This window comes from Actinoplanes sp. NBRC 103695, assembly GCF_030269485.1.
In the GTDB taxonomy this organism is placed as follows: Bacteria; Actinomycetota; Actinomycetes; order Mycobacteriales; family Micromonosporaceae; genus Actinoplanes.
Genome location: NZ_BSTL01000036.1, coordinates 1 through 56,001, shown reverse-complemented (window position 1 = coordinate 56,001; position 56,001 = coordinate 1). Strand labels below are relative to the sequence as shown.

General features: G+C 70.1%; 56 protein-coding genes and 2 pseudogenes (1 of these 58 only partly in view). 30 read left to right on the top strand and 28 right to left on the bottom strand.

Features of this window, described 5'->3' with window-relative positions; all coding sequences use genetic code 11:
* The 13 genes from QSK31_RS41725 to QSK31_RS41665 form a co-directional block, all read right to left on the bottom strand.
* Positions 1 to 1,339: the 5' portion of an acyl-CoA dehydrogenase family protein gene (locus QSK31_RS41725; RefSeq protein WP_285690426.1), read on the bottom strand. 284 nt of this gene lie to the left of the window's left edge; only the first 1,339 of its 1,623 coding nucleotides appear in the window; it begins with the start codon at positions 1,337 to 1,339; its stop codon lies beyond the left edge, outside the window.
* A gap of 233 nt (positions 1,340 to 1,572) precedes the next feature.
* The gene (locus QSK31_RS41720; RefSeq protein WP_285690425.1) at positions 1,573 to 2,055 is read right to left on the bottom strand and encodes a GAF domain-containing protein; all 483 of its coding nucleotides are present in this window, start codon (positions 2,053 to 2,055) and stop codon (positions 1,573 to 1,575) included.
* Positions 2,024 to 2,710: a GTP-binding protein gene (locus QSK31_RS41715; RefSeq protein ID WP_285690424.1), complete on the bottom strand. Its 687-nt coding sequence runs from the start codon at positions 2,708 to 2,710 to the stop codon at positions 2,024 to 2,026. Before QSK31_RS41715 ends, QSK31_RS41720 begins: the two co-directional genes overlap by 32 nt.
* On the bottom strand, positions 2,688 to 3,065 hold the full coding sequence (locus QSK31_RS41710) for a DUF742 domain-containing protein (RefSeq protein ID WP_285690423.1): 378 nt from the start codon (positions 3,063 to 3,065) through the stop codon (positions 2,688 to 2,690). The genes QSK31_RS41715 and QSK31_RS41710 overlap by 23 nt, the downstream gene beginning before the upstream one ends.
* Positions 3,062 to 3,493, bottom strand: coding sequence for a roadblock/LC7 domain-containing protein (locus QSK31_RS41705; protein WP_285690422.1), 432 nt, complete (start codon positions 3,491 to 3,493; stop codon positions 3,062 to 3,064). The genes QSK31_RS41710 and QSK31_RS41705 overlap by 4 nt, the downstream gene beginning before the upstream one ends.
* 34 nt (positions 3,494 to 3,527) lie before the next feature.
* A complete protein-coding gene (locus QSK31_RS41700) occupies positions 3,528 to 4,937 on the bottom strand; it encodes a sensor histidine kinase (protein ID WP_285690421.1) in 1,410 nt (469 codons plus the stop codon).
* A gap of 435 nt (positions 4,938 to 5,372) precedes the next feature.
* Positions 5,373 to 6,581 (bottom strand): cytochrome P450 family protein, encoded by a 1,209-nt coding sequence (locus tag QSK31_RS41695; protein WP_285690420.1) that lies wholly within the window; start codon positions 6,579 to 6,581, stop codon positions 5,373 to 5,375.
* Positions 6,578 to 7,723 (bottom strand): peptidase M16 family protein, encoded by a 1,146-nt coding sequence (locus QSK31_RS41690; protein ID WP_285690419.1) that lies wholly within the window; start codon positions 7,721 to 7,723, stop codon positions 6,578 to 6,580. The genes QSK31_RS41695 and QSK31_RS41690 overlap by 4 nt, the downstream gene beginning before the upstream one ends.
* Entirely contained in the window at positions 7,720 to 8,838 is a 1,119-nt protein-coding gene (locus tag QSK31_RS41685) for an insulinase family protein (protein WP_285690418.1), read from the bottom strand. The genes QSK31_RS41690 and QSK31_RS41685 overlap by 4 nt, the downstream gene beginning before the upstream one ends.
* Positions 8,835 to 10,076: an MFS transporter gene (locus QSK31_RS41680; protein ID WP_285690417.1), complete on the bottom strand. Its 1,242-nt coding sequence runs from the start codon at positions 10,074 to 10,076 to the stop codon at positions 8,835 to 8,837. The genes QSK31_RS41685 and QSK31_RS41680 overlap by 4 nt, the downstream gene beginning before the upstream one ends.
* Complete coding sequence (locus QSK31_RS41675) at positions 10,073 to 10,777, bottom strand: hypothetical protein (protein WP_285690416.1); 705 nt, start codon at positions 10,775 to 10,777, stop codon at positions 10,073 to 10,075. Before QSK31_RS41675 ends, QSK31_RS41680 begins: the two co-directional genes overlap by 4 nt.
* On the bottom strand, positions 10,774 to 11,520 hold the full coding sequence (locus tag QSK31_RS41670; protein ID WP_285690415.1) for a hypothetical protein: 747 nt from the start codon (positions 11,518 to 11,520) through the stop codon (positions 10,774 to 10,776). The genes QSK31_RS41675 and QSK31_RS41670 overlap by 4 nt, the downstream gene beginning before the upstream one ends.
* Positions 11,521 to 11,601: 81 nt before the next feature.
* Positions 11,602 to 11,745 carry a hypothetical protein gene (locus tag QSK31_RS41665; RefSeq protein WP_285690414.1) on the bottom strand — a complete coding sequence of 48 codons (144 nt, stop codon included), beginning with the start codon at positions 11,743 to 11,745 and terminating at the stop codon, positions 11,602 to 11,604.
* Positions 11,746 to 11,918: 173 nt separating this feature from the next.
* Between QSK31_RS41665 and QSK31_RS41660 the strand changes: the two genes are divergently transcribed.
* Positions 11,919 to 12,113 carry a hypothetical protein gene (locus QSK31_RS41660; protein WP_285690412.1) on the top strand — a complete coding sequence of 65 codons (195 nt, stop codon included), beginning with the start codon at positions 11,919 to 11,921 and terminating at the stop codon, positions 12,111 to 12,113.
* 10 nt (positions 12,114 to 12,123) lie between these two features.
* Here QSK31_RS41660 and QSK31_RS41655 read toward each other — a convergent pair whose 3' ends face one another.
* Positions 12,124 to 15,117: an AfsR/SARP family transcriptional regulator gene (locus QSK31_RS41655; RefSeq protein ID WP_285690410.1), complete on the bottom strand. Its 2,994-nt coding sequence runs from the start codon at positions 15,115 to 15,117 to the stop codon at positions 12,124 to 12,126.
* A 261-nt stretch (positions 15,118 to 15,378) separates the two neighbouring features.
* Between QSK31_RS41655 and QSK31_RS41650 the strand changes: the two genes are divergently transcribed.
* Positions 15,379 to 16,122, top strand: coding sequence for a TSUP family transporter (locus QSK31_RS41650; protein ID WP_285690408.1), 744 nt, complete (start codon positions 15,379 to 15,381; stop codon positions 16,120 to 16,122).
* Between the two features lie 98 nt (positions 16,123 to 16,220).
* Here QSK31_RS41650 and QSK31_RS41645 read toward each other — a convergent pair whose 3' ends face one another.
* Positions 16,221 to 17,735 carry a PepSY-associated TM helix domain-containing protein gene (locus QSK31_RS41645; RefSeq protein ID WP_285690406.1) on the bottom strand — a complete coding sequence of 505 codons (1,515 nt, stop codon included), beginning with the start codon at positions 17,733 to 17,735 and terminating at the stop codon, positions 16,221 to 16,223.
* Positions 17,736 to 17,983: 248 nt separating this feature from the next.
* Here QSK31_RS41645 and QSK31_RS41640 point away from each other — a divergent pair, with 248 nt between their 5' ends.
* Genes QSK31_RS41640 through QSK31_RS41630 form a run of 3 tightly spaced genes read left to right on the top strand, consistent with a single transcriptional unit; the run spans position 17,984 to position 19,983 of the window.
* Positions 17,984 to 18,172, top strand: a complete 189-nt coding sequence (locus tag QSK31_RS41640; protein ID WP_285690405.1) for a hypothetical protein — start codon at positions 17,984 to 17,986, stop codon at positions 18,170 to 18,172.
* 51 nt (positions 18,173 to 18,223) lie between these two features.
* Positions 18,224 to 19,363, top strand: a complete 1,140-nt coding sequence (locus tag QSK31_RS41635) for a Dyp-type peroxidase (RefSeq protein WP_285690403.1) — start codon at positions 18,224 to 18,226, stop codon at positions 19,361 to 19,363.
* A 59-nt stretch (positions 19,364 to 19,422) separates the two neighbouring features.
* Positions 19,423 to 19,983, top strand: coding sequence for a copper resistance CopC family protein (locus QSK31_RS41630; protein WP_502873102.1), 561 nt, complete (start codon positions 19,423 to 19,425; stop codon positions 19,981 to 19,983).
* A gap of 25 nt (positions 19,984 to 20,008) precedes the next feature.
* Here the strand turns inward: QSK31_RS41630 and QSK31_RS41625 are convergent, their stop codons facing one another.
* The 5 genes from QSK31_RS41625 to QSK31_RS41605 are packed head-to-tail and all read right to left on the bottom strand — an operon-like array spanning position 20,009 to position 24,380.
* A complete protein-coding gene (locus QSK31_RS41625) occupies positions 20,009 to 20,989 on the bottom strand; it encodes a GlxA family transcriptional regulator (RefSeq protein WP_285690400.1) in 981 nt (326 codons plus the stop codon).
* Positions 20,979 to 21,758 carry an ABC transporter ATP-binding protein gene (locus QSK31_RS41620; RefSeq protein WP_285690398.1) on the bottom strand — a complete coding sequence of 260 codons (780 nt, stop codon included), beginning with the start codon at positions 21,756 to 21,758 and terminating at the stop codon, positions 20,979 to 20,981. Before QSK31_RS41620 ends, QSK31_RS41625 begins: the two co-directional genes overlap by 11 nt.
* Positions 21,755 to 22,825, bottom strand: coding sequence for a FecCD family ABC transporter permease (locus tag QSK31_RS41615; protein WP_285690396.1), 1,071 nt, complete (start codon positions 22,823 to 22,825; stop codon positions 21,755 to 21,757). The genes QSK31_RS41620 and QSK31_RS41615 overlap by 4 nt, the downstream gene beginning before the upstream one ends.
* On the bottom strand, positions 22,822 to 23,787 hold the full coding sequence (locus QSK31_RS41610; RefSeq protein ID WP_285690395.1) for an ABC transporter substrate-binding protein: 966 nt from the start codon (positions 23,785 to 23,787) through the stop codon (positions 22,822 to 22,824). Before QSK31_RS41610 ends, QSK31_RS41615 begins: the two co-directional genes overlap by 4 nt.
* A complete protein-coding gene (locus tag QSK31_RS41605; protein WP_285690394.1) occupies positions 23,784 to 24,380 on the bottom strand; it encodes a DJ-1/PfpI family protein in 597 nt (198 codons plus the stop codon). Before QSK31_RS41605 ends, QSK31_RS41610 begins: the two co-directional genes overlap by 4 nt.
* A gap of 290 nt (positions 24,381 to 24,670) precedes the next feature.
* Here QSK31_RS41605 and QSK31_RS41600 point away from each other — a divergent pair, with 290 nt between their 5' ends.
* The 4 genes from QSK31_RS41600 (at position 24,671) to QSK31_RS48980 (ending at position 26,922) form a co-directional block, all read left to right on the top strand.
* On the top strand, positions 24,671 to 25,237 hold the full coding sequence (locus tag QSK31_RS41600) for a copper chaperone PCu(A)C (protein ID WP_285690393.1): 567 nt from the start codon (positions 24,671 to 24,673) through the stop codon (positions 25,235 to 25,237).
* A gap of 260 nt (positions 25,238 to 25,497) precedes the next feature.
* Positions 25,498 to 26,013: an ABC transporter substrate-binding protein gene (locus QSK31_RS41595; protein WP_285690392.1), complete on the top strand. Its 516-nt coding sequence runs from the start codon at positions 25,498 to 25,500 to the stop codon at positions 26,011 to 26,013.
* Positions 26,014 to 26,096: 83 nt separating this feature from the next.
* The gene (locus QSK31_RS41590) at positions 26,097 to 26,549 is read left to right on the top strand and encodes an iron chelate uptake ABC transporter family permease subunit (RefSeq protein ID WP_285690390.1); all 453 of its coding nucleotides are present in this window, start codon (positions 26,097 to 26,099) and stop codon (positions 26,547 to 26,549) included.
* Between the two features lie 94 nt (positions 26,550 to 26,643).
* Positions 26,644 to 26,922 carry a YHS domain-containing protein gene (locus tag QSK31_RS48980; RefSeq protein WP_352244548.1) on the top strand — a complete coding sequence of 93 codons (279 nt, stop codon included), beginning with the start codon at positions 26,644 to 26,646 and terminating at the stop codon, positions 26,920 to 26,922.
* A 10-nt stretch (positions 26,923 to 26,932) separates the two neighbouring features.
* On the opposite strand, the gene QSK31_RS41585 is transcribed toward QSK31_RS48980, so the two are convergent.
* Positions 26,933 to 27,481 carry a sigma-70 family RNA polymerase sigma factor gene (locus QSK31_RS41585; RefSeq protein ID WP_285690389.1) on the bottom strand — a complete coding sequence of 183 codons (549 nt, stop codon included), beginning with the start codon at positions 27,479 to 27,481 and terminating at the stop codon, positions 26,933 to 26,935.
* Between the two features lie 152 nt (positions 27,482 to 27,633).
* Here QSK31_RS41585 and QSK31_RS41580 point away from each other — a divergent pair, with 152 nt between their 5' ends.
* Entirely contained in the window at positions 27,634 to 27,855 is a 222-nt protein-coding gene (locus QSK31_RS41580) for a hypothetical protein (RefSeq protein WP_285690388.1), read from the top strand.
* Positions 27,856 to 27,860: 5 nt separating this feature from the next.
* On the opposite strand, the gene QSK31_RS41575 is transcribed toward QSK31_RS41580, so the two are convergent.
* A complete protein-coding gene (locus QSK31_RS41575; RefSeq protein ID WP_285690387.1) occupies positions 27,861 to 28,628 on the bottom strand; it encodes a YcnI family copper-binding membrane protein in 768 nt (255 codons plus the stop codon).
* Positions 28,629 to 28,797: 169 nt separating this feature from the next.
* On the opposite strand from QSK31_RS41575, the gene QSK31_RS41570 reads away from it, so the two are divergent.
* Complete coding sequence (locus QSK31_RS41570) at positions 28,798 to 29,421, top strand: DJ-1/PfpI family protein (protein ID WP_285690386.1); 624 nt, start codon at positions 28,798 to 28,800, stop codon at positions 29,419 to 29,421.
* Positions 29,422 to 29,631: 210 nt separating this feature from the next.
* Here QSK31_RS41570 and katG read toward each other — a convergent pair whose 3' ends face one another.
* Together katG and QSK31_RS41560 are read right to left on the bottom strand one after the other, a co-directional pair.
* On the bottom strand, positions 29,632 to 31,920 hold the full coding sequence (gene katG / locus QSK31_RS41565; RefSeq protein WP_285690385.1) for a catalase/peroxidase HPI: 2,289 nt from the start codon (positions 31,918 to 31,920) through the stop codon (positions 29,632 to 29,634).
* Between the two features lie 114 nt (positions 31,921 to 32,034).
* Positions 32,035 to 32,661 (bottom strand): annotated as a pseudogene (locus QSK31_RS41560) (aquaporin); the annotation flags it as partial.
* Between the two features lie 243 nt (positions 32,662 to 32,904).
* Here QSK31_RS41560 and QSK31_RS41555 point away from each other — a divergent pair.
* Positions 32,905 to 32,994: pseudogene (locus QSK31_RS41555) on the top strand (winged helix-turn-helix domain-containing protein); the annotation flags it as partial.
* Between the two features lie 22 nt (positions 32,995 to 33,016).
* Here QSK31_RS41555 and QSK31_RS41550 read toward each other — a convergent pair.
* Positions 33,017 to 33,256: a BON domain-containing protein gene (locus QSK31_RS41550; RefSeq protein ID WP_285690383.1), complete on the bottom strand. Its 240-nt coding sequence runs from the start codon at positions 33,254 to 33,256 to the stop codon at positions 33,017 to 33,019.
* A 514-nt stretch (positions 33,257 to 33,770) separates the two neighbouring features.
* Between QSK31_RS41550 and QSK31_RS41545 the strand changes: the two genes are divergently transcribed.
* The 5 genes from QSK31_RS41545 (at position 33,771) to QSK31_RS41525 (ending at position 39,359) form a co-directional block, all read left to right on the top strand.
* Positions 33,771 to 35,051: a lactonase family protein gene (locus QSK31_RS41545; protein WP_285690382.1), complete on the top strand. Its 1,281-nt coding sequence runs from the start codon at positions 33,771 to 33,773 to the stop codon at positions 35,049 to 35,051.
* 142 nt (positions 35,052 to 35,193) lie between these two features.
* On the top strand, positions 35,194 to 36,981 hold the full coding sequence (locus QSK31_RS41540; protein WP_285690381.1) for a DUF1996 domain-containing protein: 1,788 nt from the start codon (positions 35,194 to 35,196) through the stop codon (positions 36,979 to 36,981).
* 392 nt (positions 36,982 to 37,373) lie between these two features.
* A complete protein-coding gene (locus QSK31_RS41535) occupies positions 37,374 to 37,739 on the top strand; it encodes an MBL fold metallo-hydrolase (protein WP_285690379.1) in 366 nt (121 codons plus the stop codon).
* 174 nt (positions 37,740 to 37,913) lie between these two features.
* Positions 37,914 to 38,348: a helix-turn-helix domain-containing protein gene (locus QSK31_RS41530; RefSeq protein ID WP_285690378.1), complete on the top strand. Its 435-nt coding sequence runs from the start codon at positions 37,914 to 37,916 to the stop codon at positions 38,346 to 38,348.
* 204 nt (positions 38,349 to 38,552) lie between these two features.
* Entirely contained in the window at positions 38,553 to 39,359 is an 807-nt protein-coding gene (locus QSK31_RS41525) for a hypothetical protein (protein WP_285690377.1), read from the top strand.
* Between the two features lie 62 nt (positions 39,360 to 39,421).
* Here QSK31_RS41525 and QSK31_RS41520 read toward each other — a convergent pair whose 3' ends face one another.
* Positions 39,422 to 40,309, bottom strand: coding sequence for a patatin-like phospholipase family protein (locus QSK31_RS41520; protein ID WP_285690376.1), 888 nt, complete (start codon positions 40,307 to 40,309; stop codon positions 39,422 to 39,424).
* A 335-nt stretch (positions 40,310 to 40,644) separates the two neighbouring features.
* Positions 40,645 to 41,046, bottom strand: coding sequence for a winged helix-turn-helix transcriptional regulator (locus QSK31_RS41515; RefSeq protein WP_285690375.1), 402 nt, complete (start codon positions 41,044 to 41,046; stop codon positions 40,645 to 40,647).
* Positions 41,047 to 41,173: 127 nt separating this feature from the next.
* Between QSK31_RS41515 and QSK31_RS41510 the strand changes: the two genes are divergently transcribed.
* Entirely contained in the window at positions 41,174 to 42,028 is an 855-nt protein-coding gene (locus QSK31_RS41510) for an NmrA family NAD(P)-binding protein (protein ID WP_285690374.1), read from the top strand.
* Between the two features lie 155 nt (positions 42,029 to 42,183).
* Here the strand turns inward: QSK31_RS41510 and QSK31_RS41505 are convergent, their stop codons facing one another.
* Positions 42,184 to 42,642 (bottom strand): hypothetical protein, encoded by a 459-nt coding sequence (locus QSK31_RS41505; RefSeq protein WP_285690373.1) that lies wholly within the window; start codon positions 42,640 to 42,642, stop codon positions 42,184 to 42,186.
* Between the two features lie 241 nt (positions 42,643 to 42,883).
* Between QSK31_RS41505 and QSK31_RS41500 the strand changes: the two genes are divergently transcribed.
* The 12 genes from QSK31_RS41500 to QSK31_RS41445 all read left to right on the top strand — a co-directional run.
* Entirely contained in the window at positions 42,884 to 43,270 is a 387-nt protein-coding gene (locus QSK31_RS41500; protein ID WP_502873101.1) for an ATP-binding cassette domain-containing protein, read from the top strand.
* Entirely contained in the window at positions 43,267 to 44,022 is a 756-nt protein-coding gene (locus QSK31_RS41495; RefSeq protein ID WP_285690372.1) for a DUF2705 family protein, read from the top strand. Before QSK31_RS41500 ends, QSK31_RS41495 begins: the two co-directional genes overlap by 4 nt.
* Entirely contained in the window at positions 44,022 to 45,185 is a 1,164-nt protein-coding gene (locus QSK31_RS41490; protein ID WP_285690371.1) for a streptophobe family protein, read from the top strand. Before QSK31_RS41495 ends, QSK31_RS41490 begins: the two co-directional genes overlap by 1 nt.
* Positions 45,186 to 45,350: 165 nt before the next feature.
* Positions 45,351 to 46,034 (top strand): response regulator, encoded by a 684-nt coding sequence (locus QSK31_RS41485; protein ID WP_285690370.1) that lies wholly within the window; start codon positions 45,351 to 45,353, stop codon positions 46,032 to 46,034.
* Positions 46,031 to 47,782, top strand: coding sequence for a sensor histidine kinase (locus QSK31_RS41480; protein WP_285690369.1), 1,752 nt, complete (start codon positions 46,031 to 46,033; stop codon positions 47,780 to 47,782). Before QSK31_RS41485 ends, QSK31_RS41480 begins: the two co-directional genes overlap by 4 nt.
* A gap of 71 nt (positions 47,783 to 47,853) precedes the next feature.
* The gene (locus tag QSK31_RS41475; protein WP_285690368.1) at positions 47,854 to 48,966 is read left to right on the top strand and encodes an acyltransferase family protein; all 1,113 of its coding nucleotides are present in this window, start codon (positions 47,854 to 47,856) and stop codon (positions 48,964 to 48,966) included.
* A 262-nt stretch (positions 48,967 to 49,228) separates the two neighbouring features.
* The gene (locus QSK31_RS41470) at positions 49,229 to 49,591 is read left to right on the top strand and encodes a hypothetical protein (protein WP_285690367.1); all 363 of its coding nucleotides are present in this window, start codon (positions 49,229 to 49,231) and stop codon (positions 49,589 to 49,591) included.
* A 23-nt stretch (positions 49,592 to 49,614) separates the two neighbouring features.
* Positions 49,615 to 50,601, top strand: coding sequence for an ABC transporter substrate-binding protein (locus QSK31_RS41465; protein ID WP_285690366.1), 987 nt, complete (start codon positions 49,615 to 49,617; stop codon positions 50,599 to 50,601).
* Positions 50,602 to 50,645: 44 nt separating this feature from the next.
* Positions 50,646 to 51,644, top strand: a complete 999-nt coding sequence (locus QSK31_RS41460; RefSeq protein WP_285690365.1) for a FecCD family ABC transporter permease — start codon at positions 50,646 to 50,648, stop codon at positions 51,642 to 51,644.
* 68 nt (positions 51,645 to 51,712) lie between these two features.
* Positions 51,713 to 52,750 (top strand): FecCD family ABC transporter permease, encoded by a 1,038-nt coding sequence (locus QSK31_RS41455; protein WP_285690364.1) that lies wholly within the window; start codon positions 51,713 to 51,715, stop codon positions 52,748 to 52,750.
* Positions 52,751 to 52,836: 86 nt separating this feature from the next.
* Positions 52,837 to 53,634 (top strand): ABC transporter ATP-binding protein, encoded by a 798-nt coding sequence (locus QSK31_RS41450; RefSeq protein WP_285690362.1) that lies wholly within the window; start codon positions 52,837 to 52,839, stop codon positions 53,632 to 53,634.
* Between the two features lie 143 nt (positions 53,635 to 53,777).
* The coding region (locus QSK31_RS41445) for an AMP-binding protein (protein WP_285690361.1) at positions 53,778 to 56,001 on the top strand (2,224 nt) is incomplete at its 3' end.

The following is a 56,001-nucleotide window of genomic DNA, read 5'->3' as shown; positions in this document are numbered from 1 at the left end:
ACGCCAGCTCGCCGATCATCGCCGCGTGGATGTGCTGGGCGGCGTCGTCGCCGGGGAGACGGGCGGCGAGTGCCACGACCCGGTCGACCTGCGCGAGCACCCGTGCGTTCGGCTGCACCGGCCGCACCAGCTTCGCCAACTCGCCGGGATTCTTGATCAGCTTGGTGCCGAGGTAGACCGAGAGGGCCTCGGTGGAACCCTCGAAGATCCGGAACAGCCGGTAGTCCCGGAAGTGCTGACCGACCGTATTGGTGTCGAGGAACCCGCGAGCCCCCAATACCTGAAGAGCCGCGTCGATGGCGCTCCAGCCCAATTCGCAGCCGAGGATCTTCGCGCAGAAATACCAGGCATCGGGTACGTCGTGGCCGGCGTCCCGCCAGGTCGCGATTCGCCCGATCAGCGTTTCCACCGCTTGGACGGCGGCTCCGGCCCCGGCCAGCAACTGACGTATGCGCCCGTTCTCGGCCAGGTAGCCGGTGGCGACCACGCGGCCGGAGGTGAATCTCTGGACCAGTTCAAGAGAGCGCATCGCCGCCCCCGCGGCCATTGCGGCGAGCACGATCCGGCCGCCCATGAATGCCGCTTTGGCCGTGCTGAGACCGTCTCCCTCGCCGCCCAGCACGGCCGAGGCCGGCACCCGGAGCTCGCGGAAGCGGAGATCGTATTGGGGTACCCCGCGCAGCCCCAGGGTCAGCATTTCCGGACCGATCTCGAAACCCGGTGTGCGGCTGTCGACCAGGAAGCCGGTAATGCCTTGGGGCCGGCCGTCGTCGTCCCGGACGAGCGCGAAGACGTTGACGTACCGGGCGTCCCCGCCCAGCGAAATCCATTTCTTGCGGCCGTTGATGGTGTAGGAGCCGTCGGGGTTGCGGGTCGCGCTGGTGGCCATCCCGCGCAGGTGGGAACCGATTCCGGGCTCGCTGATGGCGCTGGTGGCCAACGCCTGTCCGGTAGCCAGGCGGGGCAGCACACGGCTGCGGACGTCCTCGGCCGCCGACTGTTGGATCGGTGCGGTTCCGAGAGTGTTGTGCACCGCGCAGAAAACGGCGAGATTGGCGTCTATCGCCCCGAGTTGGGTAAACACCCGGTTCATGTCGGTGTGGGACAGATCCTGGCCGCCGAATTTCTGCGGAATCTGCAGGCCGAGCAGCCCGGCATCGGCGAAATCCGAGGTCAGTGCCGGCGGCAGGGAACGACGCTCGTCGACCAGCCGGGAATTGAGGAAATTCCGGGAGTAGGCGCGCAGAAATTCCACCATCCGCGTCGCCGATGACGGCTCCGGCCGGTCGTCTGCCGCTGTGCCGAAGACAGTGTCGTGACCGAGGGCTTCGACATTCATCGTCCACTCCACGGATCGGTACTCGATATCACCGTCGGCGGCGGCCGGCGACTTCGTGCAAATTGCACGGCAGGCGGAACTAATTGATCAATGATCCGCCTTAAGTTTGCCTATTCGACCGAACTCTACAACGGGCCCCTCGGTTTCTCAACGGGGTCAAGCCGCTACCTAGGGTCACGAAATGGGCCGGGCAGCTGTCCGTGGAAGTGCTGCCCGGCCCGGTGATCTTCGGGCTACTCAGCCTCGCGAGCGTGGATCTGCGCGACCATCTCCGAAGCCAGCGCCTTGATCGTCTCCAGCCCGGGGCGCCCCCAGGGACGTGGTTCGACATCGACCACGCAGACCGTGCCGAGCGTGACGCCGGTCCGGTCGATCATCGGAGCGCCCAGGTACGAGCGGATGCCGATCTCGTCCACCACCGGGTTGCTGGCGAAGCGGGGATAGTCGCAGACGTCATCGAGCACGAGTGCCTTGCGCCGGACGACCACGTGCGGGCAGTACCCGTGCTCGCGCGTGAATGTACGACCGGCCAAGGCGGTCCGGATCGCCTCCGGGATGGCCGTGCCGGCGTACAGCCCACCCAGGTACTGCCGGTCGGTCTGGACGAAGTTGACCATGGCCAGTGGCGCCCGGGTGACGTCGCCGACCCGCCGGGCGAACTCGTCGAGCTGCGGATCCGCGTCGTCACCGAGGCCGAGCTCGTGCAGCCGGCGCATGCGAGCGGGCAGTTCCAGATCCGCCGGGGTGAGGGGATGGTGTCCGGAAAAGTCGTAGATCATGCCGGGACTCTCCTCGATCATTGTCAGGCCGGGAGGCCAGGAGGTGGTGGATCAAGCCGATCAGGACGCCGGTGGCGGATCGCTGATCGCGTGCGTCGCAGTGCACGATCGGGACGTCCGGCTTCAGGTCGAGTGCGCTGCGCATGTCGTCCAGCTCGTACCGGCAGGCGCCGTCGAACTCGTTGACCGCGATCACGAAGCCGATGCCGCGGGACTCGAAGAAGTCGACGGCCGGGAAGCAGTCCTCCAGCCGGCGGGTGTCGGCCAGCACGATCGCCCCGACCGCGCCGTTGGACAGCTCGTCCCACATGAACCAGAAGCGCTCCTGCCCGGGGGTGCCGAAGAGGTAGAGCACGTGCTTCTGGCTGATCGTGATCCGGCCGAAGTCCATCGCGACAGTGGTCCTCGACTTGCCCTCGACGCCGGTCAGCCGGTCCGTGCCCACGCTGGCGGTGGTGAGCAGCTCCTCGGTGTGCAGCGGCTCGATCTCGCTCACGGCTCCGACAAACGTGGTCTTGCCGACGCCGAAGCCGCCCGCGATCAGGAGCTTGAGCGCGGACGGGAACTGGTCAGAGTCGTCGTTCGAGGGCATTGAGAATGATCTCCAGTACGGCCGGGTTGGAGGAATCGGCCAGCGGGTCCGGGGAGCGGGCATCGACCACGCCCCAGTCGACCAGATCGGACAGAAGGATCTTGGTGACCACGGCGGGCAGCTTCAGCCGCGCCGCGATCTCGGCGACCGTGGTGACGCCGTGGCAGAGCCGGAGCGCTTGGGCGTGGTCCGGCCCGAGCTGACCCTGCGGCTGGCGACCGGTGGCGATCACCATTGACAGCAGGTCCATCCGGATGGTCGGTTCGGTCCGTCCGTCGCTCACCGTGTACGGCCGGATCAGCCGGCCCGCGGCGTCGTCGAACCAGTGCCCGCCGTCGACGTCCAGGACGCTCACCGTCCGCGCACGTCCAGAACGCCGGACGTCGGCCGGGCCGGCGTCGACAGATACGGCCGTACGCTCTTGACCATCTGCGCCATCTCATAGCCCAGCACCCCCGGGTCGGCCGTTTTCCCGGCGACCACCGCGAGCACCGCCCCGGAACCGGCGGCCGAGACGAACAGAAGGCAGTCGTCCAGCTCGGCCAGGACCTGGCGGACCCCGTCGCCGCCGAGCCGGGACCCGGCACTGCGAGCCAGCGAGAACAGCCCGGAGGCGACCGCGGCCAGGTGATCCGCGCCGTCGTCGTCCAGCCCGTGCGCGGCCTTGCGCAACCCGTCCGACGACAGCAGCAGTGCGCTCCGGGTGTCCGGAACGCGGTCGACCAGTCCGGACAGCAACCAGGCGAGGTCTCGGGACGTGCGGGGGGAATCGGTGAGCGACATGTGAGCTTGGCCCTTCTGAGATCCGTGCCGGTGGTCAGCCATGACTTCCGGCTTCGGGTACGTCTGCTTCACCCTGCGAGACACCGTTCATGAACGACGCCATCAAGCCTGGCTGGTGTTCGCCGGCCGGTTCCGTCGCCGGGCGCGGCGGCCCGAGCTGCAGTTGCGGCGCCATGTGGGTCTGGCTGCGGCGCCGAGGGAGCGCAGGCCGCGACGGGGTGGCCGCGGCCTGCTGGTGGTGCGGGGTGACGGTCGCGGTGGCGTCCGGGCGGGGACCGGCGCGGCGGCCACCGGCGCGTGGCAACTCGCCGCCGCCGCCGAGGGCGTGAGCCGGTGCCGTGGGAGCCGGCGTGCGATCGTGCGGCGTCACGGCCGGCCAGACCGGCGGCCGGGTGATCTCGGCGGTTCCCTGGCCGCGGCTCGACGAGCGGTCCCGTACCGGAAGGGCTCGTCGGGCCGGCTGCAGCGGAACTCGTCTCTCCAGCGGGGGCCGCTGCTCGTCCCCCGGAGCCGGGCTCGGTGCCGCCGCGGGTGCCGGTGCCGCTGGGGATGCCGAGCCGATCAGCACCGGTGGCAGGATGATCACCGCTTGGGTGCCGCCGTAGATGTTGGTCTGCAGCTGCACGACGATCCCGTGCTGCTGGGCGATCATCGAGACCACGTAGAGCCCGATCCGTCCGTCCCGCAGCAGGTCGTCGAGGTTGGTGTCGTCCGGGTTGATCAGCAACTGGTTGACCCGGTCGAGGTCGGCGCGCTGCATGCCGAGCCCGCGATCCTCAACCTCGACCGCCGTGCCGGCGGCCACCTGCTGGGCCCGGAGCAGCACCTGCGTGTGTGGTGGCGCGAACATCGTCGCGTTCTCGATCAGCTCGGCGATCAGGTGGATGACGCTGGCGACGGAGTGCCCCGGCAGGGTGCCGTCGATCGGGGGAACCAGCTTGACCCGCGAATAGTGCTCGACCTCGGCGATCGCTGACCGCAGCACCTCGGTCAGCGCCACCGGCCGGCTCCACTGCCGGCGCGACACCGACCCGCCGAGCACGGCTAGATTTTCCGCGTGCCGCCGGATCCGGGTCGCCAGGTGGTCGACCTGGAACAGGCCCTTCAGCAGATCGGGATCCTCGACCTCGTTCTCCAGCCCGTCGAGCAGCTTGATCTCGCGGTGCACGAGTGATTGGAGCCGCCGGGACAGGTTGACGAAGACCTCGACATGCCGGCCGGCGGCGTGGTCGGCCGGCACCCGGGCAGCCGGTATCGCCGGAGCCTGCCGGAGCCGCTCGGTTAGTTCGTCGACCTCGGCGCGGGCGGCGGCCAGCTCCGACCGCGCCTCGGCCAGAGCGGACCGGGTCACGGCGGGCGCGGTACGCCGCCGGACCGTCCAGGCCGCGAAGCCGAACGCGGCCAGGGCAGCGACACCGGCGAGCAAGAAAGGAGTGGCGGGCATGAGCATCCTTGTTCTTGGTGATGCGGCGATATCCCGGGAAGGCCATTCACTGTAGAGCGGCGCAGGATGCGTTACCAAAGCCGGAACTGGCTGGTAATCGATCTGATGAATCGGCTTGCCTCGATTCTGATCCACATCATCTGAATGGGTGAATCAATCGTGACAAGCGACCTGAGCCGACGTTATGGTCGCGCTGGCGTAGTGCGTTCGCCCAGGAAGGCCCGCGCGGCGGGGACACGCCGGTGCCTCTCCCGGCCGGCAGCGGATCGAGCTTGAGGAACACATCGCCGACATCGTGAACCCCCACCGAGACCGTCCGTGAATGTGAACGATCGTGGTGGGGGTTGACGTGTCCGGCTCTCTATTCGCACACGACGATTGCAGCGCGCGAGCCGCCGAGATCGGCGCCAAGAGCGTCGATCCATCCCGGAACGTTCACCAAAGCAGGACGGGGAGCCGGGTGAGCGCGCGGGTCAGCAGGGTGGAGCGGTAGTGCAGTTCGGTGGGCGCTCGGCGGAGATCGGGGAAGCGGGTCAGCAGGGCGCTCAGGGCGATGCCGACCTGGAGGCGGGCCAGCGGCGCACCCAGGCAGTAATGGATGCCGTGGCCGAAGGAGAGGTGCGCGGCGCCGGTACGCCGGATGTCGAAGTCGTCGGGACGGACGAAACGCTCCGCGTCGCGGTTGGTCGCGGCCAGGGCGACCATCACGGTCTGGCCGGCGGCGATCACGGTGTCCGAGCCGGGCGGGCGCCACGGCTCGGTGGTGAAGCGCCTGGTGGACAACGGCTGCGGGCCGTCGTACCGGAGAATTTCCTCGACGGCCCCCGGCAGCAGGTCCCAGTCCGCACGCAGAGCGGTCAGTTGCTCCGGGTGGTCGAGCAGGGCGAGCGTGCCGTTGGCGAGAAGATTGGTCGTGGTGGCGTGCCCGGCCACCAGCAGCAGGAAGGTGGTGGCCCGGAGCTCGGAGTGGCTCAGCCGCCCGGCCTCGGAGTCCCTCGCCGCGATCAGCGCGCTCAGCAGGTCGTCGCCGGGGTTCTCGCGCTTCTGAGCGATCAGGCGGTCGAAGTAGTCGTTGATCTGCTCGACGTGCGCGCGGGCGGCGTCGGCGTCGGCGGACGGCTCGAAGATGCCGGCGCACAGCTCGGCGAACGCCGTCCGGTCCAGCGTAGGCACGCCGAGGAGCTCAGAGATCACGGTGACCGGCAGCGGGAAGGCGAACTCCGCGATCAGGTCCCGTGGACCGGCGGACCGTGCCATCCGCTCGACGAGATCGTCGGTGACCGACCGGATGAGCGGGGCGAGGGCCGCGATCCGCCGGGCGGTGAACTGCTTGGACACCAGCCGGCGAAGTCGCGTGTGGTCCGGCGGATCGCTGGAGATCATGCTGGTCCCGATCGCGCCCGGACCGACGCGCCCGGTGACCCGGAGCCAGTCCTTGCTCATCGTCGGCTCGGTGAGCGCGGCATGTCCGGCCTCATGGCCGACGATCAGCCACAGCCTGCTGCCGCCGGGGAGGCGTACGAAATGCACCGGCGCCCGGTTCCGGAGGCGCGCCAGGACCTCGTACGGGTTGCGGTAGAGCGCGTCGGCGTCACGGGACAGGTCGACGACGTTCTCGGCGGGCGCGGCGGCTGCGCTGCTCACGGCTTCTCCTCAAGCTGGGGGACGGTCTCGGGGTGCAGCTTTCCGGCGGCCACGCGCCACAGACGGGCCCGGTCCGCAGTACGGCGCATCTCGCCAGGGAGCGCCGAGGCGTGACCGTCCGGAGCGGTTGCCGGGTTCAGGGGTGGATCCAGCAGCTCCGACTGGGCACGGCCGAGGGGTGACGCGCGGGCGAAGGCGTGTTCCTGGAAGGAACGCAGGACGCCACTCCGCCAGGCGTCGGCCATCGCTTCGTCGCCCCGGCGGGCCGCGGCCAGCGTGCCGGACACGGCGGTTCGCAGGTCCTCGGCGCGACGGTCGCCGCGCCAGCAGAGCACGATGACCTCGCGCCGGGCGGAGGTGACCGTGGTGCGCCCGATCACCGCGAGTTCCGTCTGCGCCGCGGCGGCCAGCGCACGGGCGACCGACCGGGAGAACGGCGCCGGTTCGGCGACCGGCACGGTCAGGACCAGCAGGCCGTCCAGCTCGGCCGGGAGCCGGAGCGCAGGCACGCCGGCGTCCGTACGGGCCGGCGGCGGGGGAGTGGCAGCGCAGGCCGGCAACGCCTCGGCGATCACCTCGAGCAGCGCTCCGGGGTCCGGCAGCGGTCCGGCGAAGGTCAGGACGGCGGCACCGGGCCGGTAGCGCTCGCCGGTGAAGGCATCGACGTGCGCCGGCGTGATCCGGCCCACTGTGTCCACGGTGGCACGGAGGGCGTCCGCCAGACCTTCGCCGGGCAGGGCCGCCTCGGCGGCCGCGGGGCCCAGCAGGAGCAGCGGGTTGACCGCCGCCGCGCGGGACTCCACGTTCACCGCGGCGCGCTCCGCCTCGAAAGCGGTGCTGCCGATGGTGTTCCGCGGATCGAGGATGCGGGTGAGCGCGCCGACCATGCTCTCGCTCTGCTCGGCGAGCCCGGCCATGGTGAACCTGGTCTCGGTGTTCTCGGTACGCCCGGTGATGTGCAGCCCGGACCCGGTGACGGCGGCGATGCGGATGTGCTCGGTCAGGTGGGCGGTTCCCCAGAGGTGTACCGGGTCGGCGCTCGATCCGGCGGCAACCCGCAGGCAGGCGCCCGCCGTATGCGCCCCGGGCAGGTCGGAAAGGCGTACGCACAGCCCGGAGACAACGAACTCGGTGGCCGTCACGCCGGTGATCCGATCCGGGCGAGCTGATCTGGGCGTACCTCTCCGGTGATCGCGATGGCGGGCGGCGCCGTCTCGTCGAGCCGCAGGTCCAGGCCGTGTGCCGCCCGGTACGCCACGGCCCGCGCCACATCGGCCAGGGAGGTTCCGCCGCGAGCGACGGTGCGGTGCTCCTCGACGGCGCCGAAGGGCTGGTCCACCTGGGCGAGCAGCAGCGCGCGGCATCGCGTGGCGGCGACGGCGAGCTCCGCGGACGGCGGTTGCGACACTGCCTCCCGTATGCTCAGGAGCAGCACCTCCACCGCCTCCGCCGCACTCTCGGGACTCACCAACGCGTATCCGCCGATGCTCGGCGCCGCGGCCATCTCCCAGCTCATCGCCGCCACGCCGTAGGCGAGCGGGCGCTCCCGACGCAGTCGGCGGATCAGCAAGCCCTCGGCGCCGGTGCCGAGCGTCTCCACCGCGAGCGGCAACGCGCCGGCCGGGGGCGCGGCATCGTGCAGCGGCAGCCGGACCGCCACCCGCGTGCGCGTCTCGTCCGGCATCGGGACGGCGACCACTCCACCGCGCCAGGCCCGCCCGCCGGTACGCTCGTCGATCCGCCGGCCGCGTGCCGGCTGTGTTCCACCCGCGTGGTGCAAGGCGATCCCGGTGGCGTGGCAGCGAGCCAGATGACCGGCCACGTCGGACGTCGTGATGCGGACGATCGAGTCCTCGTCGCCCAGCGCTCCGGGGCCGGAGCGACCCAGCGCCGCTTCGTCCACCGCGTCCAGCATCCGGAGATACAGGTTGCCGGATCGCTTGTGGAGCAGCCGCAACTGCGCCGACCTGAGTTGCGCGAGCCGGCTCTCCGGCGGCGGATCGAGCCGCGAGTTCAGGTAGCCGGGCAGAAGGTCAAGATCGCCCATGGCGGTCCAATACGAGAAGGACGACGCGTACGCCTCCAGCCGGTGCCGGGTGCGCCAGCCCAGCCGTTGCGGCAGGTCGCCGGCGGCGATCCAGCGTGCGACCAGCGCGGACAAACCTTCTCGGCCCACCGGGTCGTCGCGGTGGCCGTACGGCAGGTCGACGATCGCGGCCGTGGATCGATGAAGGCCCACGGGTGCGACATCGGTCATCGGGAATCCGCCTCCCGTGCCCGGCGGAGCGCGGCCAGCGCGATCGGCAGCGCGACGACGGTCGCCGCGACGCCTGCGCCGGCCAGCACGGCGCCCACTCCCAGATGTGGCGACAGCACGGTGGCCAGCCCGAGCGAGCCGCACTGCGCCAGCACCAGGAAGGACCGGCGGAAGGCGATGACCCGGCCCAGCACGGTGGACGCGGCACGTTGCTGGCACAGCAGCGTGGGCGCCATCGCGAAGAGCAGGTTGTGCGCCCCGGCCAGGAGGCCGCCGAGGAAAACCCAGACAGGCCCGGCGTGTGCCGACCACACCACCGCGCCGACCACCGGCGCCGCCGTCGCCGCGCCGATGGCCAGCATGACCGTGGGGTTCAGGTTCGCACGGCGACGGGCCACCGAGGCCGATGCCACCAGCCAGCCGGCGCCCATTCCCGAGGAGAACAACCCCGCCTCGGCGATTCGCCCGCCGGCGCCGACCAGCAACAGCGCGAACTGTGGGAGGGCACCGAGGAAGAGGAACAGCGCCGCCTCCGCCAGTACCCCGGTGCGCAGGACACGATCGCCGAGAAGGGCGCTCAGGCCCTCGCGCAGCATCGCCACGGGACGTCGTCCCGGCCGGGCGGGCGCGTCCCGCCGGCGGACCCGCAGGATCAGCAGCGCCGCGAGCAGGAAGCTGGCCGCGTTAGCCGCGACCGCCCCGCGGAAACCCAAGCCGGTCGCGACCGCCGCGCCCACCAGCGGGCCCAGAGCCAGGATCGTGCCGGTGGTCACCTCCTGGGTGGCGTTGGCCGAGGTCAGCCGGGACGCCGGGACGAGCGCCGGGGTCAGGCTGGGCACCACCGCCGAATTGACCGCGCCCAGGGCGCCCAGCACCACGGTCAGCACGTAGTAGAGCGCGATGTCCCGCGTGCCCAGCACCGGCAGTAGCGCGGCGGTGACGAGGGCGGCGAGCAGGTTGAGCAGGACCGCCAGGCCCCGGCGGTCGAAACGGTCGGCGAGGACACCGGCGTACGGCGAGAAGACCACCCGGGGCAGGAGCTGAACGACGAACGCGACCCCGGTCAGAGCGGCCGAGCCGGTCACCTGAAGCACCCACAGCGGCATGGCGATCGACTGCGCGGCGTTGCCGAGACTGGAGATCGACTGTCCCGCCCACAACCACCAGAAATCCCGTCCCAGCCGTTCGCCGCGCTCATCCGGCGGGCGCGACGGTACGACGGCCGCCCGGCCGCTCATCGCACGAGCAGTTCGCCGCGGTACGTGTCCACCGCCGCGACGGCCAGCTGGGCCTTGGTGCGGGACTCGCGTGGCCGGTCGAGCCACGCGTCGACGGCGTCACAGAACTCGTCCAGCGCCTGGACGCAGGCCAGCGAGGACTGATTCACCTCGATCTCGAAGCAGGCGTACCGTTCGATCGGCTCGATGCCGCCGGCGGGCAACCGGAACTCGACCAGGTCAACGCTGAAGACGCACGGAAAGTCGCCGGGCAGCCGGCCGAACCGTTTGATCCGGCGCTGGCTGGTGATCCCCGCTGTCTCCAACGGGCCGTTCACCAGCCCGTACGTGAGGATGTGCCGGAGCGGGAGCGCCGTTCCCGCCGCCAGCACCGCGGACAAGGCTTGCGGATCCACCCGCTCGGAGATCTCCAGGGCGTCCCTGCGCCCCTCCCAGAGCAGGGTCTGCTTGACCCCGATCCAGCCGATCCCGGCCAGCCGTCCCTGGTTGGCCGCGATACGCAGGGAGTGCCCGGCCGTGGTGAGGCTGCGCCCGCGGTCGTCGAGATAAAGGACGCCCTGGGTGGCGGTCATCGGCTCGGAGAGGCCGGTCAGGCCGCCGGTGACCGTGGGCGAGTCCAGCCACCGCAGCGGATCGGCGGCCGCCACGTCGTGGTCCAGCGCCCACTTGCTCTCGTGCTCGACGCCGACGATGCGGGTCATCGGACCGTCCTTTCGGTTCCGGCGGCGGGGAAGAGATGGAAGACGTCCACGTCCTCGCCGGGCAGGTGGAAGAGGCGGCGGCAGGCCTCGCGGACCACGGTCACGGATTCCCGCGGAGGCTGGAAGTGGCCGGACTTGGTGTTCGCAACCACCATGGACACCCGGTTCGCGCCAATCAGCACGATCTCCCCGGCGGCCCGCGCCAGCAGGCGCTCCGGTACGAGCATCGGATGCGCCACCGGAACACCGTCCACGGTGGCCCGATTACGCCCGAACACCAGATCAGCCAGTACGAACGGCCGCGTCCAGACCAGCAGCCGGTCCATCTCGTCGATGACGAACATGTACGACGCGCCTGGCCGCAACAGGTCGAGCGGGGTCTCCGGGTCGCGGATCTCGATGGTCTGCGCGAGCACCCGCCCGCTCACCCCGCTGTACCGCCGCTCGAAGATCTCCCGGTCGAACCGCAGCAGCGGGGGATCGACGGAGATGATCTCCCGGCGGGGCGGCGGGGCGGCGCCGCCCGAGGCGAGGTACGCCCGTGCGATCTGTTCCCGCAGGTCTCGTACGCGCTGGGACACCCGTTCGTGCCCGCGCTCGGCGGTCAGCACCGTCCGCAGCGAGATCAGCTCCTCGTACAGCACGAACACCGAGGCCTGCGAGTGCGGGCCGTAGGTGTCCCGGACGCTGCGGCCGAGCTCGGCGAAGCGATCGAGCAGGACACCCGTGTGATCTGTGGTCATCCGGCCTCCGTCGGGGGCCGAGGCCGGGGACGAACGTCCCCGGCCTCGGATCACACGAGACTGACCTCGGTCAGGTGACCGTCAGACGTCGTCGGGGTGGGTGAAGCCGGCCTGAGCCATCTCGAGCGCCTCGCGGCCCTCGTCGGTGGCGTCGAGCTCCCGCAGGTTCTCCACGATCGCCTCGACCTTCAGCAGCTCCTGCGCTGACACCAGGTTCTCGGACATCCTGTGCTCCATCTGTAGTCCAACAAGGGGCGTGTCGACCAGCGGTGCGGCCGATCCCGCGGCGACGAGATCGACGCTAACGGCAGTCGATCTTCTGCCGCTCTGCGCCGACTCGCATCGATGATCCTCGCTGTAGATCAGATGTAGATCGGGTTCTCGTACCATCCAGTCCTGTGGCAGGAAGCAGGAGTGGCAAGACGGTCCGGTTCCGTACGTGGTTCCTCCTCGCGGTGACGGCGCTGATCCTCGGCGCCGGCCTCGACGGGCAACCCCCCGCCCAGAACCACCGCGAACAGGTGATCCTGGCCGATCCACCCGATCCGAACTGGAACAACACCACGTCCGGCGTACCAGGCCCAGGCATGTGAGCCCGGCGGTCTACCGGCGAGCGGCCGCCGAGACCGTGTCCGCGACCCGGGCGGCCTCGGCCTCCTCCGGCAGGCCGAGCGACGCGTACAGGTCCCGGGCCTGGGTGAGCGGGTGCACGGCGTCCGCCGCCCGGCCGTCCGCCGCCAGGACCCGGCCGAGGACGAGCAGGGCGTTCGCCTGGTCCCGTTCGGCGCCCAGTTCCGCGCAGCGCCGCACCGCCTGCCCGGCCTGCGCGAGCGCCTCGCCGGTGCGGCCGAGCGCCAGCAACGAGTCGGCCAGCCGGTAACGGGCCTGCGCCTCCCGCTGGCGGATACCCGCCGTCAGGCACACCTCGGCGCACGCCGTGAAATGCTCGACGGCGGCCTCGTACCGCTCCCGGGCGTGGCCGGTCAGCCCGAGCACGTAGAGCGCGTAGCTGACCCCCGCGTCGTCCCCGATCTCCCGGGCCGAGGCGAGGGCGGCCACGCACCCGGCGAGCGCCGCGTCCGGGTCGCCGCCACGCAGCCGGGCCAGCGCCGCGTTCACCTCGCTCGCCACCTGGCCGGACCGCTGGCCGAGGTCCCGGGCGAGCGCGGCCGCCCGGCCGAAACAGGACACTGCCAGCGGATAGTCGTGCCGGAGCTGGGCGACCAGGCCGAGGTCGTTCAGCGCCTGGCGCAGGATCACCGGATCGTCACCGGTCGACGAGGCGGCCACAGCCCTGCGTGCGTACCTCTCGACCTCGTCCGGCCTTCCCCGACGCATCGCGATGGTGCTGCACACGAAGTACGCGCGGCCGAGGATCCGCTGATGGCCGGGGGTGCCGGGCGCGGGTTCCCGCATCCGGAGCGCGGCTTCGGCCAGCGCCGGGGCGATCGAGGCCAGCCGGTCACGGCGCAGATCGTCGGCGAACGGGCCGACCGCGATCAGGAGATCGACCGCGAGCCGCACCACATCGGAGCTGCCGAGGTCGCCGGCCTTCGCGCATGCCGTGACAACGATGTCACCCGACAGCGCGGCCCACTCCCGCGCGGAGCGCAGGTCGGCGAGATGCATCCCTGGCACACCCGGCAGGTCCGGGCCGAACACGTCGCGCGCGGAGTCCCCCGGCACGGCGAGCACGAAGGCGCGGCGGGCCGTAGCAAGCAGCAGCGAGAGCAGCCGGACCAGCGCCGCCCGCTCTGCGTCCGGGTCACCCTCCCGCCCCAGGGCGAAGGAGTGTAAAAGCGCATGGATGCGGAAACGACCCGGATACTGCTCGGCCAGCATCGCCGCGTCGACCAGGCCCTCCATCCGCAGCTCCGCGTCGTGGGGCGCCAGATCCAGCACGGCCGCCGCCTCCGGCAGGCCGAACTCGGCGCCGGCGACCGCCGCGAGCAGGACAAAGTCCTGCGCCTGCCGTCTCGGTAGCTGGCGGTAGCCGAGCTCGAACACGGCGCCGACGGCGAGCGAGCCGGTCCGTAACTGGTCGATCCGGTGCCGTCCGTCCGCCAGCCGCTCGGCCATGGACTGCAGCGTCCGCTGTGGACGTGAGGCGAGCCGGGAAGCAACGATCCGCACGGCCAGGGGCAGCCCGCCGCAGGCGTTCAGAAGCGCGACGGCATCGTCCGGCTCGGCCGCCACCCGTTGCTCGCCGATCCGGCGACGGAGCAGGGTAAGCGCGTCCTCGGCGTCGAACGGCTCCAGCGTGAGCTGCGCGGACAGCGGCAGTTCGTCCAGGCGCGACCGGCTGGTGATCAGGACGGCGCACCGCGGCGTACCGGGCAGCACATCCCGGATCTGGTCGGCGGTGGCGACGTCGTCCAGCAGAACGAGAAGGCGGCGGGTGTCGACCAGGGAGCGCAGCAGACCCCGTCGCTGGAAGGGGCTGTCCGGGATCTGCTCGCCCGGCGCCCCGAGGGCCGCCAGCAGCACCCCGAGCAGGTCGGCGCCGGTCATCGGCCGGCCCGAGCCGTCCGGTTCGCTCAGATCGACGTACAGCTGACCGTCCGGATAGTGCTCACGCACCCGGTGTGCCAGGTGCACCGCGAGGCTGGTCTTGCCGACGCCGCTCATGCCGATGATCGCCAGGACCGCGGGCGACGTACGGTCCGCCACCGTGAGCACCGCCTCCAACGCCGCCGTCTGCTCGGCACGACCGACGAAGTCCGGCAGGTCCGGCGGCAGTTGCGCGGGTACCGGCAGCCACTGGCCGGCATGCTCGCGTGGCGTGCCCGGCGGCAGGACCTGCCCATCCGGCCGGGGCGCGGCCGGAAGCAGGCTGACGTCACCGCGAAGGATGCGCTCGTGAGTGCCGGTCAGCTCCGCCCCCGGCTCGACGCCGTGCGTCTCGACCAACAGACGACGGGCGTCGTGGAAGACCTCCAGGGCGTCCACCTGCCGGCCCATGCCGTACAGGGCCCGCATCAGCAGCACGTAGGGGCGCTCACGCACCGGGTGCTCCGCGACGACCTCGATCAGCCGGAGCTGCGCCTCCTGGTGGTGGCCGAGGCGGAGGGCTGTCTCGGCGTACTGCTCGGTCAAGGCGGCCCGCAGTTCGGTCAGACGGTTGCGGCTGCGCTCCGCGAACGGGCCGGGCACCCCGGCGAGCGGCTCACCCGCCCACAACGCGAGCGCATCGGCCAGCGACTGCCGGGCGACGTGCAACTCCTCCGCCGCGAGGGCGCTGCGGGCCTCCGCGGCGAGATGCTCCGCTTTGGAGACGTCCACCGCCAGCGGATCGACCGCCAGCCGGTATCCGTCCCCCTCAAAGACCAGGACGTCTTGGGTCGCGCCCGCTCTGGCGAGCAGCCCGCGCAACCGCCACGCGTACGTGCGGACCGTGGCCGCGGCCGTCGCCGGCAACTCCGTGCCCCACAGGGCGTCGACCAGCCGGGCCATGGACACGGCCTGATCGGGCACCAGCGCGAGCGTGGCCAGCATGGCCTGCTGCTTGGGTGGCCCCACGTCCACCAGCGCACCGTCCCGCCGCCGCACCCGTACCGGCCCGAGAAGCAGGAACCCGACGCCCTTGTCGTCTGACATCCCTCAGCATTCCGTTCTCCCCCGGGTCGTGCCGATGCCCAGGAGCAGCGTCGACGGCGGACAAGTGTGCGTGCTTCCTGTCAGGGTGAACCACGGTGTCCATGGGGGTCGTCACCCTGCGGTAGACACCTGCTCCAGCTCTCGCGGGGGGACGGGACCTAGCATGCGGGCAGAACCGGTCGGCGGCCGTCAGCGACCGCGTCGATCCCAGCCTGCTGCAATTGATGTCCCCCTGGCCGGACAACCCGGCTGTGTGTACACATGGCCTTCGACGTGCTGGCGTCCAACCCGATCGGGCACGCGCTGTTCCACGGCTGGGCACACTCGCACAACCTCATGCACATCGTATTCACCGACCCAGTAGCCCGCACGTTTTACCAGACCGGCCCGAAACCGGCCACCGAGTTGTGCGCGACCTTGAAACGCGGCCTCACCGGACCACTCGCCCGGCTGCTGCTGGCCGGCACCCTGCCCGGCATCGTCGTCGGCGCCTGCATCCGCGTCTTCGCCATCCCCGGACCCCGCGTCTTCCGGCTCGTGGTGGCCCTCGTGCTGCTCCCGCTAGGGCTCTGGCTCCTGGCCCGCGCCGCGCGAGGCGGTGCCGCTGAGCGGCCACCATTGCCATGGCGCACCGTCCTTGCCCTCGGCGCCGCCGTCGGGACGCTCGGCGGCGTCTACGGCATCGGCGGCGGTTCGCTGCTCGGCCCGATCCTCGCCGGCCGCGGCACCCCGATGACCATGATCGCGCCTGCCGCCTTGGCCTGCACCTTCGTCACCTCGACGGTCGGCGCCGCAACCTACGGCGTGCTCGCTCTGACCACCAGCGGCGACATCGCACCGCACTGGACTCTCGGCGTGCTCTGCGGCGCCGGCGGCCTGATCGGCGGCTACCTCGGCGCCCACCTCCAACGGCGAATACCCGAACGAGCCCTGCGGATCCTGCTCGGCGGCCTCGCCACCACCCTCGCCTGCCTCTACCTCGTCCAGGCAGCACCCCTGCCGTAGGGCGGCTCCGGCGAAGACGGCGGCGGGGACGGCGGCGGGGACGGCCTGGCGGCGACGGTACGAGATCTGACCGTATGGGAGATGGCCTCCTGCCGTGCTCAGGTCGCGTCCGCGCCCTGCCTGCTCTCGCCTTGGGGTGCCGCGACCGGCTTCTTGTCCTCGATCCGCGTTCCTGCCGGGGCGGGGGAGACCGGGATGGTCGTCGTGCGGCGGCGGTTGCGGACCGCGCCGAGGAGCAGGTCGATGGCCAGGAAGGCGACCAGTGAGACGCCGAGGACCGGCAGGAAGTAGCCGATCGCGAGGATGACCGGGACGCCGGCGATGATGGCCCAGGCGGGCAGCTGCTGCCAGGCGCCGGGGCCGACCGGCGGGGCGCCGACGATCGCCCGGGTGCCGTTGCGGGTGGGGCGGCGCTGCCACCACATGCGGTAGCCCCAGATGATGACCGTGATCAGGCCGATCGCGAGGGCGGCGAGCAGGAGCTGGTTGGGCAGGCCGAAGAGGTCGCCCATGTGGGCGTAGATGCCGATCTGGGTCAGCTTGGCCATGACCGGCCAGTCCGCGTAGTCGATGCGGTCGGTGACCTGGCCGGTGGCGCCGTCGACCGCGATGCCGTCGCGGTCCATGGGCCAGAGGGCGCCCATCTCGGTGATGTTCCAGGCGGTCTGGTTGTCGGCCGGGACGGTGATGGCGGGGCTGCCGGTGATGCCGTTGGCCTCGGCGACCTGCCAGACCTCGTCGATCTGGGTGAGGTCGGCCGGGGTGCCCTCGGCGGGTGCGGCGCCACCGCCGTGGTGCCCGCCACCGGTAGCGGCCGGTGTCGCGCCGGCGAGCTCGGTGCTGACGGCCGGGCGGCTGCCGTGCAGGGCGTCGACGGCGTTGCCGAAGTTGACCCCGGCGTAGTCAGACCAGGTCAAGCCGGTGGCCGACAGAAACAGCAGACCGATCGACAGCCACAGGCCGGTGGAGGCGTGGAAGCTGCGGGTGCGCCGTACCCCGCGCCCGGCCTTGAGGTCGGGACGCAGCATCCGCTTGCCCCGCTGCCTGCGGAACCACAGGATGACGCCGCCCAGGGCGATGACCCACAGCCAGCTCGCGGCGAGCTCGGAGTAGAAGAAGCCGACGGTCCCGAGGTTGAGGTTGGTGTGCAGGTCGTCGAACCAGGTCCGCAGCGGGGATGAGCCCCACCAGGTGGTGAGCTGTCCGGTGACCTGGGCGTTGTAGGGGTTCACGTACACCGTGTGGGCGTGTTCCTCGTCGAGCTCGGGTGAGGTGAAGTCGATCTGGGTGGTCTTCTCGCCACCTCCTGGGCGGATCGCCGTGATCGCGCCCTCGGGATGGGTGGCCCGGGCCGCCGTGAGCTGCTCGGACAGTGGCTTGACCGTGCCGCCGGGAGAAGAGACCACGAACTCGTCGGCGTAGTAGGCCCGTTCCATCTGCGGGGTGAACGCGTACGCCAGACCGGTCAGCGCGGCGACCAGGAGGAACGGGGCGACCAGGATGCCGGCGTAGAAGTGCACGCGCAGCAGTAACGGTCCGATGCTCTTCGCGGACTTGGCGGACCGGGCACGGGCGGCCGGCGGGGCGTCGGTGGGCGGCGCTTCGGCGGACATGGAAACTCCTCGATCCGATGCTGAGACGGCGTGACCGATCTATCGGTCGCCACCGGCGACGGATTAGTTCCCGGGAAGTTCTCAGACTCGCGGCCGGAACCAGGACGGAGGGCGGAGCGACTATCCGAGCATGAAGACCGATCCGCGGCCGCCGTTGCGCCTGGTCGGCCCGGACGAGCGGGCACCGCGACGGCTCGACACCGCACGCTGGGGGCTGGCTGCTCGCCACGCTCACCGTCGCCGACCTGATGGCGGGACGGGTCGGCGTTGCCCGCCTCGCCACCCGTGGCCTGCTGCTGCTCGGCTGTCTGCTGGTCGTCCACCTCAACCGCCGACGGCCGGCCGAAAAGCCGGCCGGGCCGGGAACTTCCCCGGCACCGGGCGCGACCAACGAGGGCCAGACCTTCCGGGAGAACGGATCACATGCGTACCGATGAGCTCGCGCGCGATCAGGTCAGATCGACCTCACCCCGTCCGATGGTGACGTCATGACGACGCGGCGTGGGTTGCTCGCCGGAGGCGCCGTCGCGGGCCTCGGCGCGGCTGGCGCGCTGAGTGCGCCGGCGGCGGCCGCCAACCCCGACGACACGGGTACGGCCATGGTGCCGTTCTTCGGGCCGAGGCAGGCCGGGGTCACCCAGGACCCGCCGGCGCACGCCTCGTTCGTCGCGCTGACGCTCGCCGCGGGCACCGACCGGCGCGGGCTGGGCCGGATGATGCGACTGCTCACCGACGACGCGGCGCGGCTGACCCAGGGCATGCCCGCGCTGGGCGACACCGACGCGCAGCTGGCCGTGCTGCCCGCCCGGCTGACCGTCACGTTCGGGTTCGGGCCTGGTCTCTACGCGCGGGCCGGCGTGAAGTCGCCGGTCGCCGACCTGCCCGCCTTCACCATCGACCGGCTGGAGAAGCGGTGGTCCGGCGGTGACCTGCTGCTGCAGATCTGCGCCGACGATCCGCTGACCGTGGCACACGCCCAGCGGATGCTGATCAAGGACGCCCGCCCGTTCGGCGCGGTGCGCTGGGTGCAGACCGGGTTCCGGCGCAGCCCCGGCGTGCAGGCACCCGAGCACACCCAGCGCAACGTGCTCGGCCAGCTCGACGGCACCGCCAACCCGCGCGGCGCGGTGATGGACACGGCGGTGTGGAACCCGGACGGGTCGACGACCGCCGTGGTGCGGCGGATCCGGGCGGAGATCGAGAAGTGGGACCTGCTGTCGGTCACCGACAAGGAGCTGTCGGTGGGCCGCAAGATGGACTCCGGTGCGCCGCTGAGCGGGACGGGTGAGCACGACGAGCCCGACTTCACGGCCCTGGACGCGTCGGGGCTGCCGGCGATGCCCGACTTCGCGCACGTCACCCGCGCGCACGTCGTGGACCCGGAGCTGAAGATCCTGCGCCGGCCGTACAACTACGACGGCGCGCCGAACGCCTTGGGCCAGCCGGACGCCGGCCTGATCTTCGCCGCCTTCCAGCGTGACGTCGTCAAGCAGTACATCCCGATCCAGAAGCGCCTCGCCGACAAGGATCTGCTCAACGAATGGATCACGCCGATCGGCTCGTCCGTCTTCGCCGTCCCGCCCGGCTGCGCGCAGGGCGGCTGGATCGGCGAGCAGGTGCTGGCGTGAGGAAGGCAGGTGCTGGCGTGAGGAAGGCAGGTGCTGGCGTGAGGAAGGCAGGTGCTGGCGTGAGGAAGGCTCTGCTCGCCCTGGCCGCGATGCTCGTGGTGCTGCTGCCCGGCACCCCGGCGTGGGCGCACGCCACCCTGGTGTCGGCGGACCCGGTCAAGGACGCCACGCTGACCAAGGCGCCCGCCTCGGTGACGCTCGTGTTCAGCGAGAAATTGAACCCGGACTTCACCACGATCGCGATCAGTGACGCCGGCCGGCGGCGCGTCGCTGCGGCCGAGCCGTCCGTCGACGGCGACATCGGCTCGGTGACGCTGAGCGAGCCGCTGGGCAACGGCGGCTACACGGTCGCCTACCGTGTGGTGTCCGTCGACGGGCACACCGTTCAGGGGTCGTACACCTTCACTCTCGCCGACCCGACGCTGCCGCAGCCCGCTGCGGCGACCTCGGCTGTCGCGGCCCCGCCGCCGGTCGGCGAAGGCAGCGGCGGCGGGATTCCGGCGCCGGTGCTGATCGGGCTGCTCGGCCTGGGAGCGGCCCTCGCGGTGGTCGCTGTGGTCCTGTGGCTGACCGGGCGCAGGCGGGCGGCCGGCCGAGATCGAGCCGCTGCCGCGGGTTGAGCCGTCGGCCGGGTCGATCCGCCGTTCACGGCTCGATGCGGGCTCGAGGGGTGCCGAAGGTGCGCCGGTAGCGGTCCGGGCTCGTCTGGAGGTCGCGCTGGAAGTGGGCGCGCAGGGCGGTCACCGAGCCGTGGCCGCTGCGCTCGGCGACGGCGGGCATGGGCAGGTCGGTGGTCTCGAGCAGCTGACGGGCCAGGTGCAGCCGCTGCTCGTGCAGCCAGCCGGTCGGCGTGGTGCCGGTCTGCTCCCGGAAGCGGCGGGTCAGCGTGCGAACGCTCAGATTGGCGTGGCGGGCGATGTCGGCAACCGTGACTGGTGAGGCCGCGTGCTCGGCGAGCCAGGCCAGCGTCGGGGCGAGCGATCCGTCGGTGCCGGCCGGCGCGTGGTCGATGAACTGGGCCTGCCCGCCTTCGCGGCTGGGCGCCATGACCACGACACGGGCGGTCCGGCCGGCGACCGCGGCGCCGTGGTCGCGCCGGACCAGGTGCAGGCAGAGGTCGAGGCCGGCCGCGACCCCGGCGGAGGTGAACACCCGGCCGTCGCCGGTGAACAGCGACGACGCGTCGACCTCGACGTCCGGATAGCGCCGCCCGAGCTCATCGGCGGCAGCCCAGTGGGTGGTGGCGCGGTGGCCGTCGAGCAGCCCGGCCTGGGCGAGCACGAACGCGCCGGTGCAGATCGACACCGTCCGGGCGCCCCGCGCGGCTGCCGTCCGCAGGACCTCCAGCACCGCGTCCGGGGCGTGGCGGGGGATGGCGATGCCGGGGACCACGATCGTGTCGGCGTCGACGGCGTCCTCCAGTTCGTACGGCGACTGGATCTGGTAGTAGGTGTTGCCCGACGCGCCGGCGCTGACGGCGGGGCGGACGCCGCACACCCGGACCTCATAGGGGTAGCCGCCACCGGTGAGCCGGGTGCTGCCGAAGACCTGGCACGGGATCGCGAGGTCGAATCCGACGACGCCGTCGAGGGCGAGGACCGCGACGACGTGCGGCTCACCGGACACGGCCGCTCCTCAGGGGCCGGGTGGTGACCCGCAGCAGGCCGTCGTCCGCCTTGTCGACGATCGCGGCCACCTCGAACACATCACGGACCAGATCGCCGGTGAGCACAGTGGACGGTGATCCGTCCGCGACGATCCTCCCCTCCTGCAGGACCACGACCGTGTCGGCGTAGCGGGCGGCCAGGTCGAGGCCGTGCAGGGCGGCGACCACGGTCACCCCGAGCCCGCGCACGAGCTCCAGGATCTCCAGCTGATGGCGTACATCCAAATGGTTTGTCGGCTCGTCGAGCACGAGCATCCGGGGCTGCTGGGCGAGTGCGCGGGCCAGCAGCACGCGCTGCCGCTCGCCGCCGGAGAGCTCGCCGACGCGGCGGGTGGCGAAGCGGGTGAGGCCGGTCTGCTCCAGGGCCTGGCCCACCACGTCGTGGTCCTTGCGGGAGAGCCGGTCCAGGCCTTTCAGATGCGGGGTACGCCCCATCGTCACGGTTTCGGTGACGGTGAACTCGAAGCCGGAGTGGTGCTCCTGCGCCAGCACTCCGGTGCGCCGGGCCGCCCACGCCGCCGGCATCGCCCAGATGTCCGTGCCGTCGACCAGCACCCGCCCGGAGTCGGGACGCCGCGCGCGGTAGACCGTGCGGAGCAGAGTGGACTTGCCGCTGCCGTTCGGGCCGAGCAGCGCCGTGAAACCGCCGTCCGGGACGGTCATCGACACCTGGCCGAGCACCGTCGTCCCGCCGAGGGCGACCGAGACCCGCTCCACGTTCAGGGTCACGGCGATCCCTCCGCGGCCAGGCCTCGGGCGTGCATCACGAGCAGGAAGAACGGCACTCCGATGAACGCGGTGAGGATGCCGATGGGCAGTTCGGTCGGCGTGATGAGCATGCGGGCGGCGACGTCCGCCCACACCAGGAACAGTGCGCCGAGCAACGCCGTCACGGGCAGCATCCGGCGGTGGTCGGCGCCGACCAGCATCCGGGCCAGGTGCGCGACGATCAGCCCGACGAAACCGATCCCGCCGGACACCGCCACCACCGTACCGACCAGCAGCGTCGTCACGAGCAGCAGTTCCAGCCGCAGCCGGCTGGCGTTGACGCCCAGCCCGGCCGAGGCCTCGTCGCCGAGCACGAGTACGTTGAGCCGCCGGGCTCGCAGGAGCAGCCAGAAACACCCGGCGACCACGACCGCGGACGGCGCGCCGAGCACGCTCCAGTTGGCGCCCGACAATGCTCCGAGCAGCCAGAAGATGATCTGCTGCTGCGCCGACGAGTTCTCCGCGCGGGCCAGCATGAACGACGTCACCCCGCCGAGCAGGTGCCCGCAGGTCACCCCGACCAGGATCAGCCGCAACGGCAGCAGCCGGCCCCGGTGCCGGGCCAGCAACAGCACCACGGCCATCGCCGCGGCGGCCCCGGCGAAAGCCGCCACCGGCAGCGTCATCGCGCCGAGCGCACTCACACCGGTGGTGATCACCGCGACGGCCCCGACCGACGCGCCGGAGGAGAGGCCGAGCAGGTACGGGTCGGCGACCGGGTTGCGGACCACGCTCTGCACTACCGCCCCGGCCAGCGCCAGCCCGGCGCCGACCACCGCGCCGAGCAACACCCGCGGGAACCGCAGCCGCCACACGATCAGGTCGGCGTTCGCCGCGGTGTCGCCGCCACCACCGAGATGGTGCAGCAGAATCGAGGTCACCTCGCCGGCCGCGATCCGCACCGGTCCGATGCCGGTCGCCACCACCACCGACACCACGACGGCCGCGCCCAGCACGCCGAGAATCATGGGGTACGGCACGGTAGCCGCCTCGAGACTCCGGCGGACCCGGACGGCTGCGACGCTCACGGATGCAGCCCGGCCGCGACCTGCTCGAGCGCGTCGACGTTGAGCGGGCTGGGGAACTGCGTCAGGTACTGAGACACGGACAGCACCCGGCCGCTCCTGACGGCGGAGGTGTTGGCCAGCAACGGGTTGGCGCGGATGGAATCCACCAGCGCCTGGCCTTTGAGCTTGGCGAAGCTGTAGTCGGTGACCACCACGATGATTTGCGGGTCGCGTTCGACGATCTTCTCCGGCGACACCTGCACGCGGGTGCCGGTGACGTCGGCGAACACGTTCTGCCCACCGGCCGCGGTGACCACGGCGCTGGGGATGGTCGACGGGCTGGATGTCGGCACGGGCTGCCCCGCCACCGGATTGTCCGGCAGGATCAGCACCGTGGGCTTCGGCCCGGCGCCGGCCTTCGCGGTCACCGCCTGCTCCCGTGTCTTCAGTTCGGCGACGAGTTGCTCGGCGCGAGTCTCGACCCGGAACACCTTGCCGATCCGCAGCAGGAAGTCGTAGGTAGGCGCGAGTGTGGTCAGCGGCCCGCCTGGGACGCAGGCGGCGAGCCCTTTCGCGTCCATAGTGGACAGGTCGGACTCCTTCGGGCTGCCCGGCGCACCGCCGAAGGTGGACGCCGAGGTGAGCACCAGGTCGGGCCGCTGCGCCGCGACCAGTTCGGTGGTGGGCATCGAGTCGGCCGTCAGCACGGTCAGCCGGGCCAGCTCGGCCTTGATCGGGCCCTTCTCGACCGAGAACGGCTTGGTGAAGCCTACGGCGGTGATCCGGTCGCCCAGCCCGAGGCGGACCATCGACTGCGCGGCGTAGCCGTCGAGCACGACCACCCGCCGCGGAGCCTGCGGGAATGTCACGTTCTTACCCGCGCAGTCGGTCACGGTGACGCCCGCTTCGGACGCGGCAGGCGCGGTGCCGCCGCACCCGGTCAGGGCCAGTAGCAGCATCGCGGCGCCGAGTCCGCGCTTCACGACTGCCACACCTCGCCCTGCCGCTCGTACTCCAGGCCCTCTGCCACCCGCGTCGCGACCTCCGCGCCGCAGAACCGCTCCAGCAGCCACAACGCCAGGTCGATGCCGGACGTGATCCCGGCGGACGTGACGACATCGCCGTCGTCGACGACCCGCGCGTCCACCGGCTTCCCACCGGCCCGCGCCAGCGCCTCGACCGCGCGGTGATGCGTCGTGCACGGCCGGCCGGCGAGCACGCCGGCCGCCGCCAGCAGCATCGCTCCGGTGCAGACCGACGACAGGACCAGATCCGGGCGTACGGCCTGCCGCAGCGCCGCCGCGATCCGCCCGGAGTCGAGTTCCGCCGCCACGCCCGCGCCCGTCGACCCGAACCCGCCGCCGGGCACGAACACGACGTCGGCCCGCTCCGGCGCCCACGCCTCGACCGGCGCCAGCCGCAACCCGCCGATCGTGGTCACCGGCGCCGCCGGATCCAGCGCCACCAGCCGCACCGTGACGTCCGTCCCGATCCGCCGGGCCATCGACCAGGTCCCGAACGGGCCGGTCACATCCAGGTCGTCCACACCGTCGAAGACCACCACGTCGATCCGCACCACACCTCCAGGCCTGCCACCGGACGCCGCTGAGGCCCGGTGCGCTGATCAAGTCCACCGTCCGCGCCGATCCGGGAAAAGCGGCCGGTGAGCCAACCTGCGCCCGCTTCACGCCACGCCGTCAGGCGCAAACCGTCTCGTCGTGTGAGTCGTCCTGGCGCGTCATCCGGTTCCCGGCCGGTTCGGTGTCGCCACATCAGGGAGCTTTCTCCGAAAGCCGAATGCCCAGGGAACTCCGGCGGATCGGATCACGACCAACACCCCGTAGACCCCACGAAGGAATGGACCACATGCGTACAAACAAGCTCGTGACGATCACCCTGGCCGTGGCCTTGACCGGTTTCGGCCTGGCCGGCTGCGGCGACAGCACCGACGCGGCGGGCGGCACGCCGTCGACCACGCCGTCGGCGGCCGCGGAGGCCCAGGTGCTGACCGTCAAGGACCCCTGGGTCAAAGCCTCCGGAGCCGGGGTCATGACCGCCGCGTTCGGCATCCTGGTCAACGACACCGACGCCGACGTCACCGTGACGGGCGCGGAGTCGCCGGCCTCGCCGATGGAACTGCACGAGATGACCATGAAGGACGGCAAGATGATCATGCGGCCCAAGGAGGGCGGCTTCGTCATCAAGGCCAAGAGCACCCACGAGCTCGGTCCCGGTGGTGACCACCTGATGCTGATGAAGCCGGCCGCCGCGATCGAGGCGGGCGACGAGGTGTCGTTCTCGCTCAAGCTGTCCGGCGGCAGGACCGTGGACTTCAAGGCCATCGCCAAGCCGTTCGCGGGCGCGGGGGAGAGCTACGACCCGAGCATGCAGATGCCCCCGTCGGGCATGCCGATGTCACCGATGGCCCGGTAGAACGGTGGTCCGTGCGCCGCACTCCCGTCTTCTGCGCACGGCGCTGGCCGCGGGCATCATCGTGACACTCGGCGCCTGTTCCGGGACGAAGGTGCCGGATGCACCGGTGGCCCCGGCCGGCGCGACCGCCGGGCCACGGACGACGTATCCGCTGACGATCGACAACTGCGGACGCAAGGTCACCTTCGCTCAGGCACCCCGCCGGGTCGTGCTGCTCAACGGGGCCTCCGTGGCCGAGGTCGAGTCGATGATCGCGCTCGGTGACGGTCGAGTCGTCGTTCGATCTGCTGACCCAGCTCGGAATGATCTTCGACGTCCAGGGCCGGGCGGCGCGGATCGTGCAGGAGACGCGCTCAGCTCTGGCCGCGCTCCCCGCACCGGCGGGAGAGCGCAAGCGAGTGCTGGCCGCCTACCCGAGCATGGGGTCCGCGATGGGCCTCGAGGTGCCGGCGGTGTTCGGCGGCGGGATCTTCGACGACATCATCACGCGGGCCGGCGGCGTCAACGCGTTCGGCGGCCTCAGCGACCAGCAGCTCGGCGCGATCAACGTCGAGGCCTTGGCCGCGGCGAACGTGGACGTGCTGGTGATCGGGCTCTACCAGCCGGACGACGATGCCAAGAAGTTCGCCGGGCAGTTGTTCGCGCAGTTCCCGCAGTGGCCGGCGTCGAGGACGAAGACGTACACCTCGGTGTCCGACAGCTTGTATCTCGGGCCGCTGAACGCGGTCGCGGTCGCGGTCAAGCGGATCAGCGATGGCGTCCGCGCCGCCGGCTGAACGGGTCCGGCGGATCGGCCCGGCGGCGGCCCGCGCCCACCTCGTGCCCGATCGCGGTTCTCGCGCTGACCTTCGCGCCCGCGGTGATCGCCGGGCTGGGGATCGACGTCAACCGGTTGCGGCTCGGGCTGCTCGCCGCGGCGTCGCTGCTGACCGCGACGATCGTCAGCGTCGCCGGGGGGATCGGCTTCGTCGGGCTGCTGGTGCCACACGCGGTCCGGCTGCTCGACGAGCCGACCAACCACCTGGACATCGGCGCGCAGCTGGAGCTGCTCGACCTGGTCCGCGAACTCGGACTCACCACGGTGGCCGCTCTGCACGAGCTCGACCACGCGGTGGCGTACTGCGACGCCGTCGCACTGCTGGATCAGGGCCGGGTCGTCGCAGCGGGCGAACCGGTCGCCGTGCTCACCCTGGAACGCCTGGCCGACGTCTTCGGCGTACGCGCGGCAGTGACCACCCATCCCCTCACCGGCCGGCCGCACCTGGTGTTCGCGACGGCCGCGCATCAGTTTCGAAAGGAGCACTCACGATGAGCACTCAGCGCGTCCCCGACGCCCGGCTCACCGCACCGCACCGCCGTGACCATGTCCGTCTGCAACGGCCTCCGGCACCGACCTCGCCCTGCGCATGGTCGAGCGCTACTTCGGGCGAGCCGTCGCACACCGGACCGCCACCTACCTCGAATACCAGGGCCCCGGCTGGATGCACCCCGACAGCAACGGGCGGTTCGCCGAGCACGCGGGGAGTTCACCGGGAGAGCCGGTGTGCCCGGTCTGCGGGATGCCGGTATCGCCCGAAACTCTGCTCGGACTCCAGCACGATGGAAGCACCTGGCAGTTCTGCAGCCGGTGGTGCCGGGCGCAATTCGAAGCCGCGCCGGAACGATTCAGCGGCGCGGTTCACTGACTCGCCGAGCTCACCCGGCGGCCGCCTCGGGAGCCACCAACGCGATGAGTTCGTCGCGGGCGCGGGCCACCCGGGAGCGGATCGTCCCGACCGGGCAGCCGCACACCTCGGCCGCCTCCGCGTAGGACAGGCCGAGCACCTGGGTCGCCACGAACGCCTCACGTCGGTCGGCCGGCAGCCGGGCCAGCAGGTCCTCCAGAGCGACGTGTTCGTCGAAGCGGGTCTGCCCGTGCTGATGGACGCCTTCCGCGGCGGCCGCCCAGTCGGGCACCGCGGCCGTCGGCGGCCGGCGGTAGGCCTGCCTGAGGTGATCGGCGGCGACCCGGCGGGCGATGGCGAACAGCCAGGTGCGCACCGAGGAGCGGCCGGCGAAGGAGGGAAGGGCGCCGAACGCCCGCAGATAGGTCTCCTGGACGAGGTCGTCCGCGTCGTGCAGGCCGGACAGCGTCACCAGGAAACGACGCACGGAGCGCTGGGTGGCCCGGATGAGCGCGGTGGAGGCGTCCCGGTCGCCACGGCCGGCGGAGAACGCGAGGGCGAGCAGTTCCGGCTCGTCCATCGGGGGCGGCTCCTTCACGTCGGCGGGTGCGGCGACCCGGCGTACCGAAGTGGTCGGTGCGCCGTGGCGAGAAGTTCCAGGCCGGTGCCCGGGAACTTTTCCGGCCCTGCCGGCGACAACTGACTGGACGTACCGATCAGAGAGGTTTGCTGATGAACCGCACCCTGCTCCGCCGCGCCGGGGTCGTGACCGCTGTCGCCGCCGACTCCGAGGCCTCGGCGCCGACCGCCCCGGCTGCCGATACCGAGGCGTCGCCTGAGTCCGAGGACAGCGGCGGCACCAGCGTGTGGGGCATCGCCGGCACCGTCCTCGGCGTGGCGGCCCTGGTCCTGGCGCTACTCGCCTACCGGCGAGCCAACCAGCCGAGCGCCTGAGCGGATCAGTGATCCCCGCCGCCGTTCGCGGCCGGCTCCGTCGGGGCACGGCGGCGGCCGAGCAGGGACGACAGCAAGGCGGCGACGGCGATCACCAGCGCCGCGATCGCGATCACCAGCGGTGTCTTCGACGGCGCGGGCTCGCGGATGTCCTGAGCCGCCGCGGACGGCGTAGTCGGCTGGACGCCGGGCGCCAGCGGCTGACCATGCTCGTCGAGACCCTCACCGCCGGCCGTCAGGTTGAGCACCACGGCCGGCGCCTCGGGTTCCGGCTGGCCGTCGACGGGTTCGTCGATCCAGCGGACCAGCTCGCCGTCGTCGTACGTCTGCAATGCCTTGAAGACCACCCGGTCGGCGGCCGGCAGCGGGCCGACCGAGACGCCGAACTCCTGATAGTCGGTGCCGCCGACCCCGTCCGCCGCGGTTTTCGCTATCCAGGTGACCGACAGGACGCCCTGGGTGAGGGTCTTGCCGTTGACGGTGACCGGCTTGGGTAGCGCGCCGCGGGCGACCTGGGCGGTCCAGCCGACGGTCTGGCGCACGGTGGTGCCGATGATCGGGTTGTCGGTGGGGAAGAACAGCTGAACCTTCGTGGTCTTGGCGTCCGAGCGTTCGTTGGGCACGCGGAACGTCAGCACCGCGAATCCGCCCTGGCCGGCTTCGGTGGGGCTGACGGAGACGTGCGCGGACGCGGCCCCCGCGGGAATGACGGCCGTCGCCAGCACGACCCCGGCCATCACCGCGGCGGATGTGCGTAGCCACCAGGTGCGCATGTGTCTCCTCGTCGACGCGGATGATCTCTGTCCGGTCTATGGTCGTTCAGCGAGGGCGCCGGGTTCCCGGCAACGGCGTTCCAGACGACAGGGAACTGATCCTGCTCGGGCGACGACTACTTCGTGAAACGGCCTCGTCGCTCGAGGCTTCTGGTGAGGGAAGGGTGTCATGCAGATCGCGATCGTCCTCTACCCCGGATTCACCTCCCTGGATGTCATCGGCCCCTACGAGGTGCTGGGCCGCCTCCCGGACACCGAGGTCGTCTTCGTCGCCGAGCATCCCGGTGCCGTCCGCAACGATCTGAACAGCCTGTCGATCAACGTCGCGGCGACTCTCGACGACGTGCCGAGCCCCGACGTCGTCCTCATCGGAGGCGGCCCGGGCCAGGCGGAGCAGATGTCCGACGGCCCCCTGCACCGATGGTTGCGAACCGTCGACCGGACGAGCACCTGGACGACCTCGGCATGCACCGGGTCCTTGATCCTCGCTGCCGCCGGAGTCCTCGACGGACGGCGGGCGACCACTCACTGGGGTGCGCTCGACCAGCTGGCGGCCTTCGGTGTGACGCCGGCGAAGGACCGGGTCGTCATCGACGGTCACTACGCGACCGCGGCGGGCGTGTCGGCGGGCATCGACATGGCTTTGACCCTGGCGGGCCTGATCGCGGGCGACGAAACGGCACAGGCCGTACAGCTCATCATCGAGTACGCGCCGGAGCCGCCGTACAGCGCGGGCTCTCCGGACTCCGCGCCGGCGGCCGTCATGGAGAGGGTGATGAACTGGCCGTGGTGACGCCACCGGGTTTGCTTCACCGGCGCCACGATCCACTGCCACACGTTTCGTCGGCCCATGCAAGGTCGCGGTGCGGGGGCGACGGCGGCGGGGCCGGCCGACGCGGCCATCAGGGCCAGGTTCTTCGGTCGTGAGAGCGTGGCGTGCAGTCCGCGATGTCGCTGGTCCCGGTCGGTCCTCCGGCCGGCCGGGACCAGCGACACCAGCGGTTCAGGCCAGGTCGTAGCGGTCCAGGTTCATCACCTTGACCCAGGCGGCGACGAAGTCGTCGACGAACTTGGCCTTGGCGTCGTCGCCGGCGTAGACCTCGGCCAAGGCTCGCAGCTCCGCATTGGACCCGAAGATCAGGTCGGTCCGGCTTCCGGTCCAGATGAGCGACCCGGTCGCGTCGCGTGCCTCGAACAGGTTCATGTCCTCGGTGACCGGCCTCCACGTGGTGTCCAGATCGAGCAGGTTGACGAAGAAGTCGTTGGTGAGATGGCCGGGAGTCTTGGTGAGGACGCCTACCGTCGACTGCTTGTAGTTGGCGTCGAGCACGCGCAGACCGCCGAGCAGCACCGTCATCTCCGGCGCGGTCAGGGTCAGCTGATTGGCCCGGTCGACCAGCAGGAACTCAGCCGGCAAGCGGTGCCCCTTGCCGAGGTAGTTGCGGTACCCGTCGACGGCCGGCTCGAGCGCGGCGAACGACTCGGCGTCGGTCTGGTCCTGGCCGGCGTCCGTACGGCCCGGGGTGAACGGCACCGTGATCGGGTGACCGCCGGCCGCCGCGGCTCGTTCGATCGCCGCCGCGCCGGCCAGCACGATCAGGTCGGCGAGCGAGATCCTCTTGTCGCCGGACTGCGCCGCGTTGAACGCTTGCTGAACGTCCTCCAGGACGGTCAGCACACGAGCCAGCCGATCCGGTTCGTTGACCTCCCACGAGTTCTGCGGCACGAGCCGGAGCCGGGCACCGTTGGCGCCGCCGCGCTTGTCGCCGCCCCGGAAGGTCGACGCCGACGCCCACGCCGTGGCGACCAGCTGCGGCACGGTGAGGCCGGAGGACAGGACCGTCTCCTTGAGGCTCGCGATGTCGGCGGCGGTGACCAGTTCATGGTCGACGACCGGCACCGGGTCCTGCCAGATCAGCCGCTCGGCGGGCACCTCGGGACCAAGGTAACGCTGGATCGGGCCCATGTCGCGGTGGGTCAGCTTGAACCAGGCCCGGGCGAACGCATCGGCGAACGCCGCGGGGTCGGCCAGGAAGCGCCGCGAGATCTGCTCGTACACCGGATCGACCCGCAGCGCCAGGTCGGTGGTCAGCATGGTGGGTTTTCGCGGGCTCGACGGGTCGAACGGGTCGGGAATGATCTGTCCGGCGTCCTTTGCGACCCACTGGTGCGCGCCGGCCGGGCTCTTCGACAGCTCCCACTCGTACCTGAACAGAATCTCGAAGAAGCTGTTGCTCCACCGCGTCGGCGTCGTGGTCCAGGTGACCTCCAGTCCGCTGGTGATCGCGTCCGGGCCCTTGCCGGTGCCGAAGTCACTCGCCCAGCCGAGGCCCTGCTGATGGATCGGAGCTGCCTCCGGTTCGGCGCCCACATGGTGTGCGGGACCGGCGCCATGAGTCTTGCCGAAGGTGTGACCGCCGGCGATCAGCGCCACGGTTTCCTCATCGTTCATCGCCATCCGGCCGAACGTCTCCCGGATGTCGCGGGCCGATGCCATCGGGTCCGGGTCGCCGTTGGGGCCCTCCGGATTGACATAGATCAGGCCCATCTGGACGGCGGCCAGTGGCTTTTCGAGATCCCGGTCGCCGGTGTACCGCTCGTCACCCAGCCAGCTGGTTTCGGGACCCCAGTAGACGTCCTCGTCAGGCTCCCACACATCGGGCCGGCCGCCGGCGAACCCGAATGTCGTCAATCCCATCGACTCCAGCGCGACGTTGCCGGCCAGGATCATCAGATCGGCCCACGACAGACCCTGGCCATATTTCTTCTTCACCGGCCACAGCAACCGGCGTGCCTTGTCCAAGTTCGCGTTGTCCGGCCAGCTGTTCAATGGCGCGAACCGCTGCTGACCGGCGCCCGCGCCGCCGCGGCCGTCGCTGATCCGGTACGTGCCCGCGCTGTGCCATGCCATCCGGATCATGAACGGGCCGTAGTGCCCGTAGTCGGCCGGCCACCAGTCCTGCGACGAGGTGAGCAGGTCGGCGATGTCCCGCTTGACCGCTGCCAGATCCACCGCCTCGAACGCCTTCGCGTAGTCGAACGAGGCGCCCAGCGGATTGGTTTCCGCCGGATTCTTCGCCAGGATCCGCAGGTTCAGCCGATCCGGCCACCAGCTGCGGTTCCCGCCGCCCTGGGTCGGATGCACCGCACGGCCATGTGCCACCGGACAGGCCGGCGCGGCGCCGGTGGCCTCGTCATGATCGATCGCCTGGTGTTCGCTGGGCGTCGCGGGCGTCGCGGGCGTCGCGCCCTGCGCCGCGTCGTGAACCACGGCGTCGTGATTGTCGGACATCAGTTCCCCTCATCGTTGGTGGACGACCGGCGTTCGTCAGGGGTGTGCCGGCGCGGCCGGCGCCCGGTGATCGTGCGGAACGGGATCCGGCTCCGGCTCCGACACCGCCTGGCCCCGGTCGTCGGTATTGAGAGCGAGGAAGATCGCCGCCGCCGCCGCCCCGCCGATGATCTCGGCCACCAGGTGCACCCAGATGGCCGACCAGGAGAAAAGGCCCATGGCCGCGCCGCCGAGGGCAACCGCGGGATTGAAGGCACCGCCGGAAATGGCGCCCACGGTGAACGCGCCGGCCATGACGGTCCCGCCGATCGCCAAGCCGTAGAAGGAGTTGTCGGGGTGGCTGCGACTGGTGGCAACGTTGAGCACCACGTACGCCAGCGCGAAGGTGAACAAAGCCTCGACGGCGAGTGCCATGCCGATCTCCCGACCCGTGAACGACAGTGCGGCCGGTCTCGGTCCGGTGACGACCAGCCGGGTCGTGCCGGCGGCCAGCAGCGCGCCGGCGGCCTGGCTGACCACGTATCCGCCGGCGGCGGCGCGGTCGATCCGGCCGCGGAGCAGTACGGCCAAGGTCACGGCCGGGTTGAAGTGCGCACCGGAGACATGACCGCCCGCATACACCATCACCATGAGAACCCCGCCGATCGCCAGCGGCGCCAGCGTGTTCATAGTGGTCACCGCTATGCCGACGGTCAGTACGAGAAAGAACGTGCCAACGAACTCAGCCGCGTATCTACGCACAGGTGTCCTCCTTTTGGCAGAACAGGATTCAGGCAGATTCGACCCGTCGCCGGCGGGAACCGGAACTCGGACACCATGTCGTTACGGCTAGGGTCAAAAGGTTCTTCTTCGCTTACCGAGAAATCTAAACGACATTTACTGTTCTGAATCTTACGGATTCATTAATCGAATTCTCAAAATGTCATCTGTCGGTAAGAGATTTTCGGCCTGCGGTGCGGTAGGGATGCGTTCTCGTGGCAATGCCATGTGGGCAGGCTGCGGCAGAAGATCGAGACCGACTCCGGCAACCCGGAGCACGTGGTGACGGTCCGCGGGCTCGGGTACAAGTTGCAGTTCCCAGGGGTGAGCCGGCAGGTCAGCCTGGGGATTCGTGGACGGCGAGCAGGTTGCACAGGTCGCGGACGCCTGGCGTCGACCAGACCAGTCCGCTCGCCGCGTCCTTGGCGTCGGTGGAGTCGACGGGTCCCTCCAGGATGACCACGCCGTTCTGCACCATGACGGTCACCTGCTTGCCTCGGATCTGGCTCGTGGCGATCAACCGGCTGGGGACAAGGTCGAGGAGGAACTCGTCCGGGACGTCCAGCACGGCGGTCACCGCCGCATCCCGCCCTGGTCGTACGCCAGATCAGCCGATCGCCGGGGGCCTTGACCACGTGCGCCCGTTGCAGACGTGCGGTGCCGCGGCGCGGCACCTCGAGCGCCAGGCAGCCCAGAACCACAGGACGGACAAGATTGAAGTCTGGGCGAGCCGGGCGTACGTCATCGGGCCATCCGTCCACAAGGGCTGCTGGCCTGCCCGTCCGGGGTCGGTGACAGCCTATTCCCGTGATGAACGGATGAATCTTACGAAGCTCTGACGGTCCGGCGCAGGTCTGTGCGACCAGCCCGACCGGGAGGCTTCGTCTCGTAGATCGTGCGGCACCCGGTCGTTTCCGTCGGCTTGCCGACGATCAGACGTCGGCTGGGTGGCAGCAGGCGGACGGCGGAGAACTCGGCTGCGGGCAGGCCTTACGTAGTTCTTACACCCGGCGCCGGAGTTCAACCGGCCAGGCGGCAGTGCCGTACCGGATGACGGAAGGCACTGTTCGTTCGTCGGAGGTAGGGCAGACATGCGTAGGAGAACTGGTATCGCCGTGGCCGTGGGCCTGGTGCTGACGGCTGGCGGGGTGTCCACGGGAATCGCGTCGGCGCATGAGAACCCGGCCGGCAAACGATCCGAGGCGAGCAAGGGCGGCGCGGACAGGGGACGCGGCGGGATGGTCTTCGTCCAGTCGAACGACCCGGAGCACAACTCGATCCTGGCCTTCCGGCGCGCAGCGGACGGCAAGCTGACGGCCGCCGGCGAGTACCCGACCGGGGGCCGCGGCGGCGCCCAGAAGGACAACCCGTTCGACCCCCTCGCATCCCAGGAATCCCTCGTCTTCGACCGCCGGAACAACCTGATGATCGCGGTGAACGCCGGCAGCAACTCCGTCACCACCTTCCGAGTAAGAGACGACAAACTCACCCACCCGCGTACGGTGAAGTCCGGCGGCGATTTCCCGGTGAGCATCGCCGTCTCCGGCCGGACGGTCTACGTCCTCAACGCCGGCGGCGCCACCAACGTGACCGGCTTCCGGCTGAGCCGCGACGGCCTGCACCCGATCGCCGGCTCGACCCGGAAGCTGGGCATCACCAACGCCGCGGTGCCCCTGTTCACCGACTCCCCGCCGCAGGTCGGCTTCAGCCCCGACGGCCGGCACCTGCTGGTCACCACGAAGAGCAAGAACACCATCGAGGTTTTCGCGGCGGCCCACGACGGCAGGCTCTCCGCCAAGCCGGTGACCACCACGTCGACCGGGGACGTACCTTTCTCCTTCGTCTTCGACCAGGCCGGCCACCTGCTCGTCACCGAGGCCGCCAAGTCCGGGGTCACCTCGTACTCACTGCGCAGGAACGGGACCCTCGACGTCATCACACCGTCGGTGGAGTCGGGCCAGCAGGTGCTGTGCTGGATCGCCCGGGCCGGAAAATTCTTCTACGGCACCAATCCGGGCAGCTCGACCATCAGCCTCTACACGGTCGACGGCAAGGGAAAGGTCGCCATCGGCGGAAAGGACGGCGTGATCGCCGCAGCGGGCGGCCCGGAGGCGGTCGCGGAGGTGGCCGCTGCTGCTGCCGCCGCCGAGCAGGACCCCGACGCCGAACCGGCCAAGGCGCCGGGAGCCGGTCCGATCGATCTGGCCGCCACAGCCGACGGCGCGCTGCTGTACGTGCAGAACACCCTCGCGGGGACCGTCGAAGGATTCCGGGTAGGCCCGAACGGTGAGCTCACCCTTGTGGAAACCGAGAACGAAGGCCTCCCCGTCTTCGCCGACGGGTCCGGCATGGAGGGCCTGGTCGTCTGGTAACCGGCGGAGCAGTGGGCTGAGGTCTTACCGACTGCTTACGCGCCCGCCTTGAACCCGTCTGCTGCTTCGTTGCCCGCGTACCTGTCAGTGCGGCTTCCTGACGGAGCCGTCCCGGAACACCCAGACCTACGAGGAGTGAAGCGTGCGAACCACACCACGCCGACAACGGCGGATGCACCCCGGCGCTGTACGGATCGCCATGGCGGCGGCAGTTGTCGCCGCGTCCGGCGTCCTCATCGCGACGTTCGTCTCCAGCGGCGGTAACGGCACCGCGGACGCGGCCACCGAACTGAACCAGTTCGTCGCCATCCAGAACGTCCGGCCCAACGTGACGAACCCCGTACCCGGCGCAGGAGCGTCGACCGGCTCCTTCGCCGTGGACTGCGGCACCAACGGCAACGGGAAGTTCAGCCCGGACAACCCGGTCGCACAGCCCGGCATCAAGAACGGCGCCGAGCACGTGCATGACTTCGTCGGGAACCTCGCCATCACCGCGAACTCGTCCGACGCCGATCTGGACGCGTCCGGGACCACTTGCCGGAACGGGGACAAGTCCTCGTACTTCTGGCCGGTCGTGCGCATCGACAAGACCGTCCGGTCCGGGGCCGAGGCTCAGCGCGCCCTGGCCGCGACGACCCCGATGGTGACGTGCCCCAGCGTCCGGAAAAGGCTGCCCGCCGTACCCCTGCGGGCCAAGACCGCCGTCGACAACCGGCTGGCCGCGCTCGACCGCGGATACGCCGCGGCCAACGAGCGGATGGCGGCGGGTAAGGGTCGCGTCGACGCCCGGCTCAACGCGTCCATCCTGGACGATCTGCGAGAACAGCGAGCCAAGTCGATCAAGGGGATCAGCGACAGCATCGCCGCGGCCGGTGGTGGCCGCACCTCCGGCATGGTCTCGCTCGTGGAATGCGACACCGACTACGACGGCATGCACGCCGCCATGCGACACACCGCCGCCAGCGTCAAAGCCGGCCTGGCCGCCAACCAGCAGGTTCAATGCCCGACCGTACGCGACAAGCTGCCCGGCGTACCCGCTCAAGCTCTCGACGAGGTCAACCGCAACCTCGCCGAGCTGGACCGGCAGATCTCCGAGGCCAACGAACGCCTTGTCACCACCCGCGGACAAGGCGGAAAGAACTTCGTCGACAACGCCATCCTCGGGCCGCTGAAGGCCAAGCGGACGGCCGTGCTCGATCGCATCGGCATCGCCATCTCCCGCCGCGCCGCTCGCCCGCAGGGCCTCGAGGCGCTGGCCGGCTGCAGCGTGACCGACGCGGCCCCGAACGGTCAGGGCAACCAGGGCGACCAGGGGAACCAGAACGGCGGAGGGGCCGAACCCAGCGCCCCCGCCGCGCTGCCCGACCCGCAGGGCCCGGATCTCGAGCTGCCGAACAACACCGGCGGCATCGTCCGTCCCGCAGCCGTCCTGATCGAGTACCGGGGCAACGCCACCACGAAGGTCGTCCCGATGCCGAAGTTCCTGCGGGCGCTCACCGGTGACGCCAAACCGACCAGTCGCGGCCCGGCCAACGCCCGCGCCACCTGGACCTGCTCCGGCTTCACCGACCGTCTCTCCGACAAGTACCCGATCTGCCCGGACGGCAGCCAGGTCCAGCGCGTGCAGGACTTCCCCGGCTGCTGGGACGGCAAGAGCATCGACAGCACCAACCACCGCGACCACCTGGCCTTCGCTGACGCCGGCACCGGCGCCTGCAAGCAGGGCTTCGTGGCCATCCCACAGCTACGTATCACCCTCTCCTACAACATCCCCCGCGACGTTCAGACCAAGGGCCAGTTCGCCCTGGATTCCTTCCCCGAGGAGGACCACAACCCCTTCTCCGACCACAACGACTTCATCAACGTGAACTCCGCCCAGACCATGCAGAAGATCGCCACCTGCATCAACAAGGGCAAGACCTGCCGCTGACCGAACAGAGCGGTACCCCAGCGGCGTCACCGAGGCGTACCGGACCTCGGCGACGCCGTTGGGTACTGTCGTCGCGCGTCGTTTCCGACGGTTGTACACCGATCGAGCGCGCGCCCAGTGGTTCACGTCGCGCTCGACAACGCGGCACCACCACAGGCGAGGAGACGCCGGATTAACCGGAGGAGACGGCAAAGCATTTCCGTCTCGGGGTGGGCTCCTAGCGTGGGAGATATGCAAAAGATCATTCTCGGCGACATCGAGGTGCTCCGCGTTGTGGAGGACCGGACGGCCTTCTCCACCGTCGATGTGCTGTTCCCCTCCGTGCCCGATGAGATGTGGGCGGAGCACGCCTCCAGGCTGGCGCCCGATTTCATCGACGCCGCGACGCGCGGGTGGCAGGCGACCGTGCGCAGACGGTGCTGTGGGAGGGCGACAGCTACCGCATCGACGAGGACCTGGTGCTGGAACTGGCACCCGGGCACACGGCCGGTTCGGCCGTGCTGCGGCTGGCGTCCGGCACCGACCGGGCCCTGTTCGTCGGCGACGTCATCCACATCCCGCTCCAGGTGCTCGAACCCGATCACGACACCTGCCTGAGCGAGGACCAGGCCGAGGCGTCCCGCACCCGCCGCCGGATTCTGCACCAGGCGGCCGCGACGAACAGCTTGGTGCTTCCGGCGCACCTCGGCGGGACGGGCACGCTCGGTGTCACCGGCGCCTTCTCGATCACCGACCGGGCGCTGCGGCCGGTCGCCTGAACCGGGTGGGACACAATCCGTCCATGGATGTTCTCAGCGACGCGATCAGCGCCATGCGGGTGGGCCGGCCCGCCTTGACGCTGGTCGCGGTGGAGCCGTCGTGGAGGGGTGACGTCGAGCTCTTCGACGGTGCCCGGTTCTACGTGGTCACCGCGGGGAGCATCCGGGTCGGACGTGCTCTTCGTCCACCTGATCCGCGCCTACCTGATCTCCCGCGCGTCGCCACCGGCCACCGGCTGGTGCGTCGCTCTCGGCGACGCAGTGGTCGGCCGATCACTGCGCGCCGTGCACGAACGCCCCGCACATCCCTGGACCGTGGAGTCGCTGGGCGCGCACGCGGGCCTGTCGCGGGCCGCGTTCGCCCGCCGGTTCACCGCCCTGGTCGGGCAGCCGCCGCTGACGTACCTGACATGGTGGCGGCTGACCACGGCGGCGCACCTGCTGGAGACGACCGATGTCCCGTTGTCGGTCGTCGCCCAGCGCACCGGGTACGGCTCGGCGTACGCCTTCGCCAACGCCTTCAAACGGGAGTACGGCGTCTCCGCGGGACGATATCGCCGGCAACGCCACACCGGCAGCGGGACGCAGGCCGCCCGCGGCGAGGCGTAGGTACGTGGCCTTTACTCGTTCCTGCACGCCATGTCGTACCGGTGTCTCGTTCCCGCTCCCCGGTCCGGGCAACAAGCCGCCACGGCCCGCCTCCCGGACGGGCGCCCGGCTTCGCGTCCTCGGCCGTTCGTCCGAGTCGCGACCGCCGCGAGTGGGGCTCCGGACGGATGCGCGAGCGGCGCCCCGGACGATGGGATGGCGGTCATGCGTACAGTTCGATGGAGTTCGCGGCCCGTGATCGGGTTGCTGGTGGCCGCCGGTGTCGCGTCGATGGTGGCGTTCGTGCTCGCCCCCGCCGCTCTGCTCGGCGGGAGGTACGGGTCGTTCCGGCAGGAGGCCGCGCTGCGGGACGGGGTCGGTCGCGGCCTCGTCGAGTTCTGGCGGGGCGGCGGGCCGGAGTACCCGGCCCTGCTGGCGAGACTGGTCGACTACTGGTTCCGGTGGCACGCGATCAAGGTGGCGATCAGCTCCCTGATGCTCATCGTGTTCGTGCTGCTCGCCGCCGCCCTGTGGCGTCGATATCTGCGCGGCGCGGGCGCGCGGGCGGTGGGCGCCATCGCCGCGACCAGCTTCGCGGTCCTGGCGACGGGACTGCTGCTGCTGAACATCCAGGCGACCGCCGTGCCGCTGGTCGCGTTGCTGCCGCTGCTGAGCGGGGGAGCACCCGACGGCGACCTCGCCCGGACCCTGCGCGAGGTGCGCGACGGCGTGAACCATCCGGCCGGCCCGCACGGCGGTTCGCCCGCGTTGTCGGTGCTGCTCGGTGAGGTGGAGCGGTACCACTGGGTGATGGTCGCGGCGGCGGGCGTGGTGGTGCTGGCAACCGGCCTGGCGAGCGTGATCCTGTGGCGGCGGCGCGGCGCCGGATCCGCGCGGGCCGGGTTCATGCGCAAGGCGCTCAGCGTCATCCTGGCGGTCACCGTGACCCTGATGCTGACCGTGGTGGCGTACAGCGCGTACTCGGCGGCCGACCCCGGTGGTGCGCTCCTCGCGCTCCTCGGCGGGGGCTGACCGCCGGACCCGCGCGACTTCCCGGGCCGGCCGATCCGGCCCACTGCCGATACTGTCAAGTTTTAGAGGTCCCAGGCGGCGCGGATTGTTGCCGCTTCGTGTTCTGCCTGGCGCTTGCCGATGTGCAGAGCCTGGCCGGCGATCTGTGGGTCCAGCATGTTCACCGGCGCCTCGAGATCGCTGAAGTCGGGCTCCACGGCGATCAGTCGTGTGGTTCCGCGCAGCTGGGCCACTTCAGTGTCCGCCCGGATATCCGAAGCGGCCCGAGTGTCGTCGACTGCGCCACCGGGGGTCCCGACGGGATGGCAGGACACGACCACGACAACGTCGCTTGGCGGGGCCACCGTGGCGTTGAGGTGGTTGAGGAGGCCACCGTCCATGTAGCGAACTCCGTTGATGGTGACGGGCGGGAACAGCATCGGGACGACGCAGCTGGCGGCGACGGCGTGCAACAGCGGCACGCCGGATTGTTCGTCCCACACGACGAATTCGCCGGTGTCGGTGTTGACCGCCGTGCATCGGAACCCGGCGGGCCAGGCGGCGCCGTTGAAGGTCTCGAGCAGGTCGAGGTAGTCGTCTTCGGTGAGTGTGGTCGGGGCCTGCTGTACTGCGGCGCCGATCGCGCGGAGTGCTTGCTGCGGGTCGGTGGCGAGGGCGGCTTGGCGTGATGCGTTCAGGAAGCTTTCCGAGCCTGCCGTCATGGTATCGACGTCGACCTTCTGTCCGACTGCTGCGAGGATGGCGAGGGCGTCGGTGGCGTCGCGGCCGCCGGCCAGCAGCGCACCGACCAGGGCTCCTGCGGATGTGCCCACGATCGCCGAGGCTTCCGCCAGTTCGATGCCGGCGTCTCGCAGCCCGGTGAGCAGGCCGGTCTGCCAGGCGACCCCGACGGTGCCGCCGCCGCCGAGAACGACCGCGCGTGTCGGTGCGCCGTTTCGCTGAGAAGTCATGGGTGTTGTCCTTTTCTACGTCGTGGAGAGGCTGATGCCGAAGAGGCGGTCGACGGTGCCGCTGTTCTTCGATCGCGATCAGCGTCACATCAGGTCTCCCGATCTAACCGTGGCAGTTCACTCAACACTGTTGAGTGAGACCGTACACCACTCGCTCAACGCTGTAGAGTGGGATTCATGGCCGGGACCTCCCGCGACGCTTCCTGAAGCTGCAGGCACCTGCCCCGGGCCGGTCGCGATCAGCTCCGGCCGGCGGGGAACCCGTTGCCGTTTTGAGCCGTACGCGGTCGCGTGTTCGCCACGCCGCGCGCACTGTGAAATGACTGTCGCGGGATTCAGTGTTTGCCGGTGCGGTCGTGGTACTCCTTGCGGGCGGTGAGGACGTCCGCGATGTGCCGCACCGACCAGTCCGTGAGCGCCTTCAGTGGACCTCGCAGCGTCTGCCCGAGCGGTGTCAACGCGTACTCGACGCGGATCGGCGCTTCCGGGTACACCGTTCGCCGGATGAGTCCGTCGCGTTCGAGCGTCCGCAGAGTCTGGGTGAGCATCTTTTCGCTGACCCCCGCGAGCTGTTGCCGCAGTTCGGTGAACCGGCACGCCCCGTTCCGGCCGAGTTCGCCGATCACGAGCACCGCCCACTTGCTGCCGATCTGGTCGAGCACGTCACGTGAGGGGCAGCCCCGCGAGTACGGGTCCCACGTCGGTATGGGTTCGATCACATCGTCGACGGTCGCCACGGAGCTCACCTCGATACTTTCGTCCGGGTGGCCACCTTACCTCGAAGTGGGTACTTACCATAGGAGAGTGACCAGGTAACCATGGGTTTCGTGCCGCGGGAGGTTCGCGGCAGGAAGAGGGATTCCCATGTCGATCGTTGTCACCGCCGCCTCGTCGCAGTTGGGCCGGCATACCGTCGAGGCGCTGCTGGCCCGTGGAGTGCCGGCCTCCGGCGTCATCGCGACCAGCCGTGACGTCAGCAGGATCAAGGATCTCGCGGACCGTGGTGTCGTGGTGCGCCGGGCCGACTTCGCGGAGCCGGACAGCCTGCCCGCAGCGTTCGAGGGCGTGCAGAAGCTGCTACTGATATCGACCACGGACGTGGACCAGCGCGTCGCCAACCACCGCCGCGCCATCGACGCCGCTGTGGCGGCAGGCGCGTCGCTGGTCGCGTATACGAGCATGTTGCACGCGGACACGGCCACCTCGGTCCTCGGCCTTACCCACCACGCCACCGAGCAGGACCTGCGCGACCGCGTCCCCAGCGTCATGCTGCGCAACGGCTGGTACCTGGAGAACTACACCGCCCAACTCCCGCAGGTGCTACGCGGCGGAGCCCTGGCCGGGGCGACCGGACGGGGCAGGATCAGCGCCGCGACCCGCGCCGACTACGCCGACGCCGCCGCGGTCGTGCTGACCACCGACGGACATGCCGGCTACGCGTACGAACTGGGTGGAGACGAGGCGTTCACCCTGGCCGAACTGGCCGCGGCAATCTCGGCCGTCACCGGCAAGCAGATCGCCCACGTCGACCTGCCGGCCGACGGGTTCACCCAGGTCCTGACTGACGCCGGCCTGCCCGCCGAACTGGCTCACGTCCTCGTCGACGCCGACCTCGCCATGAGCCGTGGCGAGTTGTTCACCGACACCGGCGACCTGCGGCGCCTCATCGGACGGCCGACCGTGCGCCCGGCCGACGCGATCACCGCCGCACTCAACTGACCGGCCAGGCGATCGCGTGGGCGGCTGATTCCTCTCACCGTGCATCGTCGCGGTGCGGTCACGGGCGAATGTGCGCTGCCGCGACGATGCGGTGAGTCTCATTTGGGCGAGGCTTGTGCGTCGGACGACCGGGATCGTGATCGTGGCCGGGACGATCAGGTAGTCGTGGCCACGAGAAAGACGGTCAATTCCTCGGGGTCGTCCAGATCGAACATCAGCTTACGAACGTAGCCCTCCGGCGATGCCTTCTCGAACTGATCGATACCCGTGACCTTCACAGCCTTCGTCGGATCGGGATCCGGTTGCCACGGAAAACCCTCCGAGCCACTGCGCAGCCCATCGGTGGGCTCCGGCAGCTTCCCGGCGCGCAAGAAGGCGGGCAGCTCGGCCGCCGGCATCGTGAAGACGGCCCACACCTGGGTGTCCTGAAATCCCGCGGATTCGGCGTGGATCAGCTTCGCCGACGACGGTAGATCGACACCGGCCACCCGCTCAACCTCAGCCGCATCAGTGGTCTCGGGCTTGACCTCGGCCGGTGCGGACGCGGCGGAGCTACAGGCGGCCGATGTTCCCAGCATTGCGGTAACTGCCAGCGAGATGAGGAATTTGCGCATGCGCCCAAGCTAGATCGCATGGTCAAAGGGCGGTCCGGTCGATCGTCGATGACATCTTCTGGCCACTCGTCACCGAGCCGGACGCGTCTGTCCAGTCGCTCCCGGGCCGCTGTGGAGCGCGTACGGAGTCGTGAGGTTCTCTGTGAGAATCGGCCACCGCGCCGGTCCGACCGGCGGGTCTCTCAGAGTCCTCCCAGGAGCTTTGCGAAAGTGGCCAGCCTGGTCCGCGACCATCGTCGCCATGGGAGCGATTGACGTAAGCGGATTGACCAAGCGGTACGGGCCCGACATCGTGGTGGACGATCTGTCGTTCAGCGTTGAGGCTGGGCAGGTCACCGGTTTTCTCGGGCCGAACGGTGCGGGAAAGACCACCACGATGCGCATGATTGTCGGGTTGGCGGCGCCGGATCGAGGTACGGTCACCGTCGCCGGCCGCCGTTACGCCGACTTTCCGGTGCCGTTCACCGAGGTGGGCACGCTGCTCGACGCCGGTGCGGTGCACGGTGGCCGGAAGGCGTATGACCATCTTTTGGCGCTCGCGGCGAGCAACGGCCTGCCCCGCCGTCGAGTCGGCGAGGTGCTCGCCCGGACCAGGGACAGCATCGAGTACCAGGGGGTGGCCGCATGAACCGCGTGCTCGTGGCCGAGTGGATCAAACTCCGTAGCCTGCGCTCCACCTGGTACACGCTGGCCGGTCTCTTCGTCATCAGCCTGGGGATCACCCTGCTGTCCTCGAACACCGCCCAGAGGGCGTATGCGGACGACGTCGGCGCGTGGGATCCGACGGCGTACAGCCTGACCACGTTCAAGGTCGCCCAGCTGATTGTCGGGGTGCTCGCCATCATGGTAGTGACCTCGGAGTTCGCCACCGGCCTGATCCGGACGACATTGACCGCCACGCCCCGGCGGCACCGCGTACTGGCGGCCAAGGTGGTGATCGCTGTGGCCGTCGCCGCGGTGGCCGGACAGGTGCTGATGTTCGCCGCGTTCCTGATCGGACAGTCGCTGCTCGCCGGCAACGGTGTGCCGAATGCGGGGCTCGGAGATCCCGGCGTGCTGCGCGCCGTGTTCGCCGGCGGTCTCTACCTCGCCCTGATCGCGGTGCTGGCTGTCGGGCTCGCGACGATCATCCGGACCACTGCGGGCGCGATCGTCGCCCTGGTAGGCATCGTTATCCTGGTGCCCGCCCTGGCCGGCGCCTTCCCGTCCTGGATGAGTCATCTGTTCGTCGTCTGGCCGACGCTCGGCGGGGCGGCCGCCCTTCGGACCGTCCCGGACCCGGGCTTCCCGCACCCGTGGTGGAACCTGGCCGGCATGTGCCTCGCGATCCTGGTGGTGCTGGCCGCCGCGTTCGTGGTCCTGCGGCGCCGTGACGTGTGATGGCGGCCCGGGATGTCTACGAGGGGCCGGCCGCGGCGGCCGCCGCGCTGCTCGCCATGGCCGGCACCGCGGCGGCTGGCCTGCTCCTGCTGAACGGCGGCCGGGGAGGCGGGCTTGATCGCCTGACCGCAGGCGTCGTCGCGATGGCGGCCGGCGGCCCGGCCGACATCGGCGCAGCCCCGGCCGGCGGCCTTCCGATCGGCGTGCAGGGCCAGATCCAGGTGATGCCCCTGGGCGTGTCCCTGGTGGGGGCACTCGTACTTGGCGCCTTGTTACTCCGCCGTGGCCGGTCCGGGCTGCTGGTACGCGGCTCGTCGGCGGCGGTCGCCTTCACGGCCGGTCTTTGCGCCGTGGCGGTGGCAGCCCGCGGATCGGTGACACTGCCGTCCGGCAGCGCCCGGGCAGTAGTCGGCGGGGCAGGCGCGTGTTCGGCGGGTGCAAGCACGCCGCTCCGCGCTGTCGGCTCGGTCGACACGCTGCAGGCCGGTTTTTCCGTGGCCGTCGGCCCCGCTACGGTCGGCGCGGCGGGTTGGGCGCTGGCCGTCGTCGGGCTGTGCTGGCTGGCCGCCCGGTTCCCGGCCGTCGCGGACACGCTGCGCGCGGCGCGGTGGCCGGTCTGCGGGACGGCTGCGGTGTGCGTGCTGGCGGCATGGGCGCTCGGCGGCCCCGCCGCGGCCGGCGGTGCGTTGCTCGCCCTGCCGCTCGCGGCGGGCGGCGCGTTGCTGCTCGGGCTCGGCGTGCCCTGGGCGATGCACGCAGACGGCGTCCTCTCCTGCGCGCTGGACGGCGGCTGGTCGCCTCCCGAAGGCGTCGCGCTGACGGTCCTGTCCGGTGTCGCGCTGCTGGCCTGTGGCGTCACCGTGGCAGCTCATACCGGTCGGGATCGAGCCGGCGGCCCGTTGCGCCGGGCGGCTGGCCTCGCCGTGCGGCTCGCACCGATGATGGCTGCTGTGCTGGCCCTTCTGACGCTGCTGTCGCGGATCTCGGTCGAGCTGGGCGTCCGGGTGGTCGTCATCGCCGTCCCGGTCCTGGACGTGCGGCTGACGGCGAACCCGTGGGAGGCGCTGGTGGCCGGGCTCGGCGCCGGTGCCGCCGCCGGCTTCGCCGGAAGCCTCCTGGTCGACGCCGTCCGGCGCCGGACCTCCGTGGGCCGGCGACCATGATTGCCAGGGAATAGGCGCAGCGGTCGCTGGTGGTCGACGGCGTGCTCGCCGGCCGCGCCGCGAGGACCGCCTGGCCACGCATGGTGGCCTGACTCTGCGGTTCAATTGTCTCGGCAATGTCAGTGTTCGCAAGTCAGGCCGCCGGGCATTCCTATAGTCCATGCCATGAGCGCGCATGTGGTGGTCGCCGAGGACGACGTCCGGCAGGCCGAGGTGGTCCGGCGTTACCTCCGGGCGGCCGGCTACCGGGCGTCGGTCGTGCACGACGGCCGGAGCGCGATCGAGCTGGTTCTCCGGTCCCGGCCGGAGCTGCTGGTGCTCGATGTGATGATGCCGGGGCCGGACGGGATCGAGGTCTGCCGCGCGCTGCGCCGGGAGAGCATCGTGCCGGTGCTGATGCTGACCGCCCGGCGCGACGAGGACGATCTGATCCTCGGGCTCGAGGCCGGCGCGGACGACTACCTGATGAAGCCGTACAACCCGCGGGAGCTGATGGCGCGGATCCGGACGATGCTGCGCCGCAACGAATGGACGTCGGACGCCCCGCTGCGGGTGGGGGAGGTCGCGGTCGACGTACCCGGCCATCATGTGACCGTCGGTGGGCGCCGGGTCGACTGCACGCCCAGCGAGTTCGAGATCCTGGCCGCGATGGCCGCCGCCCCGGACCGGGTGTTCACCCGGGCGCAGCTGCTGGAGAAGACCCGGGGGTTCGAGGTCTCTGCGACCGACCGGACCGTCGACATGCATGTCGTGAAGCTGCGCCGCAAGATCGAGCCGGATCCGCGGCGGCCTTCGTACCTGCTGACCGTGTACGGCATCGGATACAAGCTCACGGACGGGTCGCTGTGAGGTCCCAGAGCCTGGTCGGGCGCCTGCTGGCCATGTCACTGCTGGTGATGCTCTGTGCCGTGCTGGCCACCACGTGGCTGGTGGTGAACAGCACCACGTCGCAACTGCGGCAGGAACTGGGCCAGGGCATCGCGTACGACGCCCGGATCTATGAGGCAGTGCTCGAGTACGCCGCCGAGCACACCACGTGGTCCGGTGCGCAGCCGATGCTGGCCGAGCTGAGCGGGCTGACCGGCCGGCAGATCACGCTCACCGGTGAGGACGGCACCTTCCTGGCCAGTTCCGAGGGGAAGCGGCCAGACCTTCCGGCCCGGCGGTCGGCGCTGGTCAACCCTCTCCAGGTCGAGGGATTCCTCGCCTCCGACGAGTCGGACGCCAACGGTATCTACAAGCGGGCGTTCGGTCCGTACCGCTTGACCGCCGCCGAGCACCGCATGCTGTCCGGCCGGTTTATCCGCGCTGAGGAGTGCATGACCGAGCAGGGCATAGCCGCCGGGGCCGGCACCTTCACCGCGGGCCGGCCGACGTTGGCGCCACTGTTCACCAGTGCCGACCTGGTCTCCGCGCAACTGGCCGACTGCTATCGGAAGTCCGGCGCCGACGTGGTCACCGACACCGAACGTGCGGCCCTGGCCCAGCTGACCGCGCTCACCAACGCGTGCCTGGTGGGAGCCGCAGCCGAGCCCGTGGTCACCGTGCTGCCCGGCTTCGCCTGGAAGCCGGCCCGCCAGGCCCGCCTGGACCCCGGCCAGCCGCAGGAGTGCATCATTCAGTCCCGCCGGAAACAGCTCGCGCCGTACGTGGCCCCGCCCGCCTACCTCTATGTCGCCGGCCCGGACCGGCAGGCCGGCACGGTGTTCGACCTCTCCCGGGCCGGCACCTCGCGGGTCGCGACCGTGGCCGGGCTGGTCCTGGCCGTCGCGTTCGCGGTCACTCTGCTGGTCGGCCTGCGAATCTCCCGGCCGCTGCGCGCGCTCACCCACGCCGTCGAGAGCGGTGCGAGCGACCTCCCGGTCCGGGGCCGCGACGAGATCGGCCGGCTCACTGCCGCATTCAACGACCTCTCCGAGCGCCGGGAGACCGTCGAACGGCAACGACGCGCGATGATCAGCGATATCGCCCACGAGCTCGGCTCCCCGCTGACCAACATCCGCGCCTGGCTCCAGGCCGCCCGGGACGGCGTGGCCGAACCCGGCCCGGAGCTGCTGGACCTGCTCGTCGACGAGGCCGAGCTGCTGCAGCACGTCATCGGCGATCTCAGCGACCTGGCCGACGCCGACGCCGGCCGGCTCCGCCTGCATCCCGAGCTGGTCTACGTCAACGAACTGCTCGGTCAGGTCGCCGCGGCGCACGCCGGCCGCGCCGACGGCGTCTCGATCGAGGTGGAGGCGGCGGGCGACCCGGAGGTCATGCTTGACCCGAACCGGATCCGGCAGGTAGTCGGCAATTTGCTCTCCAACGCTGTCCGGCACTCACCGCCCGGTGCCACCGTGACTGTCCGCTCGCGGCTCGACGGCGGCTACCTGGTGATCGAGGTCGCCGACACCGGCCAAGGCATCGCCGAGGACGACTTGCCGTACATCTTCGACCGCTTCTGGCGCGCCGACAAGTCGCGCAACCGGAGCACCGGCGGCAGCGGCCTGGGCCTGGCCATCGTCCGCAAACTCGCCGAGGCCCACGGCGGCACCGTCACCGCGACCAGCCGGCTCGGTCACGGCAGCACCTTCACTCTGCGCCTGCCTACCTGACATCCCTTCATCCTCACCGTGAGCGGCCCGGCCACTCGCGGCGATGACCCCTGCATTGGAGGCGGCCGATCGTGGCTGCGAAGACGAACCGCCTGCTGGCCCTGGACGGCCTGCGACTGCTGTGCGCTCTGGCGGTGGCCTTCCATCACCTCGGCATGGCGTGGTCGGTCGACGGTGTCCGGCCGACCACCGCGTACCTGCCGCAAGAAGTGAACTCGACGCTGATCTACGGCTTCCTCGGCGTCGAGACGTTCTTCATGATCAGCGGCTTCGTCATCTGCATGAGCGGCTGGGATCGGACCCCGCGCGACTTCCTCGCCTCCCGCGCCGCCCGGCTCTACCCCGCCTTCTGGGCCTGCGTCCTGATCACCACGGCGGTCATGACCTTCCTGCCGCTCACCGACGGCGTCCCCTTGCCGCACGGGCTGACCGCCACCGACATCGCCGTCAACCTCACCATGCTCGCCAAACCGCTGAACGTGCCATACGTCGACACCGTCTACTGGACCCTCTGGTACGAGCTGCGGTTCTACGCTCTGTTCGCCATCCTGGTCCTGATCGGCCCCACCCGCCGCCGGGTCATCGCCATCGGCGCCGGCTGGCTGGTCCTCTCCGTCCTCGTCCCGGCCGAGGCGCCACTCGCCGAGCTGGTCATGCCCCAGTTCGCCCCCTACTTCGTCGCGGGCATCACGATCTACCTCGTCCGCCGCCACGGCCCCGCGTGGCCGTTGTGGGCCCTGCTGGCCGCGGCCTGGGCGCTCAGCCTTTTCCGCGTACGCGAGCGCGTGCTCGTCGCGAACCCCGGCTTCCCGGTACCGGTCTGGCCCGCGTGGCTGATCATCACCCTGGCGTACATCGTGCTGCTGGCCATCGCCCTGGGCGTCACCGACCGCTGGCGTTGGCGCTGGCTGGCCGTGGCCGGCGCGATCTCCTACCCCCTCTATCTGCTGCATCCCCGCATCGGTTACACCATGATCCGGTACGCCTACGACCGCACCGGCGTACCGGTGCCCGCCCTCATCATCGCCGCGGTGGCGATCCTGATCGTGGCCGCCTGGCTGGTCCACCGCCTGATCGAGCGGCCGGCCGCCCCCGCCCTGCGCCGCTGGATCGCCACCGGCTCCATCCGCCCGAGCCGACCGCCGACATCAGACGATCGGAGACCACGGCAGCGCGTCGCGTAGGCGAAAGTCAATCCTCCTCCGCCCGAAGTCGACTCGGGTGATCCGGTTCATCAGGCGATGATGCTGATGCTGGGCAGCAGTCGCAGCGGGAGATTCTGCGGGACTTCATCAGGGCGCAGCAGACCGTGCTCCCGGAACCGGCGGCGGGCCGCCGATGTTCACAGCCGGCACTTTAGGTTAGGGTTACCTAATATGACCCGAGGCTTGCGTCGATGGAGTGCGGCCTCAGCCCGGAAGAAGATCGGAAAGGCCCGCTCTCAGCATGCCGAAGTCCTCACGCCGTCTCACGGTGCACCGCTGGCCGGCCGTGTCGATCGCCGAGTCCGAGCTGCTCGCCGGGGGTCGGCATCTGGTGATCCACTCCGGTGGCGCGGGCGCCCAGGCTCGTGAGTTTGTCGCCGTCCACGACGACCTGCGGGTGACGATCTGCGCGCTGCCCGCCCAGGCCGGCTGGCTGTGCCGCGACCTGCCCGCCACCATCCCTGACGAGCAGCAGCGAGCGCGGGTCGGCGTGATCGAGCAATCCGTCTTCGAGCCCCGCCCGGCCTCCGAGCACCACCGTCCACGAACTCGTACCCGTCGGCGCCCACTGACCTCCCGTGCCAAATCTCCCGTGCCCAAGTGAAGAAGAAAAGGAAGAACATACCCATGACCACGACACCCCTGAGACGGCGCGGCGCGGCCCTGACCGCCGCGATCCTGAGCGCCGCGCTCGTCCTCACGGCCTGCGGCAGCGCCGACGACAGTGGTGACAACGCCGCCGGCAAGGCTGACGCGACCCGCACCGTCAAGGGCGGCAACGGCGACATCACGATCCCCGCCGCCCCGCAGCGGGTCGTCACGATCGGCAACACGGACCTGCCGTTCATCGACATGGGTGGCAAGCCGGTGGGCGTCACCGACGTGGCCGAGTCCGAACTCAGCTTGTTGCCGGAGGATCAGCGCGCAACGTTCGAGAAAGCCACGAAGCTCGGTCAAGAGGTGGACCTCGAAAAGGTCGCCAGCCTCAAGCCGGACCTCATCCTGGTCCAGATTCCCGATGCCGAGTTCAAGAAGATCGAGCAGCAACTCGGGACGATCGCCCCGACGGTCTTCTGGGGTCTCGACACCGAGTGGAAGGCACTCGCCGAGTCGATCGCGGAGGCCGGCAACGTGAAGGACGCGCTCGGCCGGCAGAAGGCGGACTTCGAGGGACGTGTCGCCAAGATGAAGCAGACGTACGCGGACGCCATCAAGAACACCAAGTTCGTCAATCTCGACCGCTACGCGAACTCCGATCCCGGGACGTACGTCATCGCGGACATCGGGTGCGTCGAAATCGCCCAGAACGACATCGGTTTGAACTTCCCCAAGGCGGCCGCCGGCGCCGACCCCCTGGCCTACACGGCCTTGCCCTTCGAGCAGATCGCCAAACTCTCCAAGTACGACGTGATCACCTACCCCGCCGACGCCAAGGGCCAGCCGACCGCGGTCTTCGCGCCGGTGGTCGAGACCAACACCTGGAAGGCGCTGCCCACCGTGCAGTCCGGTCACGCGCTCGGCGTCTTCTGCCCCGGCAACAACTCCTACGGTGCCGTCCTGCGGTACATGGAGTCGCTCGACACCGCACTGGCGACCATCCCCGCCGATAAGTGACGGACCTCGCACTGCGACGACCCGTCGGTCCGGGCACCAGAACGGTGTCCGGACCGCGTCGCCGTCTGATCGGCCTGATCGTCGCGCTCGCAGTGCTCCTGGGGTTGCTGGTGGCGAGCATGATGATCGGATCGACGGCCATCGCACCCACCGTGGTGTGGGACGCCCTGGTCCACCCGTCGAACGACATCGATCAGTTCGCGATCCGGGACTTCCGGCTGCCGCGCACCGTCGTCGGACTGGTCGTGGGCATGGCGCTCGGGGTCTCGGGGGCGTTGATCCAGGCGCTGACCCGCAACCCGCTGGCCGATCCGGACATCCTCGGACTGAACGCGGGCGCCTCCTTCGCGGTGACAGTCGCCGTGGGGCTGCTCGGCGTCCGCGACATTCAGAGCTACATGTGGTTCGCCTTCGCTGGAGCGCTGATCGTCACACTCGTGGTGCTCGCCCTCGGATCGACCCGACGCGGCCAATCGCCGGTGATGATGGTTCTCGCCGGGGTCTGCGTCGGCGCGGTGTTCAGGGGTGCCGGTTCGGCGCTCGAGCTGACCAACCCGGACGCCTTCGACGCGATCCGATCCTGGAATGCCGGTTCGATCGTGAGCCGCCCGCTCGACCTGCTGTGGCCGACCCTGCTGTTCTTCGCGATCGCGCTCCTCCTGGCCTTCGCGGTGTCAGGCCCGCTCAACGCCATGGCCCTCGGTGACGAGCTGGCCGTCGCCCAAGGCGTCCGGCTGGCACGCAGCCGGATCCTCGCGATCATCGCGCTGACGCTGCTCGCCGGCGGCGCCACCGCGATCGCCGGGCCGATCGGCTTCGTCGGACTGATGGTCCCGCACGTCGCGCGCTGGATCGTGGGCCCGGACCAGCGCTGGATCTTCGCCTACAGCGCGCTGCTGGGCCCGATCCTGCTGCTGGCCTCCGACATTCTCGGGCGGGTCGTGATGCGGCCCGGCGAGATCCCCGTGGGCATCGTCACCGCCTTCGTCGGCGCCCCCGTACTCATCGCGCTGGTGCGGCAGAAAAAGGCGAGCGGGCTGTGAGTACGCACAGTGGACGCGGTCCGCACGCTGGTTCCTCCCGGACTGCCTGGTCGCCGGGGACGCGCCGGGTGGACTTCGGGCGGCGGGTGCTGGTGCTGCGGCGTCGGAGGGTCGCGGTGCGGTTCGAGCGGCGCGCGGTCATCGTCTGCTCGGTCCTCGCACTGGCGGTCGCCTGCATGGCTGTGCTCGCGCTGATGACCGGCTCGTACCAGCTCAGTCCAGGACAGGTGGTCTCCGCGCTGACCGGTGGGACAACCGGGCTCGTCCACGACATCGTGGTCGAGTGGCGGCTGCCCCGCGTCGCCGCGGCGCTGGTGTTCGGCGCCGCGCTGGGGGTGAGCGGCGCGGTCTTCCAGTCGACGCTGCGCAATCCGCTCGCCGACCCGGGCGTCATCGGGTTCTCCCAGGGTTCCTACACCGGGGCGCTGATCGTGATCCTGCTCGTCAACGGAACCTACTGGCAGTTGGTCGGCGGAGCCCTGATCGGCGGACTCGCGACGGCCGTCGCCGTGTACCTGCTCGCCTACCGGCGAGGGGTGCAGGGGTTCCGCCTGATCATCGTGGGCATCGGCATCTCGGCGATGCTCGGCTCGCTCAACACCTGGCTGATCCTCAAAGCCGATCTGGACCAGGCGATGGCCGCCGCGACATGGGGGGCCGGGTCGCTCAACGGCGTCTCCTCGGCAAAGGTCGTCTTCGGCGGCGCCTGCATCGCCGTGCTCCTGCTGCTGGCGGCGATGTGGAGCAGGCCGATGCGGCAACTGGAGCTGGGTGACGATGCGGCCGCGGCCCAGGGAGTGCGGGTCTCGGCAACTCGCCTCGGGCTGATCGTGCTGGGGGTGGCGTTGATGGCGACAGTCACCGCCGCGTCCGGCCCGATCGCGTTCATCTCGCTGCTCGCGCCACAGATCGGACGGCGGTTGACCCGCAGCGCGGGGATCACCCTCGCTCCCGCGGCCTTGGCCGGCGCGCTGCTCTGTCTGGCGGCGGACTACCTCGCCCAGCACGTCGCCCCAACCCCGTTGCCGGTCGGCATCATCACCGTCATGCTCGGCGGCGGGTACCTCGGCTGGCTGCTGATCACCGAGGCAAGGAGACGCCTTTGAGTACCCACACCAGCGCGGTCAACGGTCTTGCGGCAGCGGGAGACGCGCCCGCGTCCACTCCGTACCCGGGCGGCTCACGACTTCACGTGGAGTCTGCGACGATCGGCTACGACAAACGCGTCATCTCCCGAGAGCTGTCAGTGGCGATCCCCGACGAGTCGTTCACCGTGATCGTGGGTCCGAACGCGTGCGGCAAGTCCACCCTGCTGCGCGGCCTGTCCCGGCTGTTGAAACCGTCGGCCGGGCAGGTCGTTCTCGACGGCGCCGACATCAACTCGTTCAAGACCAAGGAGGTGGCGCGGCGGGTCGGACTGCTGCCGCAGACCTCCATCGCCCCCGAGGGCATCACCGTGGCCGATCTGGTGGCCAGGGGCCGGTATCCGCATCAGGGGTTCACCCGGCAGTGGACCGAGGCCGACGAGCAGGCCGTACTGCGGGCGATGGACCAAACCGCGGTCACCGAGTTGTCCGGCCGCCTGGTGGACGAGTTGTCGGGTGGCCAGCGCCAGCGGGTGTGGGTGGCTATGGCGCTCGCGCAGCACACGAGCATCATGCTGCTCGACGAGCCGACCACCTTCCTCGACATCACCCATCAGATCGAGTTGATGGAACTGTTCACCGACCTGCACCACGTCGGTCACACCCTGGTCGCCGTGCTGCACGACCTGAACCATGCCGCCCGCTATGCCACCCACCTGATCGCCATGAAAGACGGCCGTGTCGTCGCCGAAGGCCCGCCGGCTGAGATCGTGACCGCCGACCTCGTGCACGAGGTCTTCGGACTCCGCTGCCTCGTCGTACCCGATCCGGTCGCCGGTACCCCGTCAGTCGTGCCGTTAGGCCGTGAACGCCCACCAGCGGCAGCCACAACCGAAACGACCTGACCGCACACACCTGCCTCGCGCTCCCGGACAGCGCATCGACAGTGCAGGGATGGGCGGCATCGTTGCAAGGTTAGCCTAACCTTCATTAGGCTTGCGGCGAACCTTGCCTCGGCTGGCTCGACCTGGTCTCAAGAGAAGTGGGTGTGCTTCCGTTGACGGCTTTTGATCGTGTGGGGTTGACTGCGAGCCAGCGGGGCAACTGGGTGGCTCGGAGGCTTGCTCCTGAGTCTTCGGTGTTTTGTGCGGGTCAGTTGATCTGGTTGGACGGTGTGGTCGATCCGGCGGTGTTCGTGTCGTCGGTGAGTTCTGTTTTCGTGGAGACCGATGCGTTGCGGGTGCGTTTCGGTGACGAGGACGGTGTTCCTTTTCAGTACGTCGATACCGCGATGACACTCTCGACAGAGGTCGTCGATGTGGGACATGGCGATGATCGGATCCGGGTGCTGGCCCGCGAGCAACTCACCGGGCCGTTGGCTACTGCGGGGGAGCCGGCGACAGGTTCGACCCTGATTCGTCGTGAGAACGGGACGTGGGCGTGGATCCTGGTCACCGATATCCTGCTCGTCGACGGTTACAGCATTTCTCTTTTCATTCGTCGTGTCGCCGAGGTTTATTCCGCGGCGCAGGCTGGTGATGCGGTCCCGGACCGCTGGTTCGGCGCCCTGAAGAACGTCACAAACACCAGCAAGAACAACGAATCCAGCGACAGAGAAGACGTCACGTATTGGAGCAGTGTCCTCGGGATCGGGAACACCAGCCATGTGGAGGACTTGTCGGGGGTCTTCGTATCATCGAGTCAGCCGGTGGTCGTCGCGGTAGCCGACGACACCTATTCGAAGGTTCAGCGGTTCGCCCGGGCGGCGCGGGTTTCGTGGACTGATTCGCTGATCGCGTTGTGGGGTGTCTACACGGCTCTGGTTGATGGTCGTGACCGCGTCGCGGTCCGGGTTCCTCTGATGTTGCGTGACGATCGTGAGTCGTTGAAGACACCGAGCGCGATTTCGAGAGCTGTTCCGGTCGTCGCCGAGATCAGCCCGTATCACGTCTTTGCGGATGTTCTCGAGGTTGTCGCGGACCAGTTGAAGACTTCCCGGCGTCACACGACTGTTGAAGATCATCAGATCGCTCGTTTGTGGCCGGATGGTCAAGCGTCCTATCTGGCGCTCCCGACGATCAACATCAGACTCTTCGAATCATTGCCGCGCCTGGGCGGTATCGAGGCGATCCCTGAAACGATCAGCACCGGCCCGGTCGGATCGCTCGACCTTGCGATCTACCGCGATCCCGGCTCCGGAATCCGGCTGGAGCTGTCCACAGGCTCCACCACCGGCGACCCTCTCCGGCACGCCGAACAATTCAGCCGTTTCCTCAGCGCCGCCCTTCACGGTTCCCCCATCCGGACCCTGCATCAACTGAGCACCGGATTCACACCCGATGCTGATGGTCCGGATCCGTCATGGGCGCAAGGCGAGACACTCGATATTGCGCCGGTGACAGTGGACGCATTGGTGCGTCGTCGGGTCGCGGCCGATCCGGACGCGGTCGCGCTTGTGGCCGATGACGGCATCGAACTCACCTATCGCCAGTTCGATGCGCGGGTCAACGCTCTCGCCCAGCTGTTGATCGGTCAGGGTGTGCGGGTCGGGGATCGGGTCGCGGTCGTCATGACGCGTTCGGTCGACCTGGTGGTGGCGCTCACTGCGGTGATGCGTGCGGGAGCGGGCTATGTGCCGGTCGATCCGGGCTATCCCACAGAACGCATCAGGGACATTCTCGACGACGCCGCACCCAGTGTCGTGATCGCCGATCGGCACATCGCCGGAATACATCAGCACGCCGCACCGCTACTGCGCATCGATGACCGTGACATACAGCAGCACTTGGCTGTTGGTCGGGAAGCTGTTCCCGTTCTGTCTCGGCCGTTGGCTGGTCTTGATGTTGCGGTGGTGATTTTCACGTCGGGGACGACGGGTAATCCGAAGGGGGTGGTCGTCACGCATCAGGCTCTCGTCAGCCGGCTCGCTTGGGGTCATCGGGTATTGGGTTACACATCAGACAGTGTGGCGTTGTCGAAGAGTGGTGTGGGTTTCGTCGATGCGGTGACCGAGTTGTTCGGGCCGTTGATCGCGGGTGCTTGTGTCGTGGTCGTGGTCGCGGAGTCTGCGCAGGATCCGGCTGGTCTGCTGGGCGTGATCGGTCGGCGTCGTGTCACGCATCTGCTGACGGTGCCGAGTCTGGCTGATGTCCTGGTCCGTCATGACGATGCGATTACGGCGTTGGTTTCGGTCCGGTCGTGGGTGTCCTCGGGTGAGGCGCTCTCTGCCGGCACGGCGGATGGTATGCGTGCGGTGGCACCGCGGGCTGTGC

What these genes read in the sequence shown, in the direction of transcription:
- QSK31_RS41650 (WP_285690408.1), top strand. Translation starts at nt 15,379, where the DNA reads ATGGCCTTCGACGTGCTGGCGTCCAACCCGATCGGGCACGCGCTGTTC.
- QSK31_RS48980 (WP_352244548.1), top strand. Translation starts at nt 26,644, where the DNA reads ATGGTCGAGCGCTACTTCGGGCGAGCCGTCGCACACCGGACCGCCACC.
- QSK31_RS41675 (WP_285690416.1), bottom strand. Translation starts at nt 10,777, where the DNA reads ATGACCCGCATCGTCGGCGTCGAGCACGAGAGCAAGTGGGCGCTGGAC.
- QSK31_RS41500 (WP_502873101.1), top strand. Translation starts at nt 42,884, where the DNA reads ATGGGAGCGATTGACGTAAGCGGATTGACCAAGCGGTACGGGCCCGAC.
- QSK31_RS41685 (WP_285690418.1), bottom strand. Translation starts at nt 8,838, where the DNA reads ATGACCGATGTCGCACCCGTGGGCCTTCATCGATCCACGGCCGCGATC.
- QSK31_RS41720 (WP_285690425.1), bottom strand. Translation starts at nt 2,055, where the DNA reads ATGCGCCGGCTGCACGAGCTCGGCCTCGGTGACGACGCGGATCCGCAG.
- QSK31_RS41490 (WP_285690371.1), top strand. Translation starts at nt 44,022, where the DNA reads ATGGCGGCCCGGGATGTCTACGAGGGGCCGGCCGCGGCGGCCGCCGCG.
- QSK31_RS41640 (WP_285690405.1), top strand. Translation starts at nt 17,984, where the DNA reads ATGGCGGGACGGGTCGGCGTTGCCCGCCTCGCCACCCGTGGCCTGCTG.
- QSK31_RS41655 (WP_285690410.1), bottom strand. Translation starts at nt 15,117, where the DNA reads ATGTCAGACGACAAGGGCGTCGGGTTCCTGCTTCTCGGGCCGGTACGG.
- QSK31_RS41525 (WP_285690377.1), top strand. Translation starts at nt 38,553, where the DNA reads ATGCGTACAGTTCGATGGAGTTCGCGGCCCGTGATCGGGTTGCTGGTG.
- QSK31_RS41470 (WP_285690367.1), top strand. Translation starts at nt 49,229, where the DNA reads ATGCCGAAGTCCTCACGCCGTCTCACGGTGCACCGCTGGCCGGCCGTG.
- QSK31_RS41485 (WP_285690370.1), top strand. Translation starts at nt 45,351, where the DNA reads ATGAGCGCGCATGTGGTGGTCGCCGAGGACGACGTCCGGCAGGCCGAG.
- QSK31_RS41705 (WP_285690422.1), bottom strand. Translation starts at nt 3,493, where the DNA reads ATGTCGCTCACCGATTCCCCCCGCACGTCCCGAGACCTCGCCTGGTTG.
- QSK31_RS41600 (WP_285690393.1), top strand. Translation starts at nt 24,671, where the DNA reads ATGCGTACAAACAAGCTCGTGACGATCACCCTGGCCGTGGCCTTGACC.
- QSK31_RS41635 (WP_285690403.1), top strand. Translation starts at nt 18,224, where the DNA reads ATGACGACGCGGCGTGGGTTGCTCGCCGGAGGCGCCGTCGCGGGCCTC.
- QSK31_RS41715 (WP_285690424.1), bottom strand. Translation starts at nt 2,710, where the DNA reads ATGCCCTCGAACGACGACTCTGACCAGTTCCCGTCCGCGCTCAAGCTC.
- QSK31_RS41465 (WP_285690366.1), top strand. Translation starts at nt 49,615, where the DNA reads ATGACCACGACACCCCTGAGACGGCGCGGCGCGGCCCTGACCGCCGCG.
- QSK31_RS41575 (WP_285690387.1), bottom strand. Translation starts at nt 28,628, where the DNA reads ATGCGCACCTGGTGGCTACGCACATCCGCCGCGGTGATGGCCGGGGTC.
- QSK31_RS41670 (WP_285690415.1), bottom strand. Translation starts at nt 11,520, where the DNA reads ATGACCACAGATCACACGGGTGTCCTGCTCGATCGCTTCGCCGAGCTC.
- QSK31_RS41580 (WP_285690388.1), top strand. Translation starts at nt 27,634, where the DNA reads ATGAACCGCACCCTGCTCCGCCGCGCCGGGGTCGTGACCGCTGTCGCC.
- QSK31_RS41570 (WP_285690386.1), top strand. Translation starts at nt 28,798, where the DNA reads ATGCAGATCGCGATCGTCCTCTACCCCGGATTCACCTCCCTGGATGTC.
- QSK31_RS41585 (WP_285690389.1), bottom strand. Translation starts at nt 27,481, where the DNA reads ATGGACGAGCCGGAACTGCTCGCCCTCGCGTTCTCCGCCGGCCGTGGC.
- QSK31_RS41665 (WP_285690414.1), bottom strand. Translation starts at nt 11,745, where the DNA reads ATGTCCGAGAACCTGGTGTCAGCGCAGGAGCTGCTGAAGGTCGAGGCG.
- QSK31_RS41505 (WP_285690373.1), bottom strand. Translation starts at nt 42,642, where the DNA reads ATGCGCAAATTCCTCATCTCGCTGGCAGTTACCGCAATGCTGGGAACA.
- QSK31_RS41520 (WP_285690376.1), bottom strand. Translation starts at nt 40,309, where the DNA reads ATGACTTCTCAGCGAAACGGCGCACCGACACGCGCGGTCGTTCTCGGC.
- QSK31_RS41680 (WP_285690417.1), bottom strand. Translation starts at nt 10,076, where the DNA reads ATGAGCGGCCGGGCGGCCGTCGTACCGTCGCGCCCGCCGGATGAGCGC.
- QSK31_RS41495 (WP_285690372.1), top strand. Translation starts at nt 43,267, where the DNA reads ATGAACCGCGTGCTCGTGGCCGAGTGGATCAAACTCCGTAGCCTGCGC.
- QSK31_RS41545 (WP_285690382.1), top strand. Translation starts at nt 33,771, where the DNA reads ATGCGTAGGAGAACTGGTATCGCCGTGGCCGTGGGCCTGGTGCTGACG.
- QSK31_RS41510 (WP_285690374.1), top strand. Translation starts at nt 41,174, where the DNA reads ATGTCGATCGTTGTCACCGCCGCCTCGTCGCAGTTGGGCCGGCATACC.
- QSK31_RS41700 (WP_285690421.1), bottom strand. Translation starts at nt 4,937, where the DNA reads ATGCCCGCCACTCCTTTCTTGCTCGCCGGTGTCGCTGCCCTGGCCGCG.
- QSK31_RS41645 (WP_285690406.1), bottom strand. Translation starts at nt 17,735, where the DNA reads ATGTCCGCCGAAGCGCCGCCCACCGACGCCCCGCCGGCCGCCCGTGCC.
- katG (WP_285690385.1), bottom strand. Translation starts at nt 31,920, where the DNA reads ATGTCCGACAATCACGACGCCGTGGTTCACGACGCGGCGCAGGGCGCG.